We start from the raw sequence: 57671 nt of genomic DNA on the forward strand, positions 1-57671 counted from the left end.
CGCCCGTGAAATTGATCGTGCCGTCCGAGGCAAAGGCCAGCTGCGACGTGGAAGCGAGGGCGCCGATGGCCAGCGCGATGATTACTTTGGATTTCATAAGTTGATGTCTATCAAATTGGCTGAAATGCAATGCGCCGACGGTGCTTTTCAGAGGTTTATGGCGTACTTCTCGGCGACATGTGTGATTACAGTCGGTCCGAGAAGTGGTGTCTTTAATAAAATTCTGATAATTAGCTAGTGAGTAATTTTGCGGATAGCATCACCGCCATGATTCCGATAGCACTTCCCAGCGCCAGTTTTTTCATTCTGCTCACGGCCGGCTTCTTCGCCGGCCTGTTGTTGTTGGGCTGGGGCATCGCCCTGGCCATCAGCGGCCGCGCCCGGCGCACCGTCCGCAAGTACTGGAAGACGTCCCTCGTGCTTTGCCTGGCGCTGGCCGCGCCGTTCAGCTTCTATGCCTGGTTCCACGCGGTGATGTGGCAGGTGGGCCGGGACATCGATCGCAAGCAGGCGGCGCTGCGCGTCACATTGCAGGAGCCCGCAGTGGTTGGCGGCGTGGCGATGCCGGCGGGCACGCGCCTGACCCTGAAGGACGAGGGCAAGCTCGACACCTACGTCGAAGCCAGTTTTCCGCAAGCGGTGCCCATGCTGGGCGTTCAGGCAACGTCTGCACGGCGCTACCTGGATACCGAGTACGAAGCGCAAACCTATGCCACGCTTGGCCGGCACCCGCGCACGGTCATCCTGCGAGGCGCGGGCGTGCAGACCGTGCAAGGTTGGGGGTGCGACGGCGCGCACGACATCGAGTTCGCCGTCGAGCCGGACGGCGCCATGAAGGCGTTCGAACAATGCGTGCTGGCGCCGGGCAACGAGGCCGGGGGCCTGGCCATCGCGGCAGGCACGGCGTTGCGCGGATCGAGCGGCACGGTCTACACGGATGGTTCGCGGGACGCCGACCGCTGGCGGCTTGAGGTGGAGAGCGAGGCGGCCGTGCCGCTGTTCGGGCTGTTTCTCAGCCGGCCCACGCTCTATCTGGATGCGTCGCGCAACGTATTGCGCGTCACGGACGCGGAGCTGGCGTGCCGCACGCAGTTCGGCGGCCTGACGTACCCCGCTGGCACACAGTTCAAGACCGCGCGGCGGGGCGCGGAGGAGGATCGTGAACCGTACCCGGGCGTCCTCGTCTTCAGTCCTTGGAACGGGCAGGCCGCGGTTCGGCCCGGCCGCGAGGACGTGCCCGAAGGCATGTCCGTGATGCATGCGCCGCAAGGCGAGTTCATCAAGATCGTCAGCAACGAAGCGGCGGGTGTGTTCCGCTTTGACACGTTCGTCGTCGATGGCAAGGAGCCGGCGCGCCCGGCGCGCGCCCGCTGCCCATAGCCGCAGGCATCAGTAGCCGATGCCGCGCGCCATCAGCACCGCGAAGAGCGGCAGGAAGATGAACAGGTGCGAAGCGATCATCACCCAGCGGCGCGCGCGCTTGATCTCGGGCAGGGCCGGGACGAACTCCGGTTGCTGGCGCCGTTGTTTTGCCCAGCGCAGGAAAGTCAGCGTGGGCGGAATGGAACAGAGCGCGATGACGACAAAGAGCGAAATCTTGGCGTGGAACCAGGGATTGCCCATGTAGAACGCGGCGCCCTTGGCGCCTGCGGTCAGCCGCAGCACCCCGGTGACGAGGACGAGGATTGCGCTCACGCCGTAGAGGCGGTCGTAGATGATGAGGCGCTTGACGCCGGCGGGCGTCAGGTCGGGGCGCAGCAATACGGCTTCGGCGGTGAGCACCACCACCAGAACGAAGATCGCCAGGTAGTGGAACCAGGCATACATTGCATCGGCCAGCATGTCGTCTCCAGGTAAAGGTCAAGCTAGGTTTTACCATCCAAAAAAGAAAACGGGCGCCCCGTTTGAGGGGCGCCCGTGAGCGTGCAGCCAGAGGGTGCGATCAGCGGCGGCGCTTCTTGGCTTCTTCCGCGGCTTCCTGCTGCGCATCCACCACGGCCAGGGCCGTCATGTTGACGATGCGGCGCACGGTGGCGCTGGTGGTCAGGATATGCACGGGACGCGCGGCGCCCAGCAGGATCGGACCCATCGCGACGCCATTGCTGCCGGTCATCTTCAGCATGTTGTACGTGATGTTGCCGGTGTCCAGATTGGGCATGACCAGAAGGTTGGCCGGGCCCTTCAGCGTGCTGTCCGGGTAGGCCAGGACGCGGATCTTTTCGGACAGGGCGGCGTCGGCGTGCATTTCGCCGTCGACTTCCAGGTCAGGGGCACGGTCTTGCACGATCTGGCGCGCGGCGGCCATCTTGCGCGACGATTCCGTGATGCGGCTGCCGAAGTTCGAGTGCGACAGCAGCGCGATCTTGGGCACCACGCCGAAACGCAGCATTTCGTCGGCGGCCTGGATCGTGATGCTGGCGACTTCCTCGGCCGTCGGGTTTTCGTTGACGTGGGTGTCGGTGACGAACAGCGTCTGGTCGGGCAGCATCAGCACGTTCAGGGCGGCGTAGGTCTGGCCTTCCTTCTTGCCGATGATTTCGTCGATGTACTTGAGCTGGTTGTCGTACTTGCTGGCCACGCCGCACAGCAGTGCGTCGGCATCGCCACGGCGCAGCAGCATCGCGCCGATCAGCGTGTTGTGCTTGCGGATCATCGCCTTGGCGATGGCCGGCGTCACGCCTTCACGGCCCTTCAACTGGTAGTACGCGTTCCAGGTTTCGTTGAAGCGGCTGTCGTCTTCGGGATCCACGATCTCGAAGTGCTGACCGGCGATGAGGCGCAGGCCGGCCTTCTGGATGCGCATTTCGATGACGGCGGGACGGCCGATCAAGATCGGGAACGCCAGCTTCTCGTCGGCAACCGTCTGCACGGCGCGCAGCACGCGCTCGTCTTCGCCGTCGGCGTAGATGACGCGCTTGGGCGCCTTCTTGGCCTGGGCGAACAGCGGGCGCATCAGTTGGCCCGAGTGGTACACGAAGCCCATCAGCTTCTGGCGGTAGGCCTCGATGTCCTCGATGGGACGGGCGGCAACGCCGGAGTCGGCGGCGGCCTGCGCGACGGCCGGCGCGATCTGGACGATCAGGCGCGGGTCGAACGGCTTGGGGATGATGTACTCGGGACCGAACGACAGTTCCTGGCCAGCGTAGGCGCGGGCCACTTCATCGTTCTGCTCGGCCTGGGCGAGGTCGGCGATGGCCTTGACGCACGCCAGCTTCATTTCTTCGGTGATGCGCGAAGCGCCGGCATCCATGGCGCCGCGGAAGATGAAGGGGAAGCACAGGACGTTGTTGACCTGGTTCGGGTAGTCCGAACGGCCCGTCGCGATGATGCAGTCGGGGCGCGCGGCCTTGGCGACTTCGGGGCGGATTTCGGGTTCCGGGTTGGCCAGGGCCAGGATCAGCGGACGGTCGGCCATGGTCTTGACCATGTCGGCGGTCAGCACGCCGGCGGTCGAGCAGCCCAGGAACACGTCGGCGCCATTGACCACGTCGGCCAGCGTGCGCGCGTCGGTCTTTTGCGCGTAGCGCTTCTTGTTGGCTTCCATGTTCTCGTCGCGGCCGTCCCAGATGACGCCGCGCGAGTCGACCACGAAGATGTTTTCGCGCTTGATGCCCAGGTGAACCAGCAGGTCCAGGCATGCGATGGCCGCGGCGCCGGCGCCGGAGCAGGCCAGCTTGACCGAGCCGATGTCCTTGTTCACGACCTTCAGGCCGTTCAGGATGGCGGCCGACGAGATGATGGCGGTGCCGTGCTGGTCGTCGTGGAAGACGGGGATCTTCATGCGCTCGCGCAGCTTCTTCTCGATGTAGAAGCACTCGGGCGCCTTGATATCTTCAAGGTTGACGCCGCCCAGCGTGGGCTCGAGCGCGGCAATGATGTCCACCAGCTTGTCCGGATCGTTTTCCGCGAGTTCGATGTCGAACACGTCGATGCCGGCGAATTTCTTGAACAGGCAACCCTTGCCTTCCATCACGGGCTTGGCGGCCAGCGGACCGATGTTGCCCAGACCCAGGACGGCGGTGCCGTTGGTGATCACGCCCACGAGGTTGCCGCGCGACGTGTACTTGGAGGCGGCGTCGTCGCCCTGGTCGAAAATGGCCATGCAAGCCGCAGCCACGCCGGGGGAGTAGGCCAGGGACAGGTCGTCCTGGTTGGCCAGGGTCTTGGTCGGGGTGACCGAGATTTTGCCGGGAGTGGGATAGGCGTGGTAGTCCAACGCCAGTTTGGTGAGAGTTTCGTCCATGGGATCGGGGCCTGAAAGGGCTAACGGAAAAAAACAGGGATGCAAAAGGCGGGCTCGCGGCCCGCCGTATTCATCGCGAAATGCTTAGGGAACACCCGTATTTCACCAGAAAGCGCGGGTGCTTGGTTGCTGCAGTGCAGCGAGCGTTCGCTTTTGATCAAGCAAACGCGTGCGCGGCGCCGCCCCGATGGACGAGGTGAAATGGATGAGACCCTAGATTTCCCACGGTGGCGCCTGGCGGCTGCCGGCGTTCAAGGCGCGGCGCAAGGTGCGCGCATCGTCCTGCCTGTCCAGGCTGTCCAGCGCATGCAGCACGATCCAGTCGGCGCCGACCTCGAAGAAATCGCGCAACCGCGCCCGCGTGTCGCTGCGCCCGAAACCGTCCGTGCCCAACGTGCGGTAGGGCGCTTTTACGTAGGCGCGAATCTGTTCGGGCACGGCGCGCACGTAGTCGCTGGCCGCAATCACCGGGGCGTCGCTGCCGGCCAGGCAGGTGTGCACCCAGTCCTGGTCCTGCGGCGCTTCCAGGCCCAGCACGCGTGCGCGCTCGGCTTGGCGGCCGCTGCGGGCCAGCTCCGAAAAGCTGGTCACGCTCCAGACTTCCGCATCCACGCCGAATTCGTCGTGCAGGCGCGCGGCAGCCAGCTCGGCTTCGCGCAGCATGGGCCCGGCGCCCAGCAGGCGGACCTGCGCCTTGCCGCGCGCGGGCCGCAACCGGTACAGGCCGCGCAGGATGCCTTCGCGCGTCGCGGGATCCCGGGGCATGTCGGGCTGCGCCAGGTTCTCGTTCGTGACGGTCAGGTAGAAGAATTCATCGCGTTGCTCGTCCAGCATGCGCCGCATGCCATGTTCGACGATGACGGCGACCTCAAAGGCGTAGGCCGGGTCATACGCGCGGCAATTGGGCACGGTGGCGGCCATGATGTGGCTGGAGCCGTCCTGGTGCTGCAGGCCTTCGCCCCCGAGTGTCGTGCGGCCCGACGTGGCGCCGATCAGAAAGCCCCGGGCGCGCTGGTCGGCGGCGGCCCAGATCAGGTCCCCGATGCGCTGGAATCCGAACATCGAGTAATAGATATAGAACGGCAGCATCGGCAGGCCGTTGACCGAGTAACTGGTGCCGGCCGCCGTCCAGGACGAGATGGCGCCGGCCTCGGTGATGCCTTCTTCGAGGATCTGGCCGTCGCGCGCCTCGCGGTAATACAGCACCGAGCCGATGTCCTCGGGTTCATAGAGCTGGCCTTGCGCGGAATAGATGCCGATCTGCCGGAACAGGTTGGCCATGCCGAAGGTGCGCGCCTCGTCCGCGACGATGGGCACGATGCGCGGGCCCACGGTGGCGTCCTTGAGCAGCGCGGTCAGCATGCGCACGATGGCCATCGTGGACGACATCTCCTTGCCGTCGGCCGCCAGCGCAAAGCGCGCCCATTGGTCGGCGTCCGGGGGCGCGAGCCGCGGGGCCTCGGCGTTGCGGCGCGGGATATAGCCGCCCAGCGCGGCGCGGCGCGCCTGCAGATGGCGCATTTCGGCGCTGTCGTCGGCGGGGCGGTAGAACTTGAGCGCCAGGCAGTCGGCGTCGGAAATCGGCAGCGCGAAGCGGTCGCGGAACGCGAGCAGCGCTTCGTCGTCCAGCTTCTTTTGCTGATGGGTGGTCATCTTGCCCTGGCCGGCCGTCCCCATGCCAAACCCCTTCTTGGTCTGCGCGAGGATGACGGTGGGCTGGCCGCGATGGTTCGCGGCGCGATGGTAGGCGGCATGGATCTTCACCATGTCATGGCCGCCCCGGTGCAGGCGGTCGATGGCGTCGTCGGACCAGTCGGCCACCAACGCCGCCAGCTCGGGATTCTGGTTGAAGAAGTGGGCGCGGTTGAATGCGCCATCGTTGGCCGCGAAGGTCTGGAACTGGCCGTCCACGGTGTTGGCGAAGGCGCGGGCGAGCGCGCCGCCCGTGTCCCGGCGCAGCAGCGCGTCCCAGTCGCTGCCCCAGACGAGCTTGATGACGTTCCAGCCCGCGCCAGCGTACAGGGTTTCGAGTTCGTCGATGATGCGGCCGTTGCCGCGCACCGGGCCGTCCAGGCGCTGCAGGTTGCAGTTGACGACGAAGATCAGGTTGTCGAGCTTTTCGCGCGCGGCCAGCGTGAGCGCCGCAATGGATTCGGGCTCGTCCATTTCGCCGTCGCCAAAGATGCCCCACACCTTGCGATCGGCGCCGGGCACCAGCGAGCGATGTTCCAGATAGCGCATGAAGCGCGCCTGGTAGATGGCGTTGATGGGGCCGATGCCCATCGAGCCGGTGGGGAACTGCCAGAAATCCGGCATCAGCCACGGATGGGGGTACGAGGACAGGCCGCGCAAGCCGCGCGTGGTGGCGGTGATTTCCTGGCGGAAATGCGCCAGGTCGTCTTCGCCCAGAAAGCCTTCGAGGAAGGCGCGCGCGTAGACGCCGGGCGCCGAATGCGGCTGCATGTAGACGATGTCGCCCGGGTTGCCGTCCGTGCGGGCGCGAAAGAAATGGTTGAAGCCGACTTCGAACAGGTCGGCGGCCGACGCGTAGCTGGCGATGTGGCCGCCCAGCTCGCCATGCGCCTGATTGGCGCGCACCACCATCGCCAGCGCGTTCCAGCGGTTGATGCGGGCGATGCGCTCTTCGACGGCCAGGTTGCCGGGGAAGGGCGGTTCCTGGTCGGCGGGAATGGTATTCAGGTAGGCCGTGCGGGTCTGGCTGTTGGCGCGCAGCCCGAGCGAGGCGGCGTGGCCCAGGACGCTGTCCAGCACGTAGCCCGCGCGCTCGGCCCCGTCGGCCTGCAGCAGGGACTGCAACGCTTCGCGCCATTCGGCGGTTTCGGCGGGGTCGGCGTCGTCCTGGAGGGCCGATCCGGAAAGGGGCTGGCGAGGGTCGAGCATGGTGAGTCGTCTCCTGTTTTTACTGCTCATGCTAGACCCATGCCCGAGGCATGAGTCATCAAATGCCCCAGGGGAATCCGGCGCTTTCAGCATAATCTTTCGTCAGGATCCTGCTGCACGGCAGGTTCCACTGCCCGATCGCGTTTACCGCTGGTGACCACGGGGTGGACGGTCTGGCGCTAGAATGCGCGGCTATCAATAGGGAGAAACCCATGACCCAGCCCATCCGCGTTCCGCCGGAGGTCACGCTGCCCGAGCTGACCGTCCGGGGCGTCCTGCTCGGCGCGCTGATCACCGTCATCTTCACCGCCTCGAACGTGTTCCTGGGGCTCAAAGTGGGCCTGACGTTCTCGTCGGCCATTCCGGCGGCCGTGATCTCGATGTCGGTCCTTCGCATGTTCAAGGACGCCAACATCCTTGAAAACAACATGGTGCAGACGCAGGCCTCGGCGGCCGGCACGCTGTCGGCCATCATCTTCATCCTGCCGGCGCTGGTCATGATGGGCCACTGGCAGGGCTTCCCGTTCTGGCAGACGCTGGGCATCTGCGCGGCCGGCGGCATGCTGGGCGTGATGTTCACGATTCCGCTGCGCCACGTGATGGTGGTGCAGAGCAACCTGCCGTATCCGGAAGGCGTGGCGGCGGCGGAGATTCTGCGGGTGGGCAGCGCCGAGCGCGCGCAGGACGCGCCGCAGACCGGCGCGCACGCGTCGGCCAAACCCGCCGCCACCGGCATGGGCGACATCGTCGCCGGGGGCGTCGCGGCGGCCGTGGTCAGCTTTGCCGCCAGCGGGCTGCGCGTGCTGGGCGACAGCGTCAGCGGCTGGTTTGCATTGGGCGGCGCCGTGTTCAGGCTGCCGATGGGCTTTTCGCTGGCGCTGCTGGGTGCGGGCTACCTGATCGGCATCGTCGCCGGGCTGGCGATGTTGACGGGGCTGGTCATTGCGTGGGGCATCGCGGTGCCCATCCTGACCGCCATGGGCGACATGCCCGCGGGCGCGACGCTGGCATCCTATGCCACGGGGCTGTGGTCCTCGCAGGTGCGCTTCATTGGCGCGGGCGTGATCGGCGTGGGCGCGATCTGGACGCTGGCGACGCTGTTCGTGCCGATGGCGCGCGGCGTGAAGGCTTCGTTTTCTGCCTTGACCAAGGAGGGCGCGGCCCGAGCGGGCACCGCGCCGCGCACCGAACGCGACCTGTCGGCGGGCTGGATCTCGGCCGTGACGCTGGTGCTGGTGGCAATCCTGGTCTTCACATTCCAGGTGTTCCTGTCGGGCACGCCACTGTCGGCCGGCGCCATCTGGAAGCTGGTCGCCTACGCGGTCCTCTTTGCCTTTGTGTTCGGTTTCCTGGTGGCCGCGGCTTGCGGCTACATGGCCGGCCTGGTGGGGTCGTCGACCAGCCCGATCTCCGGCGTGGGCATCGTCGCCATCGTCCTGGTGTCCGTGCTGATGCTGGGCGTGGGCGGCGAGCTGATGGCGCTGGACAACGGCGTGCAGATGGCGATTGCCCTGGCGATCTTCAGCACCTCGGCCGTGGTGGCGGTGGCGTCGATTTCGAACGACAACCTGCAGGACCTGAAGACCGGCTGGCTGGTGGGGGCCACCCCGTGGCGTCAGCAGGTCGCGCTGCTGATCGGCTGCGTCGTCGGCGCGGCGGTGATTTCGCCGGTGCTGGAGCTGCTGTACAACGCGTACGGGTTTGCGGACGCGATGCCGCGCGAGGGCATGGACGCCTCGCAGGCGCTGTCCGCGCCGCAGGCCACGCTGATGCTGGCGATCACGCGCGGCATCTTCACCCACCAGTTGAACTGGACGATGATCCTGATCGGCATGGCGGTGGGCGTGGGGCTGATCGTAGTGGACGAGATCATGAAGCGCACCTGCAAGGTGGCGCGCATTCCCGTGCTGGCGGTCGGCATCGGCATCTACCTGCCGCCGACCGTCGCCGCGCCCATCGTGGCGGGCGCGCTGCTGGCATGGCTGCTTGAGCGCGCCCTGCGCCGCCGCGCCGCCGCCGCCAACCAGCCCTACGACCGCTTTGCCGAGGCGGCCAACCGCCGCGGCGTGCTGATCGCCTCGGGCCTGATCGTGGGCGAGAGCCTGGTGGGCGTGCTGATGGCGGCCATCATCGGCGGCACGGGCTCCGAGGCGCCGCTGGCGATCGCAGGCGAGGACTTCGCCGGCATGGCGTCCTACCTGGGGCTGGCCGTGTTTGTCATGGTGGCCGTGCTTTTCTGGCGGCGGGTGATGCGGCTGGCTTAGTGCAGCAAATCCGCCAGCGTGCGTGCAATGACCTTCGTCGCGCGGCGCAGGTCTTCCAGATTGATGCGCTCGTCGTTGCGCTTGGCGTGCGATTCCAGCACCGTGCGCGGGCCCGCGCCGTAGATCACGCCGGGGATGCCGGCTTCGGCGTACAGGCGCACGTCGGTGTAGAGCGGTGTGCCCATCGCGGGGATGGGTTCGCCGAACACGGCCTCCCCATGTTGCTGGATGGCCTGCACCAGCGGCTGCGCGCCGGGTAGCGGGCGCATCGAATTGGCCAGCAGCAGCCGCTTGATCTCGACACGGATACCGGGACATGAAGCCGCGGTTTCTTCGATGATGCGCCGGATGTCGGCCTCGACCTCCGTGGCGTTTTCTTCGGGAATCATGCGGCGGTCCAGCTTGAAGCTGACCTTGCCGGGCACCACGTTCGTGTTCGTGCCGCCTTCGATCCGCCCCACGTTCAGGTACGGATGCGAAATGCCCGGGACCTGCGACGTGATCGCCTGGTAATGCGCGTTCTGCGCATACAGCGCATTCAGAATCGCGACGGCGCCTTGCAAGGCGTCGACGCCGCTGCTTGGGATGGCGGCGTGGGCCATCTTGCCGTGCACCGTCACTTCCATCTGCAGGCAGCCGTTGTGCGCGGTGACGACTTCATAGCTGAAGCCGGCCGCGATCATCAGGTCGGGGCGGGTCAATCCCTGCTCCAGGAGCCAGCCCGGACCCAGCAGACCGCCGAATTCCTCGTCGTACGTAAAGTGCAGCTCCACCGCACCGCGCGACGGCATGGCGACGGCTTCCAGCGCCCGCAGCGCAAACGTGAAGCTGGCGAAGTCGCTCTTGCTGACGGCTGCGGCGCGGCCGTACAGGCAGCCGTCCTCGATCTCGGCGCCGTAGGGATCGTGCTTCCAGCCGTCGCCGGGAGGCACCACATCGCCGTGCGCGTTGAGCGCGATGCGCGGGCCTGCGCCGCCGTATTCGCGGCGCACGATGAGGTTGGTGATGGACTGCATGCCGTAGTCCGCGACGGCCTGGGCCGGCACGGGGTGCGCTTCGGCGTGCAGGGCAAAATCCTGCAGCAGTTGCGCGGTGCGCTCGGCGTGCGGCGCGTTGTTGCCGGGCGGCGTGTCGGTGGGCACGCGCACCAGTGCTTGCAGGAAGCGGACTTCTTCGTCGAAATGGGCGTCCACCCAGGCGTCGAGTCGGGCGTAATCGGTCATGGCGTTATGTCGAGGTTTCGTTGGCCAGCGCGTCGAGCAAGCCCAGCATGGCTTGCGCGGCAAGTTCGATATCGTCGCTGGTGGTGGATTCGCGGGGGTTGTGGCTGATGCCGTTGTTCTGGCCGCGCACGAAGAGCATCGCCTGCGGCATGATCTCGTGCAGCTTCATGGCGTCGTGGCCGGCGCCGCTGGGCATGCGGTGCACGGGGACGCCCAGCGCGTCGACCGCGCGCTCCCAGCGCTGCTGCCAGCGCGGATCGCTGGGCGCGGCGGCGGCGCGCATGGTTTCTTCAATCGAATAGCGCAGACCGCGCCGCGCGCAGATGGCGGCCAGCTCGGCCAGCACGTCATCGACCAGCGCGTCGCGCTGCACATCGCTGGGAGCGCGCAGGTCCAGGCTGAAGCGGCACTCGCCCGGCACGACGTTGATCGATCCGCTGGGCACCTCGAACATGCCTACCGTGCCGACCGAATCGCCATCGCGGGCGGCGCGGCTTTCAACATAGAGCGCCAGCTCGGCGGCCGCCACGGCCGCGTCGCGCCGCCGGTTCATGGGCGTGGTGCCGGCATGGCTGGCCAGGCCCAGGATCTGCACCTGATGGCGCACGCAGCCGTTGATGGACGTGACGACGCCAAGCGGCAGCCCCATTTCATACAGCACCGGACCCTGCTCGATGTGCACCTCGACAAAGCCCAGGTAATTGGCCGGATCGCGCCGCAGGCCGGCAATCCCGTCGATGTCCAGGCCCGCGTGCGTCATGGCCTCGCGCATGGTGATGCCGTCGGCATCCTTCTGCGCCAGCCAGTCGGGATTGAAGCTGCCAATCAACGCGCCCGAGCCCAGGAACGTGGCCCGGTAGCGCTGGCCTTCTTCCTCGGCGAAGGCGATCACCTCCACGTCGAACGGCAGGCGCCGGTTCTCTCGATGCAGCGCGCGCACGCAGGCCATGGGCACGAAGATGCCAAGCCGGCCGTCGTACTTTCCGGCGTTGCGCACCGTGTCGAAGTGGCTGCCGGTCATGAGGACCGGCGCGCCGGACTGGGCGGCGCGATAGCGTCCCACCACATTGCCCACGGCGTCGATGCTGACCTCGTCAAAGCCGCAGTCTCGCATCCATTGCGAGATGCGCGCGGCGCAGGCGCGGTGCGCGTCGGTCAGGTACGTGACCGTGAGCTGGCCTTTTTCGGCGTAGCCCGGATCGCTGTACATGCTGAGCGCCTCGTGCCAGTCCCAGATGTCGCTGCCCATGCCGGTTTCGCCGTGGCGGCTGTGCGGGCGCGGCTCGACGTTCGGCTCGTTCAGTTTGTTGGTCATGGTCGTCCTGTTCAACGGTCGGATATGTAGGGGTGGGTGGCTTTCCAGTGTCGCGCGATGTCCAGCCGGCGGCACACCCAGACGCGATCATGGCGCGCGATGTGATCCAGGAAACGCTGCAGGGCAACGATGCGGCCGGGCCGGCCCAAGAGGCGGCAGTGCATGCCGATGCTGAGCATCTTGGGCGCCTCGCCGCCTTCGGCATACAACGCGTCGAAGCTGTCCTTCAGGTACTGGAAAAAGGGATCTGCGTGGGAAAAGCCCTGCGGCAGCGCGAAGCGCATGTCGTTGCAGTCCAGCGTGTAAGGCACGATGAGCTGCGGCGCCGTGGCGCCATCCGATTTGCGCACCTGCATCCAGAAGGGCAGGTCGTCGCCGTAATAGTCGCTGTCGTACTCGAATCCGCCGTCGTCGGCGACCAGCGTGCGGGTGCGGGGGCTGTCGCGGCCGGTGTACCAGCCCAGCGGCCGCGTGCCGGTCAGCGATGTGATGGCGTCGATAGCCAGGCGCATGTGCTCGCGCTCGGTGGTTTCATCCACATTCTGGTAGTGGATCCAGCGCCAGCCGTGGCAGGCAATTTCATGCCCCAGTTCCACGAACGCCGCGGTCAGGTCCGGATGGCGTTGCAGCGCCATGCCGACGCCGAACACCGTCAGCGGCAGCTGGCGCTTTTCGAATTCCCGCAGGATGCGCCACACGCCCGCCCGCGAACCGTATTCATAGATGCCTTCCATGCTGAGATGCCGGTCCGGATAGCTGGCGGGGCTGAACATTTCGGACAGGAATTGCTCGGAGCCGGCGTCGCCATGCAGCACGCTGTTTTCGCCGCCTTCCTCGTAATTCAGGACGAACTGCACCGCAATCCGCGCGTTGCCTGGCCATTGCGCGTGAGGTGGATTGCGGCCGTAGCCGACCAGGTCGCGGGGGTAGGGCTTGGTGGAATCGTAGGCGGGCATGGGCGGGCGGGGGAACGCGAAACCGTGGCATGGCAACACACGATTCGCGGGTGGATTTGTGTATACAAAGTATGTACATCAAATGTCCCTACCGCGCCATCCTGGGTTGCCCTATGGGGAGCTCGGCCTCACCGCAAGTCCCCGCAAGGCCACCCCATGACGCCGAAGCCGCCGCTATCCGTTGCGGTAGAGAAAGCTGTAGGCGTTGATCGCCGGCACCCCTCCCAGGTGCGCATACAGGACCTTGGAACCGGCGGGAATTTCGCCTTTGCGGATGATGTCCATCATTCCCTGCATGGATTTCCCTTCGTACACCGGGTCGGTCATCATGCCTTCCAGGCGGGCGCAGGTACGGATGGCATCGTTGGTTTCGGCTGACGGCAGGCCATACGCGGGATAGGCGTAACGTGTGTCGAGCACCACGTCCTTGTCTTCGATGGGTCTTTCCAGTCCGACGAGGTCGGCGGTGCGCCGCGCGATGCGCAGGACCTGGGCGCGCGTCTGCTCCGGCGTGGCGGAGGCGTCGATGCCGATGACGCGGTTGGCGCGGCCGTCGGCGGCAAAGCCCACGACCATGCCGGCCTGCGTGCTGCCCGTGACCGCGCAGACGACGATGTAGTCGAACTTGAATCCCAGATCGGCTTCCTGGCGGCGCACCTCTTCGGCAAAGCCCACGTAGCCCAGCCCGCCCAGTTCATGGTCGGACGCGCCCGCGGGAATCGCATAGGGCTTGCCGCCGCGGCGTTTCACTTCTTCAAGCGCCTCTTCCCAACTGCGGCGAAAGCCGATGTCGAAACCCTGGTCGACCAGCCGCACGTCCGCGCCCATGAGGCGGCTCATCATGATGTTGCCGACGCGGTCGTAGACCGCATCCGAATAATCCACCCAGTTTTCCTGCACCAGCACGCAGGCCAATCCCAGCTTGGCGGCCACGGCCGCGACCATGCGCGTGTGGTTGGATTGGATGCCGCCGATGGTGACGAGCGTGTCGCAACCTTGCTCCAGCGCCTGCGGGATCAGGTATTCAAGCTTGCGCAGCTTGTTGCCGCCGAATGCCAGGCCGCTGTTGCAGTCCTCGCGCTTGGCGTAAATCTCGACCTTGCCGCCCAGATGCTGTGAAAGGCGGTCCAGCTTTTCGATCGGGGTATCGCCGAAGGTCAGGCGATGACGGGGAAAGCGTTGCAGATCCATGGTGGCTCCTGATGATTCGGGCGGCCTGCGCTTTTTGGCAGGGTTCGCAAAAATCATAGAAATCATGGGCTTGAGGGGTCAATTGCGTATTTTTTCAATCCGCCAAATCTAAGCTTCGTTTATTGGCATTTATGGACTTAATATTTCCAAATTAAAAACCGCGACCAAATTTAATTTTCAGGGACGCATTCAATGACCGCCGTGTTCACGCTGGACCGCATCGACCGCCAGATCCTGCGCATTCTTCAGGACGACGCGCAGATCACCAATCTGGACCTGAGCGCGCGCGTGCATCTCAGTCCGGCGGCGTGTCTGCGGCGCGTCGAGCGGCTCAAAGGCGAAGGCATCATCCGCAAGACGGTCGCGCTGCTTGAACCCGCCGACGTGGACATGGCCACGCTAGTCATCGTGGGCGTGGTGCTGGACCGTTCCACACCCGACTCGTTCACCGACTTCGAGGAAGCGGCCAAGAGCATCAGCGGCTGCCTGGAATGCCACCTGGTGGCAGGCGAATTCGATTACTTCCTGATGCTGCGCATCCGCGATCTGGAAAGATTCAACAAGCTGCATGCGGGCGAGATCATCAAGCTGCCTGGCGTACGCCAAATTCGCACCTTTTTCGTCTTGAAAGAGATCATGTCGACCACCGCGCTGCCGGTTTGACGCGGCGTAAATGCAACACTTGCCTTTTCTGCTATTCAAAATGACGCGCTGCGGCATTTTGCATTGACCGATTTTGGTGGCGCGTAGACGGCGCATTGGAAGGGGTTGGACGGACATTCCGTTGCTGCATGACGGCATTCCGAAAGGGCTTTCGCGTCACGGAAATGCGGGAAGACGCCCGTAAACTCAAAGGGTTATACTTCTCGACCATAGGCTTTCAAGGCTTGTACGCGCCTTCTGCCCCTGCTATCCGCCTAACGGGAAGCCCGTGTCGCGGAAGGTTTTCCTGCATCGTCTCGAGTGAAGCACTCGTAAAGGTGAAGCGATATGTCTTCGGAAATAGAATCTCTATCCACGTCTTACCTCTTTGGGGGTAATGCCCCGTATGTCGAGGAGCTTTACGAAGCCTACCTCGATAACCCCGGTTCGGTACCTGACAACTGGCGCGAATATTTCGACCAATTGCAGCACGCGCCCGCAACCGACGGCCAGGAATCCACTCGCGACCAGGCCCACGCTCCCATCGTCGAATCGTTCGCCCAGCGCGCCAAGGCCAATGCCTTCGTGCAACGCGCCGCCGAACCCGACCTGAGCGTGGCCAGCAAGCAGGTTTCGGTGCAATCGCTGATTGCCGCCTACCGTTCGCTGGGTTCGCGTTGGGCCGACCTCGATCCGCTCAAGCGCCAGGAACGTCCGCCGATCCCCGAGCTCGATCCCGCCTTCTATGGCCTGACCGAAGCCGATCTGGACCAGACGTACTCGGCCACCAACACCTACTTCACGACCGCCAGCACGATGACGCTGCGCGACATCCTGAAGGCACTGCGCGACACCTACTGCCGCAGCATCGGTGCAGAATTCACCCACATCTCCGACCCCGCCGCCAAGCGCTGGATCCAGGAACGCCTGGAAACCACGCTGGGCGCGCCCACGTACACCGCGGAAGAAAAGCGCCACATCCTTCAGCAGCTCACCGAGTCCGAAGGCCTGGAACGCTTCCTGCACACCAAGTACGTCGGCCAGAAGCGCTTCTCGCTGGAAGGCGGCGAAAGCTTCATCGCCTCGATGGACGAAGTGGTCAACCACGCCGGTGAAAACGGCGTCCAGGAAATCGTGGTCGGCATGGCCCACCGCGGCCGCCTGAACCTGCTCGTGAACATCATGGGCAAGATGCCCGGCGACCTGTTCGCCGAGTTCGAAGGCAAGCACGCCGAAGGCCTGACCGACGGCGACGTGAAGTACCACAACGGCTTCTCGAGCGACCTGTCCACGCGCGGCGGCCCCGTCCACCTGTCGCTGGCGTTCAACCCGTCGCACCTTGAAATCGTCAACCCCGTCGTCGAAGGCAGCGCACGCGCCCGCCAGGAACGCCGCGGCGATGCCGAAGGCAAGCAAGTGCTGCCGGTGCTGGTGCACGGCGACGCGGCCTTTGCCGGCCAGGGCGTCGTGATGGAAACCCTGAACCTGGCGCAGACGCGCGGCTACGGTACGGGCGGCACGCTGCACATCGTCATCAACAACCAGATCGGCTTCACCACGTCCGACCCGCGTGACTCGCGTTCGACGCTGTATTGCACCGACGTGGTCAAGATGATCGAAGCCCCGGTGTTCCACGTCAACGGCGACGATCCCGAAGCCGTGGTGTTCGTCACCAAGCTGGCGCTGGACTACCGTCTGCAGTTCCGCCACGACGTCGTCGTGGACATCGTCTGCTTCCGCAAGCTGGGCCACAACGAGCAGGACACCCCGTCGCTGACGCAGCCCCTGATGTACAAGCGCATCGGCCACCACCCCGGCACGCGCAAGCTGTACGCCGACAAGCTGACCACGCAAGGCGTGCTGGCCGACGGCGAAGCCGATCAGCTGGTCAAGGACTACCGCCAGCTCATGGAAGACGGCCAGCGCACCATCGAACCGGTGCTGACCGACTACAAGAGCAAGTACGCCATCGACTGGTCGCCGTTCCTGGGCGCCAAGTGGACCGACCAGGCCGACACTGCCGTGCCGCTGGCTGAACTCAAGCGCATCGGCGAACGCATCACCACCGTGCCGGAAGGCTTCACGGTGCACCCGCTGGTCGCCAAGCTGCTGAACGACCGCCGCACGATGGCCAAGGGCGAAATGAACCTGGACTGGGGCATGGGCGAACACCTCGCCTTCGCGACCCTGGTGTCCTCGGGCTACGCCATCCGCATCACCGGCCAGGATTCGGGCCGCGGCACGTTCACGCACCGCCATGCCGTGCTGCACGACCAGAACCGCGAACGCTGGAACGACGGCACCTACATTCCGCTGCAGAACGTGTCGGAAGGCCAGGCGCCGTTCACCGTCATCGACTCCGTGCTGTCCGAAGAGGCGGTGCTGGGCTTTGAATACGGCTTCTCCAGCGCCGAACCCAACACGCTGGTCATCTGGGAAGGCCAGTTCGGCGACTTCGTCAACGGCGCCCAGGTCGTGATCGACCAGTTCATCAGCTCCGGCGAAGCCAAGTGGGGCCGCCAGTCGGGCCTGACGCTGATGCTGCCGCACGGCTACGAAGGCCAGGGTCCCGAGCACTCGTCGGGCCGCATCGAGCGCTTCCTGCAGCTGTGCGCCGACAACAACATGCAAGTGGTTCAGCCGACCTCGGCTTCGCAGATCTTCCACGTTCTGCGCCGCCAGATGATCCGTCCGTTCCGCAAGCCGCTGGTGCTGTTCACGCCGAAGTCGCTGCTGCGCAACAAGGACGCCGGTTCGCCCCTGACCGATCTGGCCGGCGGCAGCTTCCGCCCGGTCATCGGCGAGGTCGACGAGGCCATCGACGCCAGCAAGGTCAAGCGCGTGCTGGCTTGCTCGGGCAAGGTGTACTACGACCTGGTCAACGCCCGCCGCGAGCGTGGCGCCGACAACGTCGCCATCATCCGCGTCGAGCAGCTGTATCCGTTTGCGCACAAGTCGTTCGAAGCCGAACTGCGCAAGTACCCCAAGGCAACCGAAGTGATCTGGGTGCAGGACGAACCCCAGAACCAAGGCGCCTGGTTCTACGTTCAGCATCACGTGTACGAGAACATGGTCGAAGGCCAGAAGCTTGGCTACGCAGGCCGTGCCGCGTCGGCATCGCCGGCCGTGGGCTACCTGGCCAAGCACCAGGAGCAGCAGAAGGCCCTGATCGAAACGGCCTTCGCGCCCAAGTTCAAGGTCATGTTGACGAAGTAACCCTTACTTGATGCACGCGCCGCGGGCGGCAAGCGTTCCGGAACCCCGTTTCGAACCTTGCCGCGCCGCGTGACAAGAACACACTCTCTACGGAATAAACAAAATGGCTATTACCGACGTCGTCGTTCCCCAACTTTCCGAATCCGTTTCCGAAGCCACCCTGCTGACCTGGAAGAAGCAGCCGGGCGCTGCCGTTGAAGCCGACGAAATCCTGATCGAAGTCGAAACCGACAAGGTCGTGCTGGAAGTGCCGGCCCCCGCCTCGGGCGTGCTGTCCGAAATCGTCAAGGGCGATGGCAGCACCGTGACCTCCGGCGAAGTGCTGGCCCGCATCGACACCGCCGCCAAGGCCGCCGCCGCCGCCACCGCACCGGCCGAAGCCCCCAAGGCCGCTGAGCAAGCCGCCGCCGCGCCCGCGCCCGCCGCTGCCGCCCCGGCCTCGACCGCCGCTGCCGGCGTCGCTTCGCCCGCCGCCTCGAAGATCCTGGCCGAGAAGGGCGTTGACGCCGCTTCCGTGTCGGGCACCGGCCGCGATGGCCGCGTGACCAAGGGCGACGCCCTGGCCGCCAGCGCCCAGCCCAAGGCCGCGCCGGCCAAGGCTGCCGCCGCGCCCGCCCCGACCACGCTGTCGCTGGACGGCCGTCCGGAACAGCGCGTGCCGATGAGCCGCCTGCGCGCCCGCATCGCCGAGCGCCTGCTGCAATCGCAGCAGGAAAACGCGATCCTGACCACGTTCAACGAAGTCAACATGCAGGCCGTCATCGACCTGCGCGCCAAGTACAAGGACAAGTTCGAAAAGGAACACGGCATCAAGCTGGGCTTCATGTCGTTCTTCGTCAAGGCCGCCGTTGCCGCGCTGAAGAAGTACCCGCTGATCAACGCCTCGATCGACGGCAAGGACATCATCTACCACGGCTACTTCGACATCGGTATCGCTGTCGGCAGCCCGCGTGGCCTGGTGGTGCCGATCCTGCGCAACGCCGACCAGCTGTCGATCGCCGACATCGAGAAGACCATTGCCGACTTCGGCCGCCGCGCCGCTGACGGCAAGCTGGGCATCGAAGAAATGACCGGCGGCACGTTCTCGATCTCCAACGGCGGCGTGTTCGGCTCGATGCTGTCGACCCCGATCATCAACCCGCCGCAATCGGCCATCCTGGGCGTGCACGCCACGAAGGATCGCGCCGTCGTCGAAAACGGCCAGATCGTCATCCGCCCGATGAACTACCTGGCCCTGTCCTACGACCACCGCATCATCGACGGCCGCGAAGCCGTGCTGGGCCTGGTCGCCATGAAGGACGCCCTGGAAGATCCGCAGCGCCTGTTGCTGGACCTGTAATCTCGACGCCCCTGGCCGGCGCCGAACGCGACCCGCAAGTCGCGCGGCGCCCGGGCCGGCTCCCCGCCGGCCCGCAGCACGACCCCGCTGGGCAGGGAGTGCGCTTCTTCACCCCTCATTCGCGAGAACACTATGTCCAAACAATTTGACGTCGTCGTGATCGGCGCAGGCCCCGGCGGCTACATCGCCGCCATCCGCGCCGCGCAGCTCGGCATGTCGGTCGCCTGCATCGACGCCTGGCAGAACGGCCAAGGCGGCCCGGCTCCCGGCGGCACCTGCACCAACGTCGGCTGCATCCCGTCCAAGGCGCTGCTGCAATCGTCGGAACACTACGAGCAAGCCAACCACCACTTCGCCGAGCACGGCATCGAAGTCAAGGGCGTCAGCCTGAAGCTCGACACGCTGATCGGCCGCAAGAACACGGTGGTCAAGCAGAACAACGACGGCATCCTGTACCTGTTCAAGAAGAACAAGGTCACGTTCTTCCACGGCAAGGGCGCGTTCAGCGGCCAAGTGGAAGGCGGCTGGGCCATCAAGGTCACCGGCACCGCCGAGGAAGACCTGGTTGCCAAGCACGTCGTGGTCGCCACCGGCTCGTCGGCGCGTGAACTGCCCGGCCTGCCGTTCGACGAAAAGGTCGTGCTGTCCAACGACGGCGCACTGAACATCGGCGCCGTGCCCAAGACGCTGGGCGTCATCGGCGCTGGCGTGATCGGTCTGGAAATGGGCAGCGTGTGGCGCCGCCTGGGTTCGGAAGTCACCATCCTGGAAGCGATGCCGGAATTCCTGGCTGCCGCCGACGGGCAAGTGGCCAAGGAAGCCCTGAAGGCTTTCACCAAGCAAGGCCTGAACATCCAGATGGGCGTCAAGATCGGCGAGATCAAGGCGACCGCCAAGTCCGTGACCGTGCCTTACGTCGACGCCAAGGGCGCCGAGCAGAAGCTGGTCGTGGACAAGCTGATCGTCTCGATCGGCCGCGTGCCCTACACCGGCGGCCTGAACGCCGACGCCGTGGGCCTGAAGCTGGACGAACGCGGCTTCGTGGCCGTGGACGGCGACTGCAAGACCAACCTGCCGAACGTCTGGGCAGTGGGCGACGTGGTGCGCGGCCCGATGCTGGCGCACAAGGCTGAAGAAGAAGGCGTGGCGGTTGCCGAGCGTATCGCCGGCCAGCATGGCCACGTCAACTTCGACACCGTGCCGTGGGTCATCTACACCTCGCCGGAAATCGCCTGGGTCGGCAAGACCGAACAGCAGCTCAAGGCCGAAGGCCGCGAGTACAAGGCGGGCAGCTTCCCGTTCCTGGCCAACGGCCGCGCCCGCGCGCTGGGCGACACCACCGGCTTTGCCAAGGTGATCGCCGATGCCAAGACCGATGAAGTCCTGGGCGTGCACATCGTGGGCCCGATGGCCTCGGAACTGATCTCGGAAGCCGTGACCATCATGGAATTCCGCGGCGCCGCCGAAGACATCGCCCGCATCTGCCACGCGCACCCGACCCTGTCGGAAGCCGTGAAGGAAGCCGCGCTGGCCGTGGACAAGCGCGCGCTGAACTTCTAAGCCGCGACTGACTGCTGCAAGACCGGGGGCGGGTTCCAGGACCCGCCCTTTTCTTTACCGCCACTACCATTTCAGCCTGATCCGGTTCCCCTATGAACGTCAGCGACTACTACGAACACGCATTGGCCGAACGCGGCTACAAGCCCGACGACGCGCAGAAGAAGGCGATCGACCGCTTGCAGCGCTATTACGACGAATGGGTCAAGTTCAAGTCGATGCGCTCGAACGCGCTGAAAAAGCTGCTGAACCGTCCCGACGTGCCGCGCGGCGTGTACCTGTGGGGCGGTGTGGGCCGCGGCAAGAGCTTCCTGATGGATGCGTTCTATGCCACCGTGCCGGTGGTGCGCAAGACGCGCCTGCACTTTCACGAATTCATGCGCGGTGTGCATCGCGAGCTCGAGGAAGTCAAGGGCATGCAGGATCCGCTGGACGAGGTCGCCAAGCGCGTGGCCAAGCGCTACCGGCTGATCTGCTTTGACGAATTCCATGTGTCCGACGTGGCGGACGCAATGATCTTGCACCGCCTGCTGCTCAAGCTGTTCGAATACGGCACGTCGTTCGTGATGACGTCCAACTACGAACCCTCCACGCTGTATACCGACGGCCTGCACCGTGACCGCGTGCTGCCCGCCATCGCGCTTATCCAGTCGCGCATGGACGTGATGAACGTGGATGCGGGCATCGATTACCGCCGCCGCTCGCTGGAGCAGGTGCAGAGCTATCACACGCCGCTGGACGAGCATGCGCAGAAGGCGCTGCAGGCGGCCTTCGACGCGCTGGCCGACACGCCTCCGCAAGAGCCCGTGCTGCACATCGAGCATCGCGAGATCCGCGCGTTGGCGCTGGGCGGCTCGGTGGTGTGGTTCGACTTTGCCACGCTGTGCGGCGGTCCGCGCTCGCAGAACGACTACCTGGAACTGGCCAACCGCTTCCACGCCGTGATCCTGTCGGGCGTGCCGCGCATGGGCCCGCGCCAGGCGTCCGAGGCGCGCCGCTTCACCTGGCTGATCGACGTGTTCTACGACCATCGCGTCAAGCTCATCATGTCGGCCGAGTGCGAGCCCGAAGAGATCTACACGGAAGGCGCGCTGGCCAACGAGTTTCACCGGACCGTCTCGCGCATCATGGAAATGCAGTCGCGCGAATACCTGGAATCCGAACGCCGCCTGGCCGCGACGTTGTAGTAATGCGTCACCCGGCCCGCAATTTCAGGGCCGGGTGAGGTCAATCATTGTTAATGCAAGTCATTATCAATTAAGATTTTGAGACTTTTGGTCCCGCGCCGCAGTCTCATCCGTGTCTTCCACCTTGCTTTCCTCATCGGCCCCGTGCGTCGACGCCCAGGTCGCGCCTGTCGATGGCTTGTACCGAGATCACCGCCCGTGGCTGTTCGGATGGCTGCGCCGCAAGCTGGGCTGCGAACACCGCGCAGAGGATCTGGCGCAGGACGTCTTCGTCAGGTTGATCCAGGGCCGCAAGCAGGTGCGGGCCAACGAGGCCCGGGCGCTCCTCACCACCATCGCAAAGGGATTGGTCGTCGACCACCAGCGCCACGCCGCGCTGGAACACGCGTACCTTGCCTATTTGGCCAGCGTGCCCGAAACCTATGCGCCGTCGCCCGAGGCGCAGGCCGAGCAATTGCAGGCGCTGGTGCAGCTGGATCGCCTGCTGGACGGGCTGCCGCCGAAGGCCCGCGCCGCGTTCCTGCTGTCGCAGCTTGACGGCCTGACGTATCCCGAGATCGCCGAACGCCTTGATGTGTCGTTGAGCTCCGTGCAGCAATACATGGTGCGCGCGATGTCCGCGTGCTATGCGGCGATCCATGCCTGACGCGCTGAAGCTCATGCCCCCCGCAGGCAGGTCCTCGGAGGCCGCCCCTTCGGAGGCCGTCGTGCGCGAGGCCATTGTCTGGTGGACCCGGTTGCAATCGGGCGTGGCGGACGTGCAAACGCGCGAGTCGTGCCGCGCCTGGATTGCGCAGGATCCCGCGCATCGCGTCGCGTGGGACCGGTTGCAGGACATCGGCCGCGACGCGCGCCGGGTGCCGGCGGCATTGGCGCACACCGCGCTGAGTGCGCCAGCCTCGCGTGGCCGGCGCGCCGCGCTGCGCAGCCTGTTGACCGTGGCCGGCGTGGCCGCCACCGGGTGGGCCGGCTACCGTCATGCGCCCTGGCAGCGGCTGGTCGCAGACTACAGCACCCGCGTGGGCGAACGCCAAGCCCTTGCGCTGGCGGACGGGCTGCGCGTCACCCTGAACAGCGATTCTGCCGTGCGCGTCAACGTCAGCGGCAACGTACGTGATATTGCGCTCTTGCGCGGCGAGATGCTGGTGCAGGCCGAGCCGCATCCGGGCGCACGGACGCTGCGCGTGGACACCGGCGACGGCCAAGTGCAGGCCGAGCGCGCGCGGTTCGACCTGCGGCGAACGGCGCAAGGCGCGCGCGTGGGCGTATACGAAGGCAGCGTGGCGCTGCTGCGCCATGGCGTCCTGACGCAGCTTGACGCCGGTGAACGGCTGTTTTCTGCCGAGGACGGAGAACTTCAGCGCGGCGCGTCGGACCCGGACCGGCTCGCCTGGGTGGACGGCATGGTGGTGGCCAAGGAATGGCGGCTGGACGACTTTGCCGAATACCTGGCCCGCCAGCGCGTGGGCGTCATCCGCGTCGATCCCGCGGTGGCGGCCTTGCGGCTTTCCGGGGTGTTTCCGCTGGACGACGCCGAGCGCGCGCTCAAGGCGCTGGAACACTCCCTGCCGGTCACCGTCACGCGCCACACGCACTATTGGCTGCAGGTCGGACCGCGCGACGCCTGACCGTTACAAATTTTCTTGCCGGCGCATTGCAGGTTTTGCATCCCCGTACGGAAAGCAGAAAGAAACCACCGTACAGGGAGATGTTTGTGTCCGCTTCAATTCACACCCGCCTGCGCGCACCGCTGACCGCCGGCCGTCAAGCCGTGCTGGCCGTGTCGTGCGCCGGGGCGCTGGCCGCCTGCGCGCCAGCGGCCTGGGCGCAGTCCGCGCCTGCCGCCGCAGCCTCGGCAGCCGCCAACGGCCAGCGCAGTTTCCAGATTCCGGCAGGACCGCTGGCCGATGCGCTGACGCAGTTTGCGCGCAGCGCGGGCGTGGTCCTGTCGTTCGATCCGGCGCTTGTCCGCGGACGGCGCTCGGACGGGTTGAACGGCACCTACACGGTGGGCGCGGGCTTCTCGCGCATCCTGGCGGGCAGCGGCCTGCAGGCGCGCGCGCAATCGGGCAACACGTGGACGCTGGCGCCCGCGCCAGCCTCCGCGGGCGATACGCATACGCTGGCGCCCGTGACGGTCACGGGCATGTCGGACAGCGCCTATGCGCCCACGGTGGGCTACGTGGCTACCGCCAGCGCCAGCGCCACCAAGACGGACACGCCGCTGATCGAGACGCCGCAGTCGGTGTCCGTGGTCACGCGCGAGCAGATCACCGAGCAGGGCGCGCAGACGCTGAATCAGGTGCTGCGCTACACGGCGGGCGTGGCCACCGAGTCGCGCGGCGCCACGGCGACCCGCCTGGACCAGTTCAACGTGCGCGGATTCTCGGCGTCCACGTACCTCGATGGGCTACGCGTGTTCGGCGGCCGCGATGCGCTGCCGCAGGTCGATGCCTTCCGCCTTGAGCGCGTGGACGTGCTCAAGGGGCCGGCGTCGGTCATGTACGGGCAGGGCGGTCCGGGCGGCGTGGTGAACCAGGTCAGCAAGCGGCCGCTGGACGAGCCGCTGCGCGAGGTGGAACTGCAGGTTGGCAATTACGACTTCCGCCGCGCCAACTTCGACTTCGGCGGCCCCATCGACGAAGAGGGCAAGTACCTGTACCGCCTGGTGGGATCGGGCTACATGTCGGACGGGCAAGTGCAGGACACCAAGGAGCGCCGCTACTTCGTGTCGCCCGCGTTCGCCTGGAAACCCAATGCCGATACCTCGCTGACCATCCTGACCAATTTCCAGCATGATCCCGACATGGGGTCGTACGGCGCGGTGCCGGCCATGCGCACCTTGCTGCGCGCGCCCGACGGCTTCCGGCTGCCCGCCGATTACTACGATGGCGACGCCAATTTCGAAAAGAGCGACCGCAAGAGCTACTCGCTGGGCTACATCCTGGACCATCGCTTCAACGACACGTTCAAGGCCTCGCAAAGCCTGCGCTGGACGCACTCGGACGCCAAGTACCGCAGCGTCTATGGCGCGATGACCAACTACTACGGCTATACGGACAGGACCTACCTGTACCATCAGCGCGCCTCGATCGCGACCGACGTGGATGTGGGGGCGCTGACCATCGACAACAACCTGCAGGCCCGCTTCAACACCGGCAAGATCGGCCACAACGTCCTGGTGGGATTCGACTACCAGCACGTCAAGACCGACACGCTGTCGGGATTTGGTTCCGCGCCGGCGCTCTACGTGAAGAATCCGGACAATTTCCAGAACATTCCCGTGCCGGCATTCTCCAGCGACGCGACCACCACGCAGTACCAGACCGGCGTGTATTTCCAGGACCAGATCAAGATCGACCGTCTGTCGTTCCTCTTGGGCGGGCGCTACGACTGGTCGCGCAACGTGGGCGAGACGACGGCGATCGCCTCGGGCCGCGTCACCCCGTCCAAGCTGAGCGCCGAAGCGTTTTCGGGCCGGTTCGGCGCCATCTACAACTTCGACAACGGCGTGGCGCCGTACTTCAGTTACTCGGAATCCTTCGAGCCGCAGTCGGGCACGGGCTGGAACAACACGCCGTTCAAGCCGATCGAGGGCAAGCAGTACGAAGTGGGCATCAAGTACCAGCCGCCGGGCTCGGCCACGATGCTGACCTTCGCGGCCTTCGACATCCGCCGCGAGAACATGACGACCACCGACCCGGACCCGACGCACCTGTGCGGCACGGCGGGTGGACGTTGCTCGATCCAGGCCGGCGAGCTGCGCACGCAGGGCATCGAACTCGAGGCCAAGACCGAGCCGATGCGCGGCCTGTCGCTGATTGCTGCCTACTCGGTCATGAACAACGAATACACCAAGGCCTATCCGAATGCGGCGGGCTTCGATCTGACCGGCAAGACCCCCGCCGCGCTGCCGTCGCAGCAGGCGTCGGCCTGGGCGCGCTACCAGCTTCAGGAAGGCCCGCTGGCCGGCCTTGGCGTGGGCGGCGGCGTGCGGTACATCGGTTCGTCGTACGCCAACGAGGCCAACACGCTGAAGGTGCCGAAAGTCACGCTGGTGGACCTGATGCTGGACTATGACCTGGGCCGAGCCTCGCCCGCGCTCAAGGGCATGCAGGTTGCGCTGAACGTGCAGAACCTGTTCGACAAGGAGTACATCGCGTCGTGCTCCGGCGAGTCCTGGTGCTGGTTCGGCTACCAGCGCTCCATCAAGGCGAGCCTGCGATATCGCTGGTAAGCAGGTTGGCCGTTCCTGTATTAACGAGAATCGTTATAATTCAGGCCGGCCACGTCCCCGCAACCACCTAGAACTCCCGTGAAAGCTCCCGCAGCCGGCGCAGGCATGATGCGCTACCGATTGGCCGTATTCTCCCGCGCGACGGCCGCCATCCTGGGCGGCTATGCCCTGGCCTCGGCGGCGGCCGCCTGTCTGGCGGTCTGGCTGCCCTTGGGGCGGCCCGATGCCGTGACCGCGGCGCAGCTGCTGTCCTTCGTGGTCTATGCCTGCGGCGTGATCTGGGTGTTCGCCACGCGCAACGCCTGGCGCGCCTGGGCGGGCATCCTGGTCCCCGCCGCGCTGCTGGGCGGCATGTTTCTCGCGCACCGGCTCGTGGGGGCGGCATGAAGGCGGCCAAGACCAAGCATCCCGGCGAAGAGGGCCTGCGCCCGTCGATGTCGTGGTTGCATACGTGGGCCGGGCTGATTTTCGGCTGGGTGCTGTTCGCGATGTTCCTGACCGGCTCGCTGGCGTTCTTCCGGCCCGAGATCACGCGCTGGATGCAGCCCGAGATCCAGGTGCAGCCGGCGCCTGCCCTCCAGGCCGTCGCCACGGCGCAGCGCTATCTGGCGGAAAACGCGCCCGATGCCAAGCGCTGGTTCATCACGCCGCCGTCCGACCGCGAGCCCCTGATCCAGCTGCTGTACCAGACCCCCAAGCCCAAGCCGGGCGAGCGCGGTTTCGTGCGCGTCAAGCTGGACGCGGCCACCGGCCAGGCCGTGACGCCACGCCAGACCCGCGGCGGCGACTTCTTCTACCGCTTCCATTTCGAGCTGGAAACCGCGTTTCCGTGGGGACGCTGGCTGGCCAGCATCGCGGGCATGTTCATGCTGGTGGCGATCATCAGCGGCATCATCACGCATAAGAAGATCTTTGCTGATTTCTTTACCTTCCGGCCCGGAAAGGGCGGCCAGCGTGCCTGGATGGACGGCCACAACGTGCTGTCCGTGCTGGGCCTGCCGTTTCACCTGATGATCACCTTCAGCGGCCTGGTGCTGTTCATGGTGATGCTGATGCCGGCAGGCATCCAGGCCGTCTACGACAATCCGCGCGATTACACCAACGAGGTCTTCAAGGCCTTCAAGGTCACGCCGCCGCTGAACCAGCCCGCGCCGCTGGTTCCGATTGCCCCGTTGGTAGCGCAGGCCGAGCAGCAGTGGCAAGGCCGCGTCGGCCGGGTGACCGTCAACAATCCCAATGACGCGGGCGCCACCATCACCATCAGCCGCCACGTGGGCGACGGCGTGTCGTACGGGCTGATGGCGCCGTTCATGCGCTTTGACGGGGTGACGGGCGCGCTGCAGGAGTCGGAGGCCGGCCGCAGCGCGACCGCCCTGACTGCGGGCGTGATCACCGGCCTGCACCTGGGCCTGTTCGCCGAACCGGTGCTGCGCTGGCTGTATTTCATCGTCAGCCTGGCCGGCACGGCCATGGTGGCCACGGGCCTGGTGCTGTGGATCGCCAAGCGCCGCCAGAAGGCCCGGCCGGGCGACGCGCGCGAAGCGTTCTCGCTGCGCCTGGTAGACGGCCTCAATGCGGGCACCATCGCGGGCGTCGTGTTCGGCGTGGCGGCGGTGTTCCTGGCCAACCGGCTGCTGCCCGCAGACATGCCCGGGCGCCAGGTCTGGGAGGTGCGCGCGTTCTTCATCGCCTGGGGCCTGTCGCTGGTCTATGCGTTTCTCTTCCAGCGGCGCAAATGGCAGGACCTGCTGGCGGTGGCCGCGGCCGCGCTGGCCCTGGTGCCCGTGGTCAATGCGCTGACCACCCACCGGCACCTGGGCGTCTCGCTGCCGCAGGGCGACTGGGTGATGGCGGGGTTTGACCTGACGTGCCTGGCAAGCGCGCTGTTTTTTGCATGGATGGCGCGGAAGGCTGCCCGGGCCCGCAAGGCGCCCGCCAGATCCGCGGGCAAGCCGCGCGCCGCGCGCGCCCAGGCAGTCAAGTCCGCTGCCGTTGCGCCCGCCCCGAACGACCCCGCCGTTCCGGCCGCCGTGCACCGCACCGCTTTCGAACCGCGAGGTGATACGCCATGACGCTTGCCGCCTTCTGCCTGGCCTATGCCGGGTTTTCCGCTCTGTGCCTGGCCATGGACCGTCACTACGAAGATCTGTTCGATCGCGCCTTGCCGCGCCGTCATCGGTTGCCGTTGCGGCTGTTCGGCTGGACGGCGCTTGCGCTGTCGCTGTGGGCGTCCGCGGCGGTCTGGGGCTGGAGCTACGGGACAGTCGAATGGATCGGCATTCTCAGCATCGCCGGCCTGCTGCTGATCTGGTTCCTGACCTTCCGTCCGCGCGCGGCGCTGACCGCGGGCGGCCTGTGCGCGCTGGCCGCGCCCGTGCTGGCGGTCTGGTAGGCGCAGGCTGCGTGGCGGGCGGGCAGGGCCGCGCTGCGGCACGTTACACTGACGGCTTCCCCTAGCAACCGCCTTCTCGCCTCATGAATACCCGCGTCCTTACCGGCATCACCACGACTGGAACCCCCCATCTCGGCAACTACGCGGGCGCGATCCGTCCGGCGGTGCAGGCCAGCACGCAGCCCGGCGTCGACGCATTCTTCTTTCTGGCGGACTACCACGCGCTGATCAAGTGCGACGATCCGGCACGCGTGGCGCGCTCGCGCCTGGAAATCGCCGCCACCTGGCTGGCGGTCGGCCTGGACGCCGAACGCGTGACGTTCTACCGCCAGTCGGACATTCCCGAAATCCCCGAACTGAGCTGGCTGCTGACCTGCGTGACCGCCAAGGGCCTGATGAACCGGGCGCATGCGTACAAGGCGTCGGTCGACCAGAACGTGGCCAAGAACGTGGATCCGGACGACGGCATCACCATGGGGTTGTTCTCGTACCCGATCCTGATGGCGGCCGATATCGTCATGTTCAACGCCAACAAGGTGCCGGTGGGCCGGGATCAGATCCAGCATCTGGAAATGGCGCGCGACATCGCGCAGCGCTTCAACCACCTGTACGGACGCGACTATTTCTCGCTGCCGGAAGTGGTCATCGAAGAAGACGTGGCGACGCTGCCGGGCCTGGACGGCCGCAAGATGTCCAAGAGCTACAACAACACCATTCCGTTGTTCGAAGGCGGCAAGAGCGCATTGCGCGCCTCGGTGATGCGCATCGTGACCGATTCGCGCGAACCCGGCGAACCCAAGGATGCCGAATCCTCCCACCTGTACACGCTGTACCGCGCGTTCGCCACGTCCGAGCAATCGGCGGCGTTCCGCCAGCTGCTGGAAGCGGGCATGGGCTGGGGCGACGCCAAGCAGGCGCTGTTCGAGCACCTGGAAGCGCTGCTTGCGCCGATGCGCGAAAAGTACGTCGACCTGATGGCCAATCCGGGCCGCATCGAAGACATCCTGCAAGCCGGCGCGGCCAAGGCGCGCAAGCTTGCCGTGCCCTTCATGCAGGAACTGCGCGAGGCCGTGGGCCTGCGCAACCTGAGCGCAGCCGCCACGGCCGGCAAGGGCGCGCAGGGCAAGAAGGAAAAATCCAAGGGCGCGCGCTTCGTCAGCTTCCGTGACGAGGACGGCGGCTTCCGCTTCCGCCTGCTGGCGGCCGACGGCGAGGAACTGCTGTTGTCGCAGCGCTTTGCCGATCCCAAGGAAGCGGGCGCCTTGATGCGCCGGTTGCAGTCCGAACCCGCTGACAGCGTCCTGCAGGCGCAGACAGAGGGCTATGCGGCGGTGATCGATGGCGTGACGGTCGCGACCGCGCCCGAGGGCATGCAGGGCGAGCCCGCGGCGCGCCTTGCCCGCACCCGCGAAGCGCTCTTGTCGCTGGCGCAGGAATAAACGGCAGCCGAAGACGGCGCGGGCAATCCGCGCCGTCGCGCATGCCGTTCAGCTGCTTGCTCCATTAACAGTGCAAAAAAAATCCCGGCGCATCGGGCGCCGGGATCTGGGCAGGGCAGCGGATCGGCGGATCAGCGCTTGAGCTTGGCGAACGCGTCGGCCATGGCGCTGTTCATCGATCCGGCCGCGCCACCCGCGTTGCGGCCGCCATCGCCCTGACGGCGGGGACGGTCACCGCCCTTGGGCGCATCGGCGCTGCGGCGGGCCGGCGCGGCGGTGTCGTTCAGGCGCATGGTAAGCGCCACGCGCTTGCGCGCGGCGTCCACTTCCAGCACCTTGACGCTGACCGTCTGGCCCACGCGCACCACATCGCGCGGATCCTTCACGAACTTCTCGGCCAGCGCCGAGATATGCACCAGGCCGTCCTGGTGCACGCCGATGTCCACGAACGCGCCGAAGTTGGCCACGTTGGTCACCACGCCCTCCAGCACCATGCCGGGGTACAGGTCGTTCAGCGTTTCCACGCCTTCCTTGAACTGCGCCGTCTTGAACTCCGGGCGCGGGTCGCGGCCGGGCTTTTCGAGTTCGGCAAAGATGTCCTTCACGGTGGGCAGGCCGAAGCGCTCGTCGGTGAAGTCGGACGGCGACACGCCCTTCAGGGCCTCGCGCTGGCCGATGATCTGCTTGACCTCGGTCTTGATCTTGGCGACGATGCGCTCGACGACGGGATAGGCTTCCGGGTGCACCGCCGACGCGTCCAGCGGGTTGTCGCCGTTGGGGATGCGCAGAAAGCCCGCAGCCTGTTCAAACGCCTTGTCGCCAAAGCGCGGCACCTTGCGCAGGATGTCGCGGGTGGGGAACGCGCCGTTCTCGTCGCGGAAGGCGACGATGTTCTTGGCCAGCAGCGAATTCAGGCCGGACACGCGGGCCAGCAGCGCGGCCGACGCCGTGTTCACGTCCACGCCCACCGCGTTCACGCAGTCTTCGACCACCGCGTCCAGCGAACGCGCCAGTTCGCGCTGGTTGACGTCGTGCTGGTACTGGCCGACACCGATGGCCTTGGGGTCGATCTTGACCAGTTCGGCCAGCGGATCCTGCAGACGGCGTGCAATGGACACGGCGCCGCGCAGCGTGACGTCCAGGTCGGGGAATTCCTGGGCGGCGGTTTCCGATGCCGAATACACCGACGCGCCTGCCTCGGACACGACGACGCGGGTGACCTTCAGGTCGGGGAAACGCTCCATCATGTCGCCCACGAGCTTTTCGCTTTCGCGCGAAGCCGTGCCGTTGCCGATGGCAATCAGGTCCACCTTGTGGCGCGCCACCAGCGCGGCCAGCGTGTTGATCGTGCCGTCGCGGTCGCGGCGCGGTTCGAACGGGTACACGGTGGTGGTGTCGACGACCTTGCCGGTCTGGTCGATGACCGCGACCTTGCAGCCCGTGCGAATGCCGGGATCCAGGCCCAGCACGGCCTTGGGACCGGCGGGGGCGGCCAGCAGCAGGTCTTTCAGGTTGGCGGCGAACACGCGGATTGCCTCGGCTTCGCCGCTTTCGCGCAGGCGGCCGATCAGTTCGCTTTCGAAGGCGGTCAGGAGCTTCACGCGCCAGGTCCAGCGGCAGACTTCACCCAGCCAGCGCGCGCGCGGCGTGGCGTCCAGCGCGAAAAGACCGTTGCCCAGCTTCAGGAAGTTGGCGATGCGGGCCACGCACGGATGCGGCGTCTGCGCTTCGAGGTCGGCTTCCAGGCCGAGGCGCAGTTCAAGCACACCTTGCTGACGGCCGCGCAGCAGCGCCAGGATACGGTGCGAGGGCAGGGTGCGCAGCGGCTCGTTGAAGTCGAACCAGTCGCGGAAGTTGGCGCCTTCGGTTTCCTTGCCTTCGATCATCTTCGAGTACACGAGGCCGGTGGACCACAGGTGCTCGCGCATGTCGGCCAGCAGGTCGGCGTTTTCCGCGTAGCGTTCGGCCAGGATGTCGCGCGCCCCATCGAGCGCCGCCTTGGCGTCGTTGATGGAGGCTTCGGGATTCAGGTACTGCGCGGCCAGGGCTGCGGGATCGCAGGCGGGATCGGCCAGGATGGCGTCGGCCAGGGGTTCCAGGCCGGCTTCGCGGGCGATCTGGGCACGCGTGCGGCGCTTGGGCTTGTAGGGCGCGTACAAGTCTTCGAGGCGCTGCTTGGTGTCGGCCGAAGCGATTTCCTGCTGCAGTTCGGCCGTCAGCTTTCCTTGCTGCGAAATGGATTCCAGGATGGCGCCGCGGCGGTCTTCGAGCTCGCGCAGGTAGCCCAGGCGGACTTCCAGGTTGCGCAGCACGGTGTCGTCCAGACCGCCGGTCGCTTCCTTGCGGTAGCGGGCGATGAAGGGCACGGTCGCGCCGTCATCCAGCAGTTCCACCGCCGCAGCGATTTGAGAGGCGCGGGCGCCCAGCTCGGTGGCGAGCTGCGCGACGATGCGGGCGTTGTCGACGCCGGCGGCGACGTTCGTGATAGTGGAAGTTTCAGACATCTCTATACGACGGCAAAAAGGGAAAACAAGGGGCGGATTGTGCCATAAGCCGTTGTTACGGAACGTGGCAGAAGGGACTGATCCGTCCCTCTGCCAACGGCGTTGCGGCAGGCCGCAAGCCGGAAAACGACGCGGCAGCGGGTATCATTTGGGGCCCTACACAAGGCTGCTGTAATGCTGGACCTGGACATATCCGAATTCTTTGACGAGGACGGGCCGCTGGCCACGGCCTTGCCCGGCTACAAGCCGCGTCCATCGCAGGTGGAACTGTCGCAGGCCATCGGCCAGGCCATCCAGGACCGCGCCACGCTGGTGGCCGAGGCCGGCACCGGCATCGGCAAGACCTGGGCGTATCTTGTACCTGCCTTCATCCAGGGCGGCAAGGTGCTCATCTCTACCGGCACACGCACCCTGCAGGATCAGCTCTTCGCGCGCGACCTGCCGCGCGTGCGCGCGGCGCTGGCCGCGCCCGTGACGGCCGCGCTGCTCAAGGGCCGCGGCAACTACGTGTGTCATTACCACCTGGAGCGCCTGCAGGGCGACGAACGTGCGCTCAAATCCCGCTCCGAAATCCAGCAGCTTCGGCAGATCCAGGTGTTCGCGGGCATCTCCAAAACGGGCGACCGCGGCGACCTGGCGCAGGTGCCCGAAGACGCCGACATCTGGCAACGTGTCACGTCCACCCGCGAAAACTGCCTGGGCCAGGAATGTCCGCGCATCCGCGACTGCTTTGTCGTCAAGGCGCGCCGCCAGGCACAAGAGGCCGACGTCGTCGTCGTCAACCACGCGCTCTTCATGGCCGACCTGATGCTGCGCGAAGAAGGCGTCACGGACCTGCTGCCCGAAGCCGACACCGTCATCTTCGACGAAGCCCATCAATTGCCCGACACCGCCACGCGCTTTCTGGGCAACAGCGTGTCCACGCACCAGCTCATGGATTTTGGCCGCGCGCTGGAAGTCGCGGGGCTGGCCTACGCGCGCGAAGCCGCCAAATGGAGCGACGTCAGCCGCCAACTGGAAACCGCCGCGCGCGAACTGCGGCTGGTCTGCGCGCCGCTGGACAAGATGCCGGGCCGCAAGGCCACGTTCGAGGCCATTCCCAACCCCGAGGAATTCGACGTCGCGCTGCTGTCGCTGCGCGAGGCCGTGGACAGCGCCACCAAGGCGCTGGGCGCGGTGGCCGAAAAACACCCGGATCTGCTCGCGGCCGCTCGCATGGGGGCCGAGATCTCGGTCAAGCTCAAGCGCTGGGCCACGCCTGGGCGTAGCACCGGCGCGCATGACGACGAGGGCTGGGGCCGCGACGACCAGGCGCCCGTGCAAAGCCCGCTGGGCGACGGTCCTTCCACCCCCGCGGCCCTGCTCGAGGGCGCGGCGCTGGCCGAACAATGGACTGGTCCGGCCGTGCGCTGGGTCGAGCACGGACTGCACCACGTGCGCCTGCATTCGGCGCCGCTGTCGGTGGCACAGGCCTTTTCCAAATTCCGCAAGCCTGGCCAGGCCTGGATCATGACCTCGGCCACGCTGTCGGTGAACGGTGAATTCACGCACTTCACCAGCCAGCTTGGCCTGGAGTCCGCGCGCACCGGCAAGTGGGAGTCCCCGTTCGACTACCCCGAGCAGGCGCTGCTGTTCGTGCCGCGCGGCATGCCCGAACCCCAATCGCCGCAGTTCCTGGACCGCTTCGTGCAGACCCTCATGCCGTTGCTGGAGGCCAGTCCGGGCGGCACGCTGGTGCTCTGTACGACGCTGCGCGCCGTGGACAAGGTGGCCAATCTGCTGGCCGATGCCTTTGACGATGCGGGCCATGACTGGCCGCTGCTCAAACAAGGCGAGGGCACGCGCCGCGATTTGCTCGACCGCTTCTGCAAGCTCAAGCACCCGGTGCTGGTGGGCAGCGCCAGCTTCTGGGAAGGCATCGACCTGCCGGGCGACGTGCTGACGCTGGTGGCGATCGACAAGCTGCCGTTCGCGCCGCCCGACGATCCCGTCATCGAGGCCCGTCTGCGCGCCTGCCGCGCGCAGGGCGGCAACCCGTTTGCGGAATACCAGCTTCCGGAAGCCGCCATTTCGCTCAAGCAGGGCGCGGGCCGGCTGATCCGCACGGAATCGGATTGGGGCGTGCTGATGGTGGGTGACGCCCGGCTTGTGGAAAAGCCTTATGGCAAGCGCCTGTGGCGCGGTCTGCCGCCATTTGCGCGCACGCGCGAGCTGGAAGAGGTGCTGGCGTTCTACCGTCGCAAGCGCGGACCGGACGACGAATAGACCGACGCAAGGAACGCGGCGCCAAGCGGCGCCGTCCGCGCCGCGCAGGCAAAAAAAAGCCCTTCAATATTGAAGGGCTTTTCTCTTCCCATGCGAGCGGAATCAGTTAAAGGGATTCCACCAGCTCTTGTCGGCCTTCAGGCCCTTGGTGCGGAACTCGCTGTTCGGGAAGTTCTTGTCGTAGACGCGCTGCGCGTCGTTCTTCAGGTCCGTCATGTTGAGTTTGTCGTACGACTGAACCATCAGGTAGAGCGCTTCTTCGGTGGCGGGGGCGCCCTCGAAGTCGGTGATGACGGTCTGCGCGCGGTTGGCGGCGGCCACGTAGGCGCCACGCTCGTAGTAATAGCGGGCCACGTGGACTTCGTTCATGGCGATGGTGTTGACCAGCCAGGCCACGCGCTTTTCGGCGTCGACGCTGTACTTGCTTTCCGGGTAGCGCTTGATCAGCTCGGTGAAGGCGTCATAGGACGCGCGCAGGCCCTTGGGGTCGCGCTCGGCCGGGTCCTGGCCGGTGAGGTTGCTCATGAAGGCGCTGGCCGGCGTGAAGTTGATCAGGCCCTTCAGGTAGAGCGCGTAATCGGTGCCGGGGTGATTGGGGTACAGCTGCTGGAAGCGGTCGATGGCGGCAAGCGCCTGTTCGTTCTCGCCGTCTTTCCAGTTGACGTAGGCCAGTTCAAGCAGGGCCTGCTGCGCGTAGACGCCGAAGGGGTAGCGGCTTTCGATGGCGGTCAGGCGTTCGCGCGCTTCCTTCCAGCCGCCCGACGACATTTCGGCCTTGGCGTCCGCGTAGAGTTGTTCTGCGCTCCAGTTGGTGGTCTTGTCGTACTTGCTGTCCGCCCCGCTGCAACCAGCGATGACGATGACGGCAAAAAGCGCGATGACCACGCGCAAAACCGACCCGCTGCGGGATGCGGGGTTCGAGGGAGCTGCAGGGTGGTGAATCACGAGAATCGTATCCTTGGTGTTAGCATGGCAGGCTGATTATATGATTTGTCTCCATGTCTGATACAGCCGCCCGCGCAGATCTTGTTTCCGACGAGAGCGCCGACGAAAATCTCGACGAATCCGGCCGCCCCGAGCCGCAACTTGTAACCGTGCCGTCGGCCACGCGCGCTGACCGGCTGGACAAGGTCCTGGCGGGCCTCTTGCCCGACCATTCCCGCAATCGCCTGCAAGGCTGGATCGAATCCGGCAACGTCCTGGTCAACGGGACGCCGGGCAAGATCCGCCAGACGGTCGGCCCTGGCGACGAACTCACCATCTGGGCCCAGCCCGCGCCCGACGCGCAGGCCTTCACGCCTGAACCCGTCGAATTCGGCGTGGTGGCCGAAAGCCCCGACTGGATCGTCGTCAACAAGCCGGCGGGCCTGGTCACCCACCCGGGCGCCGGCAACTGGAGCGGCACGCTGCTCAACGGCCTGCTGCATCGTTATCCGGAACTTGCCCAGGTCGCCCGTGCGGGCATCGTGCACCGGCTGGACAAGGACACCTCCGGCCTGATGGTGGTGGCCCGCAACGACATCGCCCAGACTCACCTCGTGCGCCAGCTTCAGGCGCGCACCATGGGCCGCGAGTACGTGGCGTTGGCGCACGGATGGCTGGCCGCTGCGGGCAAGGTCGACCGCGCCATCGGGCGCGATCCGCGCGTGCCGGTGCGCATGAGCGTCGAGCGCCCCGTCGCGCCCAAGCCGGCCATCACCAATTACGCGCCGGCCCGCCGGGGCTCGGTCGATCCGGGCGGGCGGGTGACTGAAGTGGTGTGCCGGCTGGAAACGGGGCGCACCCACCAGATCCGCGTGCACATGGCCAGCCTGGGGCATCCGCTGCTGGCCGACACGATCTACGGCGGCAAGAACATCGCGGGGGCAGCGCGCCAGATGCTGCACGCCCGCGCGCTGCATTTCGACGACCCGGGCGGCAAGGGCGACGTCCAGTTCGCCGCGCCCGTGCCCGCCGACATGGCGCAGGTCCAGGAGAACATTGCATGGAACGCCTGATCGCAGGCCTGCCCGTCGTGACGGGACCCGACTGGCAGGGCGTGAGCTACTTTTGCACGACCCGCGCCGGCGGCGTGGGCGTGGCGCCGCACGACACCCTCAATCTGGGCCTGCGTGCCCAGGACAACCCCGAGGCCGTGGCGGAGAACCGGCGCCGGGTTTGCGCCGCAGTGTCCGCCGATCCCCTCTGGTTGCGCCAGGTTCATGGCAGCGAGGTCGTCGACGCGGACGCGCCGGACGTGCCGGCCGAGCCCGCGGCCGACGCCAGCGTCACGGCCCAACCCGGCCGCGTGCTGGCCGTCATGGTGGCCGATTGCCTGCCGGTGGTCATTGCCAATGCCGAGGGCACGGTGCTGGGTGCGGCGCACGCCGGCTGGCGCGGCCTGGCGGGCGGGGTGCTTGAAAACACGCTGCAGGCGATGCGGGCCAAGGCGCCGCAAGCATCCGGCTGGCGCGCCTGGGTCGGACCCGGCATCGGGCCGCAGCACTTCGAAGTCGGGCAGGACGTGCTGGTCGCCTTCACCGCCGACGACCCGGCGACGGCGCGTTTTTTTGCGCCGCGCCCCGGCCTTGCCGGCAAATGGCTGGCCGACCTCGCCGGATTGGCCGATTTCCGGCTGCGGCGTGCCGGGGTACAAGAAGTGTCCCTCAGCCGGGAATGCACGGTGACCCGCGCGGACCGGTACTTTTCCTACCGCCGTGACGGCGTGACCGGACGCATGGCGCTGCTGGCCTGGTTGAGCCCGGTTTGACGCCGCGCAAAGGCCAGCGCCGGGCTTGCGTTTTACCGTAGTAAGCCTCCTTGTATACCCGCATTGACAGTCCTGAACCCGGAATGCAACATCAATCGCGAAGTTTCGATAACAAGGTGTCGAAGTGAATGCCAATCTCTCCGCAGGTCCCATTCCGGTGAGCGTGGCACCGGAAGTCCTGGCTGACATCCAGGCAGAGTTCTCGCGCGAATGGCAACGCCTTTGCGACGATGCCCGGCGTGGCGCGCTGGCGCCGCCGTCCGATCGCCGTTTCTCCGGCGACGCCTGGGCGGCGAATGCTTCGCACCTGCTCCTGGCGCACACGTATCTGCTGTCCGCGCGCGCCATGCAGCGCATGGTCGATGCCGCGCAGGTCAGCGAGCCCATGCGCGACCGCCTTCGCTTCTCGATCATGCAGTGGGTCGACGCGCTGTCGCCGGCCAATTTCCTGGCGCTCAATCCCGATGCCCAGCAGTCCATCGTCGAAAGCGCGGGCCGCGCGCTGAACGAAGGGCTGGCCAATCTGTTGGGCGACGTGCAGAAGGGCCGCATCACCCAGACCGACGAGTCGCAGTTCGAGATCGGCCGCAACGTGGCCACAACGCCCGGCGACGTGGTGTTCGAAAACAAGCTGTTCCAGCTGATCCAGTACGCGCCCTCGACCGCCACCGTGTACGACCGGCCGCTGGTCATCGTGCCGCCGAACATCAACAAGTTCTACATCCTGGACCTGCAGCCCGAGAACTCCTTCGTGCGCCACGCGGTGGGACAGGGCTATACGGTCTTCCTGATTTCCTGGCGCAATCCGGTCGCTGCCGATACCGACGGCGTGGACCGCGCCACCTGGTCCGACTACCTGGACGACGCGGTGCTGCAGGCGCTGCGCGTGGCCAGCGACATCACCAAGCAGCCGCAGGTCAATGCGCTGGGCTTCTGCGTGGGAGGCACGATGCTGGCCTCGGCGCTGGCGCTGGCCGAAGCGCGCGGCGAGCACCCGGTGGCGTCGCTGACGCTGCTGACCTCGCTGCTCGATTTCCACGACACCGGCATCCTGAACGTGTTCGTCGACGAGGCCCACGCGCTGATGCGCGATCATCAACTGGGCAACGGCGGCCTGATGCCGGGCCGCGACCTCGCCACCACCTTCTCGTTCCTGCGGCCCAACGAGCTGGTCTGGAACTACGTGGTGGGCAACTACCTCAAGGGGCAAAAGCCTCCGGCCTTCGACCTCCTGTTCTGGAATGGCGACAGCACGAACCTGCCGGGGCCTTTCTTTTCCTGGTATTTCCGCAATACCTACCTCGAGAACAATCTCAAGGTGCCGGGCCGCGCGCAGGCCGCCGGCCTGCCGCTGGACCTGACGCGCCTGCGCATGCCCGCCTATATATTCGGCTCGCGCGAGGACCACATCGTGCCTTGGGTGTCGGCTTACGCGTCCACGCAGGTGCTTCGCGGGCCGCAGCGTTTCGTGCTGGGCGCGTCCGGCCACATTGCGGGCGTGGTCAATCCGCCCGCCAAGAAGCGCCGCAGCTACTGGGTGGCCGATGCGCTCGAACAGCAAAGCCAGCCGCTGCCCGGCGACCCCAACACCTGGTTTTCGCAGGCGGTGGAGCACCTCGGCAGCTGGTGGCCCGATTGGACCGATTGGCTGGCAGGACATTCGGGCAAGCAGATCAAGGCGAGGGCAAAGGCAGGCAATGCCAAGTACCGGCCGATCGAGCCGGCGCCTGGCAGATATGTAAAGGTCCGGGCGGCCTGATACCGCGCACCGCGGTCCGGTCCCCGGCAGAAAGATGTTTAATCAACGAGGCGTCCGTCGCACACAGGAGGAAGTCCAATGAGCGGAAAACTGGCTTACGTAACAGGCGGGATGGGCGGGATCGGCACCTCTATTTGCCAGCGCTTGGCCAAGGATGGCTTTCGCGTCGTGGCAGGTTGCGGCCCCAGCCGCAACTACCAGCAATGGCTGGATGAGCAGGCCGCGCAGGGTTTTACGTTCTACGCGTCGGTGGGCAATGTGTCCGATTGGGACTCCACCGTAGCCGCCTTTGAAAAGGTGACGGCCGACCTCGGGCCGGTGGATGTGCTGGTCAACAATGCGGGCATCACCCGCGACGGGTTGTTCCGGAAGATGAGCGCCGACGATTGGCGCGCGGTCATCGACACCAATCTGAACAGCCTGTTCAACGTGACCAAACAGGTCATCGACGGCATGGTCGAGCGCCAGTGGGGGCGGATCATCAACATCAGCTCGGTCAACGGCCAGAAGGGGCAGTTCGGCCAGACCAATTACTCCACGGCAAAGGCCGGCATCCATGGCTTCACGATGGCGCTGGCGCAGGAAGTGGCCAGCAAGGGTGTGACCGTCAACACGATCTCGCCGGGATACATCGGCACCGACATGGTTCGCGCCATCCGGCCGGACGTGCTGGAAAAGATCGTTGCCACCATTCCGGTGCGCCGCCTTGGCACGCCGGAGGAAATCGCCTCCATGACCTCGTGGCTGGCGTCCGATGAATCCGGCTTTTCGACCGGCGCGGATTTCTCGCTGAACGGCGGCCTGCACATGGGCTGACGCGACGTGGGCCGCCCTTGGGCGGCCCGCTGGCGCTGTACGGCTTCGGGCAGAGGGCCGTACGGCATTACACTCACATTATTCGAAGCCTAAAGAGATCGCCCGATCCGGGGACAACCATGACGCAAGCACAACCCGGCGCCAGCCTGCGCCTGATTAAAAAATACCCCAACCGTCGCTTATACGACACCCGGACCAGCACCTACATCACCCTGGCAGATGTCAAGCAACTGGTCCTGGCCAACGAGGAATTCCAGGTCGTCGACGCCAAGAGCAGCGAAGACCTCACGCGCAGCATTCTCTTGCAGATCATTCTTGAAGAGGAGAGCGGCGGCATGCCCATGTTCTCTTCGAACATGCTGTCGCAGATCATCCGTTTCTACGGCCACGCCATGCAAGGCATCATGGGTTCTTACCTCGAGAAGAACATCCAGGCCTTCATGGAGATCCAGCAGCGCATGGCCGAGCAGTCCAAGGGCCTGTACGGCAGCCAGTTCGGGCCGGAAGCCTGGACGCAATTCATGAACGTGCAGACGCCGATGCTGCAGAACATGATGAACAACTACATCGACCAGAGCAAAAATCTGTTCGTGCAGATGCAGGACCAGATGCAGGATCAGACCCGCGCCATGTTCTCGACCTTCCCGTTCACGCCGGGAAGCAACCCGGGCTCCGGCCGCAAGTAATCCCGCCGGATGCCGGGCCGATGTGGCCCGCCGCAGTGCAGAAAAGCCGCCTTGGCGAATGCCAGGCGGCTTTTTGCCAATTGACTGAACGCAATGATCTGGCACTTTTAGCCGGCCCAGGTTCAGGGTTGTGTCAGCAAAATCCACTAAATTAATGAAAACGGTTCTTGTTTGTGTTTTGAGAGCCGCTATTTCTTTTGTGTCTCAAGGATTATGCACATGATCAAGAAAGCCTTGGCGCTGGCCATTGTCGCGTTGAGCGTGTCCGCCGCCCATGCGGCCGAATACCCCATCGGCAAGCCTGTCGAGAAGGGCGGAATGGAAATCGGCGCGGTGTACCTGCAGCCGATCGAAATGGATCCGCCCGGAATGATGCGTCCGGCCAAGGATTCCGATGTGCACCTGGAGGCCGACATCCACGCCACCGCCGGCAACAAGACGGGCTTTCCGGAAGGCGAATGGGTGCCTTACCTGGTCGTGAACTACGAGATCCAGAAGGTCGGCAGCCAGAACGTCCAGAAGGGCACGTTCATGCCGATGGTCGCCAACGACGGCCCGCACTATGGCGAAAACGTCAAACTGGAAGGCCCGGGCAAGTACAAGCTCAAGTACACGATCCTGCCGCCGACCGCGAACAAGATGAGCCACTTCGGCCGCCACGTCGACAAGGAAACCGGCGTGGCCGACTGGTTCGAGCCGTTCGACCTGGAATATGAGTTCGTGTACGCCGGCACCGGCAAGAAGGGCGGTTACTGATCGTGCGCCGCCTGCTTCGCGTACTTGCCGCAATGCTGATCGGCCTGGCCGGCGTGGCGGGCATGGCGCCCGCGCAGGCGGACGAGCTGCCCACGTTCACCTTGCGGTTCAAGCCCGACGGCACATTCGAGCCCGCCACGCTCGAGGTCCCGGCGGGCCGCTTCAAGATCGAACTCATCAATGAAAGCAATGAGCCGGTGGAATTCGAAAGCATTCCGCTGCGCAAGGAAAAAGTCCTGGGGCCGGGGGTGAAATCCTTCGTGGTCATCACCATCTCGCGTCCGGGCGAGTATCCCTTTTTTGACGACTTTCACCAGAGCGTGAAAGGCACCTTGGTCGTCAAGCCCAAGGAATAACGCGGCACCAAAGCATGGAACAGGTACTTTTCATCGTCTGGCGCGAAAGCGTCGAAGCCCTGCTCGTGGTGGGCATCCTGTACACGTGGCTGCGCGCCACGCCGGAAGGCAAGCGCGGCCTGCCCTACCTGTGGGGCGGCGTCGCGGCCGGGCTGGCGCTGGCCGTCGCGCTGGCGCTGGTGCTGCTGGGCGTGTCCTCGTGGCTCAGCGATGAAGGCCAGGAATGGTTCCAGGCCATCATGTCGCTGGCGGCGTGCGCGCTGGTGGTGCAGATGGTCGTGTGGATGAAAAAGCACGGCCGCACGCTCAAGGGCGAACTCGAAAGCGGGGCGCGCGCCTCCGTGGCGAACGACAACTGGTGGGGCCTCCTGGTGCTGGTTGCCATCGCCGTCGCCCGCGAAGGCAGCGAGACTGTCGTGTTCCTGTACGGCACGGTGTCGGCGGGCGAGGGCGGCAGCGACATGCTGATGCTGGCTGTCGCCGGCGTCGCGGGTTTCGCCGTGGCGCTGTTGACGTTCTGGCTGCTGCAACTGGGCGGCAAGCTCATCACGTGGCGCCGCTTCTTCTTCGTGACCGAAATCCTGCTGCTGCTCCTGGCCGGCTCGCTGCTGGTGGGCGGGCTGGATCACCTGATTTCCCTGGATGTCCTGCCGACCCTCGTGGACCCGGTGTGGGACAGTTCCTGGCTGCTCAGCGACAGCACGGGCGTGGGCAAGGTGCTGGCCGACTTCGCGGGTTACCGCGCGCTGCCGGCGCTGTCCTCGGTGCTGCTGTGGGTGGCTTACTGGATCATTGTCTGGGCGCTGCTGCGCCGGGCGGGCGGACGGCCCGCACCCGTGGCCGCCGCCCGGGGAGCATCCTGATTCCGGCTTTTTTCCGGACTGAATAATTGAAGGTTTGACCATGGCTGCTGCACTCGGGAGGGCAACCTCCCGCATCGCCGACTTCCTCCGTGACCATGCCCCGCTGTTGCGCAAGCTGCAGTGGGGCATTGTCGCGTTGTACGCGTTCCTGCTGATCGTGCCGGCGCTGCTGCCGCTGCCCGACAACGCGGCGTCGGTGTTCAACAACCTGACCGTCGTGGCGCAGTTCGCGTTCTGGGGCGTGTGGTGGCCGTTCGTGCTGATCTCCATGCCGATCCTGGGACGCGCCTGGTGCGGCTGGCTCTGCCCGGAAGGCATGCTGACCGAATGGGCCAGCGAGCGCGGCCAGGGCCGCGCCATTCCGAAATGGATGCGCTGGGGCGGCTGGCCGTTCGTGGCCTTCGCGTTGACGACCATCTACGGGCAGCTCGTCAGCGTCTACCAGTACCCGCTGGCGGTGCTGGCCGTGCTGGGCGGCTCCACCGTGGCGGCCATGATCGTCGGCTGGCGGTACGGCCGCAGCAAGCGCGTGTGGTGCAAGTACCTGTGCCCGGTCAATGGCGTGTTCAATCTTCTGGCCAAGCTGGCGCCGTGGCACTTCAAGGTCGACGAAGAAAAGTGGCGCCATCCGGTCATCCGCATCGAGCCCATCAACTGTGCGCCGCTGGTGCCGCTGCGCCACATGAAGGGCGCGGGCGATTGCCACGTCTGTGGCCGCTGCAGCGGCTATCGTGGCGCCATCGCGCTCACGCCGCGTTCGCCCGAGGAAGAGATCGTGCACGTGGCCGATGGCGACCCGTGGCAAACGGCGTTGCTGTGCTTCGGCCTGATGGGCATTGCGATCGGCGCGTTCCTCTGGAGCGCCAGCCCCTGGTTCGTGACGGCCAAGCAGTGGGCCGCGACGTGGCTGGTCGAGCACGACATCCTGTGGCCGCTGATGGACAACGCGCCGTGGTTCATCCTGACCCATTACCCCGACGTGAACGACAGCTTCTCGTGGCTGGACGGCGCCGGCATCCTGCTTTTTGTCGTCGGCGCCACGGTGTGCGTGGGTGGCGCGACCTTCCTGTCGCTGTGGATTGCGGACCGCATTGCGCCTGCTGCACCTGTGCCGCAGGCGCCCCTTAATTCCCATGCTGCCCATGCACCGGTATCGCGCTGGGGGCGGGCGGGCTTGCACAAGCTGGCGCAGGCGCTGATTCCGTCGGCCGGCATTGGCGTGTTCCTGGGCCTGTCCGCCACGACGATCACGTTGCTCAAACATGAAGGCGTGCAGGCGGCGTGGGCGACGCCGGTCCGGTTCACGCTGCTGACGCTGGCGGTGCTGTGGACGCTGCGTCTCTACGCCCGCCTGCTGAACGCGCGTCCGGTTGGCATGGCGCGCAAGCTCGGCGCGGGCCTGGTGCTGGTCGCGGGCCTGGTGCCGTTCTGCATCGCGTGGGTGCTGTTCTTCGCGGTCTGGTAAGCGGGCGTGCCAGCGCTGCGATAAAGTTGGGGACCGCGCCGGCGTTGCCGGCGTCATCCCTTTCAGATCTTCGCCATGGCTTCTTACGCATTCCGACTTCTCAACGTTTTTGCCGATTCGACATTCAGCGGCAATCAGCTCTGTGTCTTTGAAGACGCCCGCGGCATGGACGACGCCACCATGCTCAATCTCGCGGCGCAATTCAATCTGTCCGAAACCACGTTCATCCTGCCGTCCGAGCGGGCCGACGCGCGCGTGCGCGTCTTCACGCCGGGTTTTGAAATGAAGTTTGCCGGGCATCCGGCCATCGGCACCGCGCAGGTCGTGCGTGACCTGCGGCAGGCCGAAGACGCGGTGACGCTGGAGTTTCAGGCGGGCGTCGTGCCCATGACGGCGCAGGGCGATGCCTGGACCTTCACCGCGCCTTGTCCGGACGGCGTGCGCACGGCCACGCCGGCGTTGGACCGCGCGGGCATCGCGCAACTGATGGGACTGTCGGAGGAAGACCTGGCAGCCGACCCGATCTGGGTCGACACCGGCGCGGACCAGTTGCTCGTGCCGGTTGCCAGCGTGGATGCAGTGCGGCGCGCGGTCCCGGACGTGTCGCTGCTGAACCGCTGGCAGGCCAGCGCCCTGGGGCGCAAGACGATGTATCTGTTCGCCTTCGACGAAGGCAATGTTCAGGCGGGGCGGCAGGTGGTGGTGTCCCGCTACTTCTATGCCAAGCCCGGCGGCAGCATCAACGAAGACCCCGGCACCGGTTCGGCCTGCGCCAACCTGGGCGGCTGGCTGCTGCATCGCAAGGCGGCGCTGCCTGCCAGCGTGCTGGTCGAGCAGGGGGACCAGACCGGTCGTCCGTGCCGCCTGCTTCTGGATGTTCTGGCAGACGGCCGCATCCTGGTCGGCGGGCGCGCCCGGGAAATCGGCCGCGGGACCGTCACGCTATAGCATTGGCGTTTTCCGGATCGCGAACGTGAAAACGGCGCCTGTGTTTGCACAGGCGCCGTTTTCAAATCCGGCGTCGAAAGTTCGATGCCTGATTACTTGCGGTTCTTGGCCGGATCAACCTTGATGTTGTTCTTGACCTGCTTGACGCCCTCGACGCCACGGGCGACCGTCGCGGCATGATCCGCTTCGGCAGCGGTACCGACCGTACCGGTCAGCGTGGCAACGCCGTTGTTGGTTTCAACAGCGATTTCCAGGGCGCTCAGCTGCTTGTCGGCCACGAAGGCGGCCTTGACCTTGGTGGTCACGGTGGCGTCGGACGCGTATTCACCCACGGACTGTTTCGGCTTGCCGTCGTCGGCGGCAAAAGCCATGGAAGTGAAGACAGCGCCCGTACCCAGTGCGGCGGCGGCGATCAGCTTGCGAATTTCCATAGTAATGCTCCTTTTTATTGGTGTTCAGCGCGTTCGAGACGCAATGACTAACTAAAAACGTTCAGGTGCTCGTTCTATTTCTTGCGGAAGGCGCCGCCCAGAATGGACAGCAGTGCCAGAACCAGAAAGACGAAGAACAGGATCTTGGCAATCCCCGCGGCGCCGGCGGCGATGCCGCCGAAACCCAGGACAGCCGCGATGATCGCGATGACGAAGAAAACTACGGCGTAATGCAACATGACAGCTTCTCCTGGTGTTTATGTAGATCAGGGATTACGGTCGAAGAAATCCCGGACTTCCTTTTGCGCCTCGTCCTTGGTCTTGCCATAGCGCTCCTGGATCAGACCAGCCAGGCGTTCGGCATTGCCCTCGGTGCGGGTCAGCTCGTCGTCGGTGAGTTCACCCCAAGCCGCCTTGGCCTTGCCCGTCAGTTGCTTCCACTTTCCGGCGATGATGTCGTTGTTCATGGTGACCTCTCTCTGGTTACGTGCGGCGGCAGGTTCATGGCCTATGAAGCTGCCGTGACGCGGTGTGTTGGGTACTGATCAGCTAGGTTCTAAGCTACGAGTCGCCCCCTGGGGCTGTCAAACGACGCTGTGGAGAAATGTAACGGCGCCAATGTGGAAAAAGCCCCGTGTTTGAGACGAGAAATCGCGTCCCCGGAGCGAGAGTGCCGAGTTACATTTGAGCAACGATTTGACCCCTTTTGAGCGCGGCTAGTAACCGATCCGCTCGAACGCCAGCAATGGCGCGGGTGGCCGGGCGGTCGGCGGGCCGGTATAGTCCACGGGGAACCGGCTGGCGGTTCGACACATCCGAAGGGAGAAAGTCCGCATGACGAAACGACTTTGCAGCGCGATCTTGCTGGCGCTGGGCGCCATGGCTGCCGTGGGATGCACCCATGTGACCGACCGGTACCAGGCTTCGGCGCCCGTGGCCGCGCCGCAGGGCTAAGGCGGTCAGGACAAAAAAAACGGGGCGCCTGAGCGCCCCGTCTTCGTCCCGCGACCCGTTCAGGGCTGCGCGATGCGCTGGGCGATGTGCGCCAGCGCTTCTTCCACCTGATCCACCAGGATCAGGCACAGATCGCCCGCGTTCAGGCGCGACAGCGCCGTGTCGATCGCCAGAAACTCGCCGTGGATCTCGTCGATGTGCGTGGTGCGGCTGGCGCCCACCAGGCCCTGCTGCAGCAAGGCCAGCACTTCGCCGTCCTCGCGGCCGCGTTGGCATTGATCCTGGTAGAGCAGCACCTCGTCGAAGGCGGCGCCCAGGATCTCGGTCTGCATGCGGATGTCTTCGTCGCGGCGGTCGCCCGCGCCGCTGATGACGACCGAGCGGCGCTTGGCCGGCATGGCGTCCACCGCGCGCACCAGCGCCTGGATGGCGTCGGGGTTGTGGCCGTAGTCGGCGATCACGGTCGCGCCGCGGTAATCGAACACGTTGAAGCGGCCAGGCGCCGTCTGCGCATCGTTCACGAACGTGGCAAGCCCGCGACGCACCACGTCCCAGCCCAGGTTCAGCGCCCATGCCGCTGCAATCGACGCCATCGCGTTCTCGACCTGGAAGGTGATCGTGCCGTTGCGGGTGAGCGGAATCTCGGCCAGCGGGAAGCGCACTTCATCGGCGCCCTGCGCGGCGACGATGGCGTCGCCATCGCGGTACACCGACCGCAGGCCCTGCGCGCGGTGCGTGGCCAGCACGGGATGATTGCGGTCTTCGGCAAAGTAGGTGATCGCGCCCGGGCAGCTCGACGCCATTTCGGCCACGATCGGATCGGCCGCGTTCAGCACCGCCATCCCGCTGGGATGCACATGCTGGACGATCACGCGCTTGACCACGGCCAGGTCCTCGACTGTGCTGATGTAGCCCAGTCCCAGGTGATCGCCCATGCCGATGTTGGTGACGATGGCGACGTTGCAGCGGTCGAACGCCAGGCCTTCGCGCAGGATGCCGCCGCGCGCGGTTTCGAACACGGCGGCGTCCACGTCCGGATGCATCAGCACGCTGCGCGCGCTGCGCGGGCCGCTGCAGTCGCCGGTGTCGATGCGCAGGTTGTCCACGTACACACCGTCCGAGTTCGTCATGCCCACGCGGTTGCCGGCCACGCCCAGCAGATGCGCGGTCAGGCGCACCGTGGTGGTCTTGCCGTTGGTGCCCGCGACGGCCACGACTGGGATGCGGCCGTCCTCGCCATCTGCGAACATGTTGGCGATGATGGCTTCGCCCACCGCGCGGCCCTTGCCGAACGAGGGGTTCAGGTGCATGCGCAGGCCGGGCGCGGCATTGACCTCGACCACGCCGCCGTGCTGCTCTTCGAGCGGGTAGTGCACGCTTTCGGCCACCACGTCCACGCCGCAGATGTCCAGGCCGATCATGCGGGCCGCGGACACTGCGCGCGCCGCCATTTCCGGATGGACCTCGTCGGTCACATCGGTGGCCGAGCCGCCCGTGCTGAGGTTGGCGTTGTTGCGCAGGAAAATCAGCGTGCCGGCGGGCGGCACGGAATCGGCGTCAAAGCCCTGCTTTTTCAGCGTCGCCAGGGCGATGTCGTCAAAGCGGATCTTGGTCAGCGACGTGGCGTGGCCATCGCCGCGCAAGGGGTCGGCGTTGACCTGGTCGACCAGTTGGCGGATCGTGTGCTGGCCGTCGCCAGTGACTTGCGGAGGATCGCGGCGCGAGGCCGCCACCAGCGCGCCGCCGACCACCAGCAGGCGGAAATCGTGGCCGGGAATGTAGCGTTCGACGATGACCTCGGAACTGATTTCCTCGGCCACTTCAAAGGCCTGGATCACGCGCTCGCGGGTCTCGATGTTGACTGCGACGCCGCGGCCCTGGCTGCCGTCGCGCGGCTTGACCACGACCGGACCGCCCAGTTCCTGCGCCGCTTCCCAGGCCTCTTCGGCGCTGGTCACGGAACGGCCCATCGGCACCGGCACGCCGGCGGCGTCCAGCAGCATCTTGGTCAGGTCCTTGTCCTGCGCGATGGATTCCGAGATGGCGCTGGTCAGATCGGTTTCCGCGGCCTGGATGCGGCGTTGCTTGCTGCCCCAGCCGAACTGCACCATGCTGCCTTGCGTCAGGCGGCGGTACGGGATGTTGCGCGCCGTGGCGGCGTTCACGATGGAGCCGGTGCTGGGTCCCAGGCGGACGTCTTCGTCCAGTTCGCGCAGACGCTTCAAGGCGTCGGCGATGTCGAACGGCGTGTCATCGAGCGCGGCGCGCACGAGGTCCTGGGCCAGTTCCATGGCCAGCTTGCCGACTTCTTCTTCGCTGTACTCGACCACGACCTGGAACACGCCGGGCTCGATGGTGGAGGCCGTGCGGCCGAACGTGACGGGGCAGCCGGCGTGCGCCTGCATCGTCAGCGCGACGATCTGCAGCACGTGCGCGATCGACACCGCGCCCTGATGGCCTTCGGGACGCAGCAATCCGGTCTGCGGCAGGCGCGCGCGCAGGCGCGCTTCGAACTCGGGCAGATTATCGATGGAGCATTCGGCATCGCCGCAAGACACGATGGCCTCGATGGCGGTGTTCTTGCTCCACAGGTTGGGGCCGCGCAATGCTCGGATACGGGAGACTTCCATGGCAGGGTTTCCTGTCGTCTGGCGCGCGTCCGCCACGGGGGGCGGACGCGTGCGCAATAGTGTCAGTGTTGTTGGATCCAGCGGCGGACCAGGTCGATGGTCGGGCCGGAGAACGCCTCGTCGGACTGCAGCAGGGCGAAGTCGCCGCCTCCGATGCCATCGAGCACGCTGGCGATGGCCTTGCCGTGGTCAGGCTCTTCCTGGATGTCCTTGACGCGGCTGCCCTGCGCCAGGCCCTGGCGCAGCAGCGCGCGCGCCTCGCCGTCGGGTCGCTTGCTGCGCACCGTCGCGTCGTCGTAGAGGACCACGCGGTCGAAGGCGTCGCCCAGCAGCTTGCCTTGCTCGATCAGGTCTGCGTCGCGGCGGTCCGCGCCGGCCGAGTAGACCGCGGCGCGCTTGGCGGAAGGAAACTGGTCGATGGCGGCGATCAGCGGGCGCAGCGCCGACGCGTTGTGCACGTCGTCCACGACGACGGTCGCGCCGTTGCGCTCGAACAGCGTGAACTGCCACGGGGCATCCGCCTGATCGATGTCGAAGGTCTCGATGCCGGCGCGGATCAATTCAACGGGAATGTCCAGCGCCCAGGCCGAACCCACGGCCGCCAGCACGTTTTCGACCTGGAAGGCCACGCGGCCGCCGTGCGTCAGCGGAATGGCGGCGACGTCGGCCAGGCGTTCCTCATGGCTGCCTCGGGCCAGCACGATGCTGCCGTCGCGCACGAATACCGCGCGCCCGTCCTGGGCCAGATGCTGCACGATGGCGGGCAGGGCGGGGTCGATGCCAAAGAAGATCACGGAACCGTCGCAGAGCTCGGCCATTTCGACCACGCGCGGATCGCGTGCATTCAGCACGGCCACGCCATCGGGCAGGACGACGTCGACCTGCGTGCGGAACACGTTGAACAGGCGCTCGGTTTCGTTGATGTCGTAGTCGCCCAGATGGTCGCCGTCATCGATGTTGGTGACGACGCCGACCTGGCAGCGGTCGTAGGCCAGGCCTTGGCCCAGGATCACGCCGCTGTCGTTCTCGATGACGGCGGCGTCCACGTTGCGGTTCATCAGAAGGCGCGTGCCCGACGCGTAGTCGGCGCGGTCGCCCTTTTGCACCAGGCGGCGGTCCAGATACAGGCCTTCGCTGCACGCCAGGCCCGTGCGCTTGCCCGACAGGTGCAAGAGGCGCGCCACCAGGCGGGCGACGACGGTCTTGCCGTTGGTGCCGGTCACGCCGACGATGGGAATGCGGCCGGCCTCGCCCTCGGGGAAGAGGTGATCGACGATGGCGCGGCCCACCGGGCGCGGCGCGCCGTCGGCGGGCTTCAGGTGCATCAGGAGACCCGGGCCGGCGTTGACTTCGACGATGGCGCCGCGCTGTTCGTCCAGGGGGCGCGTGATGTCTTCGGCCACCAGGTCCACGCCGGCAATGTCCAGGCCGACGATGCGTGCCGCGAGCGTCACGGTGGCCGCGACGCTGGGGTGGACGCGGTCGGTCACGTCGAATGCGACGTTGCCGCTGCGCTGCACCAGCACGCGCTGGCCCTCGGGCGGAACGCTGTCTTCGGTCAGGCCCTGGCGCGCGATTTCCAGCCGGGCGGCGGAATCCAGGCGCACAAAATTGAGCGGATGGTTCTCGGTGCGGCCGCGGCGCGGGTCGGTGTTGATCTGGCTGTCGATGAGTTCGGTGACCGTGGACTTGCCGTCGCCCGTGACCCACGCCGGTTCGCCGGCGGCAGCGGCGACCATGCGGTTGCCCACCACCAGCAGGCGGTGTTCGTTGCCCAGCACGAAGCGTTCGACGATGACGCCGCTGCCTTCGTCCACGGCGACGCGGTAGGCCGACACCACTTCCTCGCGGGTCGTCAGGTTGGTGAAGACGCCGCGGCCATGGTTGCCGTCGTAGGGTTTGACCACCACGGGCAGGCCGATGTCTTCGGCGGCGTCCCAGGCGTCTTCCTCGCTGTCGACCAGGCGCCCTTCGGGCACCGGCACGCCGCAGGTCGACAGCAGTTCCTTGGTCAGGTCCTTGTCGCGCGAGATGCCTTCGGCGATGGCGCTGGTGCGATCGGTCTCGGCCGTCCAGATGCGGCGTTGCGCCGAGCCGTAGCCGAATTGGACGAGGTTGCCCTCAAAAAGGCGGATATACGGAATGTCGCGGTCGTCGGCCGCATCCACGATGCACGCGGTGCTGGGGCCGAGGCAATGGCGGTCGACCAGGCTGCGCAGCTTGGCGACGGTGGCGGACACGTCGAACGGGCGGTCTTCGATGGCAGCCATGACGAGGTCGCGCGCTTCGTTCAGCGCGGTGCGGGTGACCTGTTCCTGCCAGGCGCGCACCACGACTTTATAGACGCCGCGCTTGGAGGTTTCGCGCGCCTTGCCAAAGCCGCCGCGCAGGCCCGCCAGGTTCTGCAGTTCAAGCGTGACGTGCTCGAGAATGTGGCCGGGCCAGGTGCCTTCCTTCAGGCGGGCCAGAAAACCGCCTCGCACGCCGGGGCTGCACCGGTGCTCGATCAGGGTCGGCAACCATTCGGTCAGGCGCTCATAAAATCCGGGAATCGTGTTGGAGGGGTAGTCCTCCAGTTCGCCGATATCCACCCATGCTTCAAGGACCGGACGATACGTCCAAATGTTCGGGCCGCGCAAAGCCACGACATCGATAAATTCAATGTCTTTCTTTTTCATGTTTTAATTCGCTCGAGAAGCAGGTTGGCACGCGCGGACGCCCCTATGCAAGACCGCGATTTTATTGGGGTTGCGCCTTAAGAATAATGCCAACGAGTGGGGGATCCCAGATGTTCCTAATTAGAAAAATCGGCTGATACTATACGACGCCTTCATGGCGTGAACTCGTGGTGTTGTAAGGAAGGGACACGTTTGCCGCCCCTGGCGTCAAACCGGTTGCCGCCTAGTAGGGCAGAGTCCTGGCCCGGTATGCGTTCCAATGAAAAAACCAAACCTGCTTTCCGGCCTTGCCGACGCATTTCCTGCCCGCTGGCGGGATGAAATCCGCACCGAACTGGCGGATGACGAAACCCTTCTGGCCTGGGTCGAAATAAACCTCGATCAGCGCTTGAAGTTCCAGCCGGGACTGGTCGCCGTCACCGATAAACGGCTGATCGCCCGCCTTCCCGACGATTCCGGTTGGGAATCCTGGCCATATGGCCCCCAACTGAAGCTATCCCTCACCGACCATGCCGGCGCCGCCGTGCTGGAACTGCATGATGACAGCGCGCGCCTTGCCGTCTGGCGGTTCACGCTGGCGTGCAATCCCGCGGCGTTGCGGCTTTTGGCGCAGTTTGAAACCCAGCAGTCCATCCGTTTGTCGGGCAAACAGGCCGAAGCGCTGGAAGAGCGCACCTGCACCATCTGTAATAACGTCATTCCTGCGGGCGAGGAAGAATGTCCGACCTGCAACCAGGAACAGGCCGCGCCGTCGACCACCTGGGCGCTGCTGCGGTTGTGGCGGTTTGCGCGGCCCTATCGCGGCCCGCTGTTTGCCGGCTTTCTGCTGACATTGCTGGGAACCGCGGCCACGCTGGTGCCGCCGTACCTGACGATGCCCTTGATGGACGACGTGCTGATCCCGTTCCAGAACGGCGCACCCATCGATTACAGCCTGGTGCGCCTGTATTTGGGCGGTCTGTTGGGATCGGCGATCCTGGCGTGGGGGCTGGGCTGGGCGCGCACGTACATTCTGGCGTGGGTCAGCGAACGCATCGGGGCCGATCTGCGAACCACCACTTATGCGCACTTGCAGCAGCTATCGCTTGAGTATTTCGGCGGAAAGCGCACCGGCGACCTGATTTCGCGCATCGGCAGCGAAACCGACCGCATCTGCGTGTTCCTGTCGCTGCACCTCTTGGACTTCGCCACCGACATCCTCATGATCGCCATGACGGCGGTCATCCTGATCAGCATCAATCCGTGGCTTGCGCTGGTCACGCTGGTGCCGCTGCCGTTCATCATCTGGATGATCCATGCCGTGCGCGACCGCCTGCGCCACGGCTTCGAAAAAGTCGACCGCATCTGGTCCGAGATCACCAACGTGCTGGCCGACACCATTCCCGGCATTCGCGTGGTCAAGGCGTTTGCGCAGGAAAAACGCGAGGTCGCGCGCTTTCGCGAAGCCAACAATCGCAACCTGGAAGTCAACGATCGCGTCAACACCACGTGGTCGCTGTTCTCGCCCACCGTTACGCTGCTGACCGAAGTGGGGCTGCTGGTGGTGTGGATCTTCGGCATCTGGCAGGTCTCGCAAAAGCAGATCACCGTGGGCGTGCTGGCCGCGTTCCTGGCGTATATCGGGCGTTTCTACATGCGCCTGGATTCCATGAGCCGCATCGTGTCGGTCACGCAAAAGGCCGCTGCCGGCGCCAAGCGCATCTTTGACATCCTGGACCATGTGTCCAGCGTGCCCGAGCCGCAAAACCCGGCCAAGCTGCCGCACATCAATGGCCGCATCGAGCTGCGCGACGTCGGTTTCCGCTATGGCAACCGCCAGGTCATCCGCGGGCTGAACCTGACTATCGCGCCGGGCGAAATGATCGGGCTGGTGGGACACAGCGGTTCCGGCAAGAGCACGCTGATCAACCTGATCTGCCGCTTCTACGACGTATCCGAAGGCGCGGTGCTGGTCGATGGCGCTGACATCCGTTCGGTCCGCGTGGCCGACTACCGCCGCAATATCGGGCTGGTGCTGCAGGAGCCGTTCCTGTTCTTCGGCACCATTGCCGAGAACATCGCCTACGGCCGGCCTGACGCCACCCGTGACGAGATCGTGGCCGCGGCGCGCGCCGCGCATGCGCACGAGTTCATCCTGCGCCTGCCGCACGGCTACGACTCGCTGGTGGGCGAACGCGGTCAGGCCTTGTCGGGCGGCGAACGCCAGCGCATCTCGATCGCGCGCGCGCTGTTGATCGACCCGCGCATCCTGATCCTGGACGAAGCGACGTCGTCGGTGGACACCACGACCGAGAAAGAGATTCAGAAAGCCCTGGACAACCTGGTGCGCGGCCGCACCACGATTGCGATCGCGCACCGCCTGAGCACGCTGCGCAAGGCCGACCGCCTGGTGGTCCTGGACCGCGGCCAGATCGTGGAGCAGGGCCCGCACGAAGAACTGATGGCCCGCGAGGGCGCCTACTACCGCCTCTATCAGGCGCAGGCGCGCCAGGCGGAAGCCGACGCCCAGGCGTCGGGCAGCGAAGACATGGCCGCCGTGGCCTGACGCGGAAACGGAATAACCTCGCCATGACCTTGCCGTTCTTTCAATTGCGCCGCAACGCCTTTGGCCGGCTGGAGTTCCAGTCCGCCGACGGCGAATCGCATGAAGGCGTCCTGCCGGTGCGCGCCTTCCCGATCAGCGAGGCGGGCCGCGGCCTGTCGCTGGTGACCAGCGACGGGCACGAGCTGCTGTGGATCGAACACCTGTCCGACGTCCCCGCCGAGCCACGCGCCCTGATCGAAGAAGAACTCGCCAGCCGCGAGTTCATGCCCGAGATCCGCAAGCTGACCAGCGTGTCCACCTACGCCACGCCCAGCGTCTGGAAGGTCGAGACCGACCGCGGCGCCACCTCGTTCACGCTGCGCGGCGAGGAAGACATCCGCCGCCTGTCCGCGCAGACGCTGCTCATCGCCGACAACCACGGCATCTTCTACCTGGTGCGCGACATCCAGTCGCTGGACAAACACAGCCGCAAGCTGCTGGATCGGTTTCTCTGACGGTTCCGGCGGGCGTTCTTAAGTCGGTGTCAGATACCCGTGCCCTTGAACGGCGTGTGCGATTCCAGTTCGCCCAGATAGTCCGTCACTGCCGCGGTTTCCTCGTCCAGGAAGTCCTGGATCGCCTCGGCAAAACCCGGGTGCGCCACCCAGTGCGCTGACCACGTCGGCGTGGGCAACAGCCCGCGCGCCATCTTGTGTTCACCCTGCGCGCCGCCTTCGAAACGCGCAATGCCATGCGCGATGCAATACGCGATCGACTGCATGTAGCACGTCTCGAAATGCAGTCCCGGCACGTATTCCGTCGCGCCCCAGTAGCGCCCGTACAGGGCGTCGCCGCCCGCCAGATTCAGGGCGCACGCCACCGGCTCGCCGTCGCGTTCGGCCAGGATCAGCACGAAGGCGTCGGGCTGGTCGCGATGAGCCTGCTCGAAGAACTCGCGGCCCAGGTAGGGCGGGTTGCCGTGGTTGAAGTAGGTGCGGCAATAGCAGCTGTAGAAGAAATCCAGTTCCTCGGCGCCAATTTCGCCGCCGCGCAGCCAGCGGAACGCGAGGCCCGCCGCCGCGACCTTTTTGCGGTCCTGGCGGATCTTCTTGCGCTTGTCGTGGCTCATGGCGGACAGGAACGCGTCGAAGTCGGCGTAGCCCGCGTTGGTCCAGTGAAACTGCACGCTCTCGCGGATCATGAAGCCGGCTTCCCGCAACGCGCGCACGTCGGCGTCGATGGGGAACAGCACGTGCAGCGACGACACGTTGACCTCTTCGGCAAACGCGACCAGCCCGCGCACCAGCGTCGCGCGGTCTTCGTCGTTGGCCGCCAACAGCCGCGGGCCGGTGACCGGCGTGAACGGGATGGCCGACAACAGCTTCGGGTAGTAGCGCATGCCGTGCCGCTGAAAGGCGTCGGCCCACGCGTAGTCGAACACATACTCGCCCCGCGAATGCGACTTCAGGTAAAGCGGCACGGCCCCGGCCAGCACATCGTCCCGCCACAACGCCATGAAATGCGGGGCCCAGCCCGTCTGGCGCGATGCGCAGCCGGTCTCGTGCAGCGCCAGCAGAAAGGCGTGGCGCAGAAAAGGCTGATCCCCGGCCAGCGCGTCCCATTGGCTGGCGTCGATGCGGGACAGATCGGTTTCCAAGGTAAGGCGCAAGGGATCCATCCGCGAATGATAAAGTCTTCGGCAATGCCTGGCGTGCAAGCCATGGCAATGACAGGGATTTGAGGCGCCCAGGCGGCGTCCGGGAACGACGGCAACATGGACAGCAGCAAGACGGCCCCCGGCGGGCAGGAGGACGATGCGCGTTGCATCCGCGCGCAGGCGCTGGCGGCGCTGGCCGCCACGGCATGGCCCGAGAAGCTCGCGCGCGTGCACGCCATTGCCGACGATGCGCGGCTCGATTGCGCACGCGTCTTTGCGCCGGTCGCGGGATTGCCTGGCCGCCCGCCGCGGCCCGAACTGGTCCCGCCGACCCAGGTCAGCCAGCGTTCCATGGCCACGCAGGAGGGCCGCGCGGCGCTCTTGCACGCGCTGGCCCACATCGAGTTCAACGCCGTGAACCTGGCGCTGGACATCATGTGGCGTTTTGCCGGCATGCCCGAGGCCTTCTACCGCGACTGGCTGCGCGTGGCGCGCGAAGAGGCGCTGCATTTCGACCTGCTGCGCCAGCGCCTGGACACGCTGGGATTCGCCTATGGCGACTTTCCCGCGCACAACGGCTTGTGGGACATGGCCGAGCGCACGCGGGACGACCTGCTGGCGCGCCTGGCGCTGGTGCCGCGCACGCTCGAGGCGCGCGGCCTGGACGCGTCCCCCATGATCCGGAACAAGCTGGCGGGCGCGGGCGATGCGCAAAGCGCGGCCATCGTGGACATCATCCTGCGCGACGAAATCGGCCATGTCGCGATCGGCAATCATTGGTACAAGCAGCAGTGCGCGCTGGCGGGCAGGGAGCCGGTTGCCTGCTACGCCGAACTGGCGGCGCGCTATCAGGCGCCCCGCCTGCGTGGCCCCTTCAACCTGGAGGCGCGGCGCGCCGCGGGATTCGACGACGACGAGCTTGCCGCGCTACAGGCCGGCTGATTGGAAGACGGAAAGATGAACATCACGATCGAGGCCCTGCTGACGGGCGCGGTGCGGCCGCTGGGCGATTCGGGACGCGACAGCGGCATCGACAAGCAGCCGGTTGCCGAACGGCGCTGGCTGGGCCTGGAAGGGCTGGACGGGGACGAACAGGCGGACCGGCGCTTTCATGGCGGCCCGGAAAAGGCGTTGCATCACTATGCGCACGACCACTATCCCGCGTGGCGCCAGGCGCTGGGCGAACGCGCCGTGCTGCGTGCGCCCGGCGCCTTCGGCGAAAATCTTTCCACGACCGGCATGACCGAAAGCGACGTATGCGTGGGCGACATCTATCGCGCGGGCACGGCGCTGATCCAGGTGTCGCAGGCGCGCCAGCCATGCTGGAAACTGGACCACCGGTTCCAGCACAAGGGCATGGCCGTGCAGGTTCAGGCCAGCGGCATGACGGGCTGGTATTACCGCGTGCTGCAGACGGGCTGGCTGTCGGCTGGCGATACCCTCACGCTTGCGGAGCGGCCGCATCCGCAATGGACGCTGGCGCGCGTGCAGGACATCCTGAATCGCCGGGTGCTCGATCCCGACGCGC

The 57671-nt window shown here is 66.0% G+C and carries 44 protein-coding genes and 1 pseudogene (2 of these 45 only partly in view); 29 read left to right on the forward strand and 16 right to left on the reverse strand.

The window, feature by feature from the left end; translation table 11 throughout:
* A protein-coding gene (locus H4P35_RS06425; protein WP_226848447.1) for a fimbrial protein crosses the window boundary here: on the reverse strand, window positions 1-97 show its 5' portion. Its footprint begins 443 nt before the window's first position; 97 of the gene's 540 nt are visible here — the first part of the coding sequence; the start codon lies at window positions 95-97; its stop codon lies off the left edge, out of view.
* A gap of 170 nt (window positions 98-267) precedes the next feature.
* Between H4P35_RS06425 and H4P35_RS06430 the strand changes: the two genes are divergently transcribed.
* Entirely contained in the window at window positions 268-1380 is a 1113-nt protein-coding gene (locus tag H4P35_RS06430; RefSeq protein ID WP_226848448.1) for a hypothetical protein, read from the forward strand.
* Window positions 1381-1389: 9 nt separating this feature from the next.
* On the opposite strand, the gene H4P35_RS06435 is transcribed toward H4P35_RS06430, so the two are convergent.
* The 3 genes from H4P35_RS06435 to mdeB all read right to left on the reverse strand — a co-directional run bounded on the left by H4P35_RS06435 (window position 1390) and on the right by mdeB (window position 7144).
* The gene (locus H4P35_RS06435) at window positions 1390-1842 is read right to left on the reverse strand and encodes a DUF2214 family protein (protein ID WP_063952711.1); all 453 of its coding nucleotides are present in this window, start codon (window positions 1840-1842) and stop codon (window positions 1390-1392) included.
* 100 nt (window positions 1843-1942) lie between these two features.
* On the reverse strand, window positions 1943-4243 hold the full coding sequence (locus H4P35_RS06440; protein WP_056322119.1) for an NADP-dependent malic enzyme: 2301 nt from the start codon (window positions 4241-4243) through the stop codon (window positions 1943-1945).
* A 213-nt stretch (window positions 4244-4456) separates the two neighbouring features.
* A complete protein-coding gene (gene mdeB, locus H4P35_RS06445; protein WP_226848449.1) occupies window positions 4457-7144 on the reverse strand; it encodes an alpha-ketoglutarate dehydrogenase in 2688 nt (895 codons plus the stop codon).
* 212 nt (window positions 7145-7356) lie between these two features.
* Between mdeB and H4P35_RS06450 the strand changes: the two genes are divergently transcribed.
* Window positions 7357-9408 (forward strand): OPT family oligopeptide transporter, encoded by a 2052-nt coding sequence (locus H4P35_RS06450; protein ID WP_226848450.1) that lies wholly within the window; start codon window positions 7357-7359, stop codon window positions 9406-9408.
* Here the strand turns inward: H4P35_RS06450 and H4P35_RS06455 are convergent.
* The 4 genes and pseudogenes from H4P35_RS06455 to H4P35_RS06470 form a co-directional block, all read right to left on the reverse strand.
* Complete coding sequence (locus H4P35_RS06455) at window positions 9405-10631, reverse strand: M20/M25/M40 family metallo-hydrolase (RefSeq protein ID WP_226848451.1); 1227 nt, start codon at window positions 10629-10631, stop codon at window positions 9405-9407. The two genes, H4P35_RS06450 and H4P35_RS06455, sit on opposite strands and share 4 nt — an antisense overlap.
* Window positions 10632-10635: 4 nt before the next feature.
* A pseudogene (locus H4P35_RS06460) lies at window positions 10636-11877 on the reverse strand (hydantoinase/carbamoylase family amidase); the annotation flags it as partial.
* A gap of 80 nt (window positions 11878-11957) precedes the next feature.
* Window positions 11958-12902, reverse strand: a complete 945-nt coding sequence (puuE, locus tag H4P35_RS06465) for an allantoinase PuuE (RefSeq protein ID WP_226848452.1) — start codon at window positions 12900-12902, stop codon at window positions 11958-11960.
* A 174-nt stretch (window positions 12903-13076) separates the two neighbouring features.
* Entirely contained in the window at window positions 13077-14093 is a 1017-nt protein-coding gene (locus H4P35_RS06470) for a 1-aminocyclopropane-1-carboxylate deaminase (RefSeq protein ID WP_226848453.1), read from the reverse strand.
* Window positions 14094-14285: 192 nt separating this feature from the next.
* Between H4P35_RS06470 and H4P35_RS06475 the strand changes: the two genes are divergently transcribed.
* The 12 genes from H4P35_RS06475 to H4P35_RS06530 all read left to right on the forward strand — a co-directional run bounded on the left by H4P35_RS06475 (window position 14286) and on the right by H4P35_RS06530 (window position 30102).
* Window positions 14286-14756: an Lrp/AsnC family transcriptional regulator gene (locus tag H4P35_RS06475; protein ID WP_226848454.1), complete on the forward strand. Its 471-nt coding sequence runs from the start codon at window positions 14286-14288 to the stop codon at window positions 14754-14756.
* 327 nt (window positions 14757-15083) lie between these two features.
* Window positions 15084-17951, forward strand: a complete 2868-nt coding sequence (locus H4P35_RS06480) for a 2-oxoglutarate dehydrogenase E1 component (RefSeq protein ID WP_180099084.1) — start codon at window positions 15084-15086, stop codon at window positions 17949-17951.
* Between the two features lie 103 nt (window positions 17952-18054).
* The gene (gene odhB, locus H4P35_RS06485) at window positions 18055-19290 is read left to right on the forward strand and encodes a 2-oxoglutarate dehydrogenase complex dihydrolipoyllysine-residue succinyltransferase (RefSeq protein WP_056322139.1); all 1236 of its coding nucleotides are present in this window, start codon (window positions 18055-18057) and stop codon (window positions 19288-19290) included.
* Between the two features lie 132 nt (window positions 19291-19422).
* The gene (gene lpdA, locus H4P35_RS06490) at window positions 19423-20850 is read left to right on the forward strand and encodes a dihydrolipoyl dehydrogenase (protein ID WP_056322141.1); all 1428 of its coding nucleotides are present in this window, start codon (window positions 19423-19425) and stop codon (window positions 20848-20850) included.
* A gap of 92 nt (window positions 20851-20942) precedes the next feature.
* Entirely contained in the window at window positions 20943-22034 is a 1092-nt protein-coding gene (gene zapE / locus H4P35_RS06495; protein ID WP_226848455.1) for a cell division protein ZapE, read from the forward strand.
* Window positions 22035-22146: 112 nt separating this feature from the next.
* Window positions 22147-22680, forward strand: a complete 534-nt coding sequence (locus H4P35_RS06500; protein ID WP_226848456.1) for a sigma-70 family RNA polymerase sigma factor — start codon at window positions 22147-22149, stop codon at window positions 22678-22680.
* Window positions 22673-23662: a FecR domain-containing protein gene (locus H4P35_RS06505; RefSeq protein WP_226848457.1), complete on the forward strand. Its 990-nt coding sequence runs from the start codon at window positions 22673-22675 to the stop codon at window positions 23660-23662. Before H4P35_RS06500 ends, H4P35_RS06505 begins: the two co-directional genes overlap by 8 nt.
* A gap of 80 nt (window positions 23663-23742) precedes the next feature.
* Window positions 23743-26271 (forward strand): TonB-dependent siderophore receptor, encoded by a 2529-nt coding sequence (locus H4P35_RS06510; RefSeq protein ID WP_226848458.1) that lies wholly within the window; start codon window positions 23743-23745, stop codon window positions 26269-26271.
* Between the two features lie 105 nt (window positions 26272-26376).
* Entirely contained in the window at window positions 26377-26658 is a 282-nt protein-coding gene (locus tag H4P35_RS06515) for a DUF3649 domain-containing protein (RefSeq protein WP_175156310.1), read from the forward strand.
* A complete protein-coding gene (locus H4P35_RS06520; protein ID WP_226848459.1) occupies window positions 26655-28343 on the forward strand; it encodes a PepSY domain-containing protein in 1689 nt (562 codons plus the stop codon). The genes H4P35_RS06515 and H4P35_RS06520 overlap by 4 nt, the downstream gene beginning before the upstream one ends.
* Window positions 28340-28663 carry a DUF3325 domain-containing protein gene (locus tag H4P35_RS06525; protein ID WP_056322155.1) on the forward strand — a complete coding sequence of 108 codons (324 nt, stop codon included), beginning with the start codon at window positions 28340-28342 and terminating at the stop codon, window positions 28661-28663. Before H4P35_RS06520 ends, H4P35_RS06525 begins: the two co-directional genes overlap by 4 nt.
* An 83-nt stretch (window positions 28664-28746) precedes the next feature.
* Window positions 28747-30102: a tryptophan--tRNA ligase gene (locus tag H4P35_RS06530; protein ID WP_226848460.1), complete on the forward strand. Its 1356-nt coding sequence runs from the start codon at window positions 28747-28749 to the stop codon at window positions 30100-30102.
* 131 nt (window positions 30103-30233) lie between these two features.
* On the opposite strand, the gene tex is transcribed toward H4P35_RS06530, so the two are convergent.
* Window positions 30234-32606 carry an RNA-binding transcriptional accessory protein Tex gene (gene tex, locus H4P35_RS06535; RefSeq protein ID WP_062838569.1) on the reverse strand — a complete coding sequence of 791 codons (2373 nt, stop codon included), beginning with the start codon at window positions 32604-32606 and terminating at the stop codon, window positions 30234-30236.
* A gap of 174 nt (window positions 32607-32780) precedes the next feature.
* Between tex and H4P35_RS06540 the strand changes: the two genes are divergently transcribed.
* Window positions 32781-34871, forward strand: coding sequence for an ATP-dependent DNA helicase (locus H4P35_RS06540; protein WP_056322164.1), 2091 nt, complete (start codon window positions 32781-32783; stop codon window positions 34869-34871).
* 102 nt (window positions 34872-34973) lie between these two features.
* On the opposite strand, the gene H4P35_RS06545 is transcribed toward H4P35_RS06540, so the two are convergent.
* A complete protein-coding gene (locus tag H4P35_RS06545) occupies window positions 34974-35762 on the reverse strand; it encodes an outer membrane protein assembly factor BamD (RefSeq protein ID WP_056322165.1) in 789 nt (262 codons plus the stop codon).
* A gap of 107 nt (window positions 35763-35869) precedes the next feature.
* Here H4P35_RS06545 and H4P35_RS06550 point away from each other — a divergent pair, with 107 nt between their 5' ends.
* The 10 genes from H4P35_RS06550 to H4P35_RS06595 all read left to right on the forward strand — a co-directional run bounded on the left by H4P35_RS06550 (window position 35870) and on the right by H4P35_RS06595 (window position 45269).
* A complete protein-coding gene (locus H4P35_RS06550; RefSeq protein ID WP_226848461.1) occupies window positions 35870-36868 on the forward strand; it encodes an RluA family pseudouridine synthase in 999 nt (332 codons plus the stop codon).
* Complete coding sequence (gene pgeF / locus H4P35_RS06555; RefSeq protein WP_226848462.1) at window positions 36856-37620, forward strand: peptidoglycan editing factor PgeF; 765 nt, start codon at window positions 36856-36858, stop codon at window positions 37618-37620. Before H4P35_RS06550 ends, pgeF begins: the two co-directional genes overlap by 13 nt.
* Window positions 37621-37744: 124 nt before the next feature.
* Window positions 37745-39379, forward strand: coding sequence for a class I poly(R)-hydroxyalkanoic acid synthase (gene phaC, locus H4P35_RS06560; protein WP_226848463.1), 1635 nt, complete (start codon window positions 37745-37747; stop codon window positions 39377-39379).
* A 78-nt stretch (window positions 39380-39457) separates the two neighbouring features.
* Window positions 39458-40195 (forward strand): 3-ketoacyl-ACP reductase, encoded by a 738-nt coding sequence (locus tag H4P35_RS06565; RefSeq protein WP_180099096.1) that lies wholly within the window; start codon window positions 39458-39460, stop codon window positions 40193-40195.
* 119 nt (window positions 40196-40314) lie between these two features.
* Window positions 40315-40881 (forward strand): polyhydroxyalkanoate synthesis repressor PhaR, encoded by a 567-nt coding sequence (gene phaR, locus H4P35_RS06570; protein WP_056322176.1) that lies wholly within the window; start codon window positions 40315-40317, stop codon window positions 40879-40881.
* Between the two features lie 219 nt (window positions 40882-41100).
* The gene (locus tag H4P35_RS06575; protein ID WP_062838574.1) at window positions 41101-41637 is read left to right on the forward strand and encodes an iron transporter; all 537 of its coding nucleotides are present in this window, start codon (window positions 41101-41103) and stop codon (window positions 41635-41637) included.
* Between the two features lie 32 nt (window positions 41638-41669).
* Complete coding sequence (locus tag H4P35_RS06580; RefSeq protein ID WP_056322182.1) at window positions 41670-41993, forward strand: cupredoxin domain-containing protein; 324 nt, start codon at window positions 41670-41672, stop codon at window positions 41991-41993.
* A gap of 14 nt (window positions 41994-42007) precedes the next feature.
* Window positions 42008-42856, forward strand: a complete 849-nt coding sequence (locus H4P35_RS06585) for an FTR1 family protein (protein ID WP_180099097.1) — start codon at window positions 42008-42010, stop codon at window positions 42854-42856.
* 40 nt (window positions 42857-42896) lie between these two features.
* Window positions 42897-44321 carry a 4Fe-4S binding protein gene (locus H4P35_RS06590; protein WP_226848464.1) on the forward strand — a complete coding sequence of 475 codons (1425 nt, stop codon included), beginning with the start codon at window positions 42897-42899 and terminating at the stop codon, window positions 44319-44321.
* Between the two features lie 75 nt (window positions 44322-44396).
* On the forward strand, window positions 44397-45269 hold the full coding sequence (locus H4P35_RS06595; RefSeq protein ID WP_226848465.1) for a PhzF family phenazine biosynthesis protein: 873 nt from the start codon (window positions 44397-44399) through the stop codon (window positions 45267-45269).
* Between the two features lie 92 nt (window positions 45270-45361).
* Here H4P35_RS06595 and H4P35_RS06600 read toward each other — a convergent pair whose 3' ends face one another.
* From H4P35_RS06600 to cphA (H4P35_RS06620), 5 genes are all read right to left on the reverse strand, one after another.
* Window positions 45362-45700, reverse strand: a complete 339-nt coding sequence (locus H4P35_RS06600; RefSeq protein ID WP_056322192.1) for a BON domain-containing protein — start codon at window positions 45698-45700, stop codon at window positions 45362-45364.
* A 74-nt stretch (window positions 45701-45774) separates the two neighbouring features.
* Entirely contained in the window at window positions 45775-45939 is a 165-nt protein-coding gene (locus tag H4P35_RS06605; protein WP_006389411.1) for a DUF1328 domain-containing protein, read from the reverse strand.
* A gap of 27 nt (window positions 45940-45966) precedes the next feature.
* Window positions 45967-46167: a CsbD family protein gene (locus H4P35_RS06610; RefSeq protein WP_006218180.1), complete on the reverse strand. Its 201-nt coding sequence runs from the start codon at window positions 46165-46167 to the stop codon at window positions 45967-45969.
* 546 nt (window positions 46168-46713) lie between these two features.
* The gene (gene cphA, locus H4P35_RS06615; protein WP_226848466.1) at window positions 46714-49284 is read right to left on the reverse strand and encodes a cyanophycin synthetase; all 2571 of its coding nucleotides are present in this window, start codon (window positions 49282-49284) and stop codon (window positions 46714-46716) included.
* Between the two features lie 62 nt (window positions 49285-49346).
* Window positions 49347-51962 carry a cyanophycin synthetase gene (gene cphA, locus H4P35_RS06620; RefSeq protein WP_226848467.1) on the reverse strand — a complete coding sequence of 872 codons (2616 nt, stop codon included), beginning with the start codon at window positions 51960-51962 and terminating at the stop codon, window positions 49347-49349.
* A gap of 259 nt (window positions 51963-52221) precedes the next feature.
* Between cphA (H4P35_RS06620) and H4P35_RS06625 the strand changes: the two genes are divergently transcribed.
* Window positions 52222-54507, forward strand: coding sequence for an ABC transporter ATP-binding protein (locus tag H4P35_RS06625; protein WP_226848468.1), 2286 nt, complete (start codon window positions 52222-52224; stop codon window positions 54505-54507).
* A gap of 23 nt (window positions 54508-54530) precedes the next feature.
* Window positions 54531-55001, forward strand: a complete 471-nt coding sequence (locus H4P35_RS06630) for a DUF1854 domain-containing protein (RefSeq protein WP_056322203.1) — start codon at window positions 54531-54533, stop codon at window positions 54999-55001.
* A gap of 29 nt (window positions 55002-55030) precedes the next feature.
* Here the strand turns inward: H4P35_RS06630 and H4P35_RS06635 are convergent, their stop codons facing one another.
* Window positions 55031-56164 carry a GNAT family N-acetyltransferase gene (locus H4P35_RS06635; RefSeq protein ID WP_226848469.1) on the reverse strand — a complete coding sequence of 378 codons (1134 nt, stop codon included), beginning with the start codon at window positions 56162-56164 and terminating at the stop codon, window positions 55031-55033.
* A gap of 96 nt (window positions 56165-56260) precedes the next feature.
* Here H4P35_RS06635 and H4P35_RS06640 point away from each other — a divergent pair, with 96 nt between their 5' ends.
* On the forward strand, window positions 56261-57085 hold the full coding sequence (locus tag H4P35_RS06640; protein WP_226848470.1) for a ferritin-like domain-containing protein: 825 nt from the start codon (window positions 56261-56263) through the stop codon (window positions 57083-57085).
* A gap of 15 nt (window positions 57086-57100) precedes the next feature.
* Window positions 57101-57671 carry the 5' portion of an MOSC domain-containing protein gene (locus H4P35_RS06645; protein WP_226848471.1) on the forward strand. 146 nt of this gene lie beyond the right edge of the window, so only the first 571 of its 717 coding nucleotides appear in the window; the start codon lies at window positions 57101-57103; its stop codon lies off the right edge, out of view.

Origin of the sequence: Achromobacter sp. 77 (assembly GCF_020541125.1) — a bacterium.
Classification (GTDB): domain Bacteria; phylum Pseudomonadota; class Gammaproteobacteria; order Burkholderiales; family Burkholderiaceae_B; genus Achromobacter; species Achromobacter mucicolens.

What these genes read in the sequence shown, in the direction of transcription:
- phaR (WP_056322176.1), top strand. Translation starts at nt 40,315, where the DNA reads ATGACGCAAGCACAACCCGGCGCCAGCCTGCGCCTGATTAAAAAATAC.
- H4P35_RS06455 (WP_226848451.1), bottom strand. Translation starts at nt 10,631, where the DNA reads ATGACCGATTACGCCCGACTCGACGCCTGGGTGGACGCCCATTTCGAC.
- H4P35_RS06575 (WP_062838574.1), top strand. Translation starts at nt 41,101, where the DNA reads ATGATCAAGAAAGCCTTGGCGCTGGCCATTGTCGCGTTGAGCGTGTCC.
- H4P35_RS06440 (WP_056322119.1), bottom strand. Translation starts at nt 4,243, where the DNA reads ATGGACGAAACTCTCACCAAACTGGCGTTGGACTACCACGCCTATCCC.
- cphA (WP_226848467.1), bottom strand. Translation starts at nt 51,962, where the DNA reads ATGAAAAAGAAAGACATTGAATTTATCGATGTCGTGGCTTTGCGCGGC.
- H4P35_RS06510 (WP_226848458.1), top strand. Translation starts at nt 23,743, where the DNA reads ATGTTTGTGTCCGCTTCAATTCACACCCGCCTGCGCGCACCGCTGACC.
- tex (WP_062838569.1), bottom strand. Translation starts at nt 32,606, where the DNA reads ATGTCTGAAACTTCCACTATCACGAACGTCGCCGCCGGCGTCGACAAC.
- H4P35_RS06480 (WP_180099084.1), top strand. Translation starts at nt 15,084, where the DNA reads ATGTCTTCGGAAATAGAATCTCTATCCACGTCTTACCTCTTTGGGGGT.
- H4P35_RS06430 (WP_226848448.1), top strand. Translation starts at nt 268, where the DNA reads ATGATTCCGATAGCACTTCCCAGCGCCAGTTTTTTCATTCTGCTCACG.
- H4P35_RS06585 (WP_180099097.1), top strand. Translation starts at nt 42,008, where the DNA reads ATGGAACAGGTACTTTTCATCGTCTGGCGCGAAAGCGTCGAAGCCCTG.
- H4P35_RS06525 (WP_056322155.1), top strand. Translation starts at nt 28,340, where the DNA reads ATGACGCTTGCCGCCTTCTGCCTGGCCTATGCCGGGTTTTCCGCTCTG.
- H4P35_RS06610 (WP_006218180.1), bottom strand. Translation starts at nt 46,167, where the DNA reads ATGAACAACGACATCATCGCCGGAAAGTGGAAGCAACTGACGGGCAAG.
- H4P35_RS06600 (WP_056322192.1), bottom strand. Translation starts at nt 45,700, where the DNA reads ATGGAAATTCGCAAGCTGATCGCCGCCGCCGCACTGGGTACGGGCGCT.
- H4P35_RS06520 (WP_226848459.1), top strand. Translation starts at nt 26,655, where the DNA reads ATGAAGGCGGCCAAGACCAAGCATCCCGGCGAAGAGGGCCTGCGCCCG.
- H4P35_RS06475 (WP_226848454.1), top strand. Translation starts at nt 14,286, where the DNA reads ATGACCGCCGTGTTCACGCTGGACCGCATCGACCGCCAGATCCTGCGC.
- H4P35_RS06630 (WP_056322203.1), top strand. Translation starts at nt 54,531, where the DNA reads ATGACCTTGCCGTTCTTTCAATTGCGCCGCAACGCCTTTGGCCGGCTG.
- H4P35_RS06590 (WP_226848464.1), top strand. Translation starts at nt 42,897, where the DNA reads ATGGCTGCTGCACTCGGGAGGGCAACCTCCCGCATCGCCGACTTCCTC.
- H4P35_RS06450 (WP_226848450.1), top strand. Translation starts at nt 7,357, where the DNA reads ATGACCCAGCCCATCCGCGTTCCGCCGGAGGTCACGCTGCCCGAGCTG.
- cphA (WP_226848466.1), bottom strand. Translation starts at nt 49,284, where the DNA reads ATGGAAGTCTCCCGTATCCGAGCATTGCGCGGCCCCAACCTGTGGAGC.
- odhB (WP_056322139.1), top strand. Translation starts at nt 18,055, where the DNA reads ATGGCTATTACCGACGTCGTCGTTCCCCAACTTTCCGAATCCGTTTCC.
- H4P35_RS06515 (WP_175156310.1), top strand. Translation starts at nt 26,377, where the DNA reads ATGATGCGCTACCGATTGGCCGTATTCTCCCGCGCGACGGCCGCCATC.
- H4P35_RS06580 (WP_056322182.1), top strand. Translation starts at nt 41,670, where the DNA reads ATGCTGATCGGCCTGGCCGGCGTGGCGGGCATGGCGCCCGCGCAGGCG.
- H4P35_RS06565 (WP_180099096.1), top strand. Translation starts at nt 39,458, where the DNA reads ATGAGCGGAAAACTGGCTTACGTAACAGGCGGGATGGGCGGGATCGGC.
- puuE (WP_226848452.1), bottom strand. Translation starts at nt 12,902, where the DNA reads ATGCCCGCCTACGATTCCACCAAGCCCTACCCCCGCGACCTGGTCGGC.
- H4P35_RS06550 (WP_226848461.1), top strand. Translation starts at nt 35,870, where the DNA reads ATGTCTGATACAGCCGCCCGCGCAGATCTTGTTTCCGACGAGAGCGCC.
- zapE (WP_226848455.1), top strand. Translation starts at nt 20,943, where the DNA reads ATGAACGTCAGCGACTACTACGAACACGCATTGGCCGAACGCGGCTAC.
- H4P35_RS06540 (WP_056322164.1), top strand. Translation starts at nt 32,781, where the DNA reads ATGCTGGACCTGGACATATCCGAATTCTTTGACGAGGACGGGCCGCTG.
- H4P35_RS06640 (WP_226848470.1), top strand. Translation starts at nt 56,261, where the DNA reads ATGGACAGCAGCAAGACGGCCCCCGGCGGGCAGGAGGACGATGCGCGT.
- mdeB (WP_226848449.1), bottom strand. Translation starts at nt 7,144, where the DNA reads ATGCTCGACCCTCGCCAGCCCCTTTCCGGATCGGCCCTCCAGGACGAC.
- H4P35_RS06635 (WP_226848469.1), bottom strand. Translation starts at nt 56,164, where the DNA reads ATGGATCCCTTGCGCCTTACCTTGGAAACCGATCTGTCCCGCATCGAC.
- H4P35_RS06595 (WP_226848465.1), top strand. Translation starts at nt 44,397, where the DNA reads ATGGCTTCTTACGCATTCCGACTTCTCAACGTTTTTGCCGATTCGACA.
- lpdA (WP_056322141.1), top strand. Translation starts at nt 19,423, where the DNA reads ATGTCCAAACAATTTGACGTCGTCGTGATCGGCGCAGGCCCCGGCGGC.
- H4P35_RS06530 (WP_226848460.1), top strand. Translation starts at nt 28,747, where the DNA reads ATGAATACCCGCGTCCTTACCGGCATCACCACGACTGGAACCCCCCAT.
- pgeF (WP_226848462.1), top strand. Translation starts at nt 36,856, where the DNA reads ATGGAACGCCTGATCGCAGGCCTGCCCGTCGTGACGGGACCCGACTGG.
- H4P35_RS06505 (WP_226848457.1), top strand. Translation starts at nt 22,673, where the DNA reads ATGCCTGACGCGCTGAAGCTCATGCCCCCCGCAGGCAGGTCCTCGGAG.
- H4P35_RS06470 (WP_226848453.1), bottom strand. Translation starts at nt 14,093, where the DNA reads ATGGATCTGCAACGCTTTCCCCGTCATCGCCTGACCTTCGGCGATACC.
- H4P35_RS06605 (WP_006389411.1), bottom strand. Translation starts at nt 45,939, where the DNA reads ATGTTGCATTACGCCGTAGTTTTCTTCGTCATCGCGATCATCGCGGCT.
- H4P35_RS06435 (WP_063952711.1), bottom strand. Translation starts at nt 1,842, where the DNA reads ATGCTGGCCGATGCAATGTATGCCTGGTTCCACTACCTGGCGATCTTC.
- H4P35_RS06625 (WP_226848468.1), top strand. Translation starts at nt 52,222, where the DNA reads ATGAAAAAACCAAACCTGCTTTCCGGCCTTGCCGACGCATTTCCTGCC.